This window comes from Gammaproteobacteria bacterium, assembly GCA_024235095.1.
GTDB lineage: Bacteria > Pseudomonadota > Gammaproteobacteria > Competibacterales > Competibacteraceae > UBA2383.
Genome location: JACKNC010000001.1, coordinates 57,672 through 115,342 on the forward strand (window position 1 = coordinate 57,672; position 57,671 = coordinate 115,342).

At 55.7% G+C, this 57,671-nt stretch carries 50 protein-coding genes and 2 pseudogenes (1 of these 52 only partly in view); 14 read left to right on the forward strand and 38 right to left on the reverse strand.

What is annotated here, in order from left to right:
- Positions 1-276 carry the 5' portion of a hypothetical protein gene (locus tag H6973_00215; protein MCP5124094.1) on the reverse strand. Its footprint begins 120 nt before the window's first position, so only the first 276 of its 396 coding nucleotides appear in the window; it begins with the start codon at positions 274-276; its stop codon lies off the left edge, out of view.
- Positions 277-639: 363 nt separating this feature from the next.
- Between H6973_00215 and glgB the strand changes: the two genes are divergently transcribed.
- Positions 640-2,988 carry a 1,4-alpha-glucan branching protein GlgB gene (gene glgB, locus H6973_00220; GenBank protein MCP5124095.1) on the forward strand — a complete coding sequence of 783 codons (2,349 nt, stop codon included), beginning with the start codon at positions 640-642 and terminating at the stop codon, positions 2,986-2,988.
- 63 nt (positions 2,989-3,051) lie between these two features.
- The gene (locus H6973_00225; GenBank protein MCP5124096.1) at positions 3,052-5,511 is read left to right on the forward strand and encodes a hypothetical protein; all 2,460 of its coding nucleotides are present in this window, start codon (positions 3,052-3,054) and stop codon (positions 5,509-5,511) included.
- On the opposite strand, the gene H6973_00230 is transcribed toward H6973_00225, so the two are convergent.
- From H6973_00230 to tssA, 12 genes are all read right to left on the reverse strand, one after another.
- Positions 5,469-6,329, reverse strand: coding sequence for a hydrolase 1, exosortase A system-associated (locus tag H6973_00230; protein ID MCP5124097.1), 861 nt, complete (start codon positions 6,327-6,329; stop codon positions 5,469-5,471). The genes H6973_00225 and H6973_00230 overlap by 43 nt on opposite strands.
- Complete coding sequence (locus H6973_00235; protein ID MCP5124098.1) at positions 6,326-7,132, reverse strand: hydrolase 2, exosortase A system-associated; 807 nt, start codon at positions 7,130-7,132, stop codon at positions 6,326-6,328. Before H6973_00235 ends, H6973_00230 begins: the two co-directional genes overlap by 4 nt.
- A gap of 9 nt (positions 7,133-7,141) precedes the next feature.
- Positions 7,142-7,399: an acyl carrier protein gene (locus H6973_00240; protein MCP5124099.1), complete on the reverse strand. Its 258-nt coding sequence runs from the start codon at positions 7,397-7,399 to the stop codon at positions 7,142-7,144.
- A 122-nt stretch (positions 7,400-7,521) separates the two neighbouring features.
- Positions 7,522-10,230: a type VI secretion system ATPase TssH gene (tssH, locus tag H6973_00245; protein ID MCP5124100.1), complete on the reverse strand. Its 2,709-nt coding sequence runs from the start codon at positions 10,228-10,230 to the stop codon at positions 7,522-7,524.
- A 71-nt stretch (positions 10,231-10,301) separates the two neighbouring features.
- Positions 10,302-11,339: a type VI secretion system baseplate subunit TssG gene (tssG, locus tag H6973_00250; protein MCP5124101.1), complete on the reverse strand. Its 1,038-nt coding sequence runs from the start codon at positions 11,337-11,339 to the stop codon at positions 10,302-10,304.
- Positions 11,303-13,180, reverse strand: coding sequence for a type VI secretion system baseplate subunit TssF (tssF, locus tag H6973_00255; protein ID MCP5124102.1), 1,878 nt, complete (start codon positions 13,178-13,180; stop codon positions 11,303-11,305). The genes tssG and tssF overlap by 37 nt, the downstream gene beginning before the upstream one ends.
- Positions 13,180-13,698: a type VI secretion system baseplate subunit TssE gene (gene tssE / locus H6973_00260; protein MCP5124103.1), complete on the reverse strand. Its 519-nt coding sequence runs from the start codon at positions 13,696-13,698 to the stop codon at positions 13,180-13,182. Before tssE ends, tssF begins: the two co-directional genes overlap by 1 nt.
- Before the next feature lie 21 nt (positions 13,699-13,719).
- Positions 13,720-14,556 carry a virulence protein SciE type gene (locus H6973_00265; protein ID MCP5124104.1) on the reverse strand — a complete coding sequence of 279 codons (837 nt, stop codon included), beginning with the start codon at positions 14,554-14,556 and terminating at the stop codon, positions 13,720-13,722.
- 60 nt (positions 14,557-14,616) lie between these two features.
- A complete protein-coding gene (locus tag H6973_00270) occupies positions 14,617-15,120 on the reverse strand; it encodes a type VI secretion system tube protein Hcp (protein ID MCP5124105.1) in 504 nt (167 codons plus the stop codon).
- Positions 15,121-15,388: 268 nt separating this feature from the next.
- Positions 15,389-16,885, reverse strand: coding sequence for a type VI secretion system contractile sheath large subunit (tssC, locus tag H6973_00275; protein MCP5124106.1), 1,497 nt, complete (start codon positions 16,883-16,885; stop codon positions 15,389-15,391).
- Positions 16,886-16,891: 6 nt separating this feature from the next.
- Positions 16,892-17,413 (reverse strand): type VI secretion system contractile sheath small subunit, encoded by a 522-nt coding sequence (gene tssB / locus H6973_00280; GenBank protein MCP5124107.1) that lies wholly within the window; start codon positions 17,411-17,413, stop codon positions 16,892-16,894.
- Positions 17,414-17,494: 81 nt separating this feature from the next.
- On the reverse strand, positions 17,495-18,547 hold the full coding sequence (gene tssA / locus H6973_00285; protein MCP5124108.1) for a type VI secretion system protein TssA: 1,053 nt from the start codon (positions 18,545-18,547) through the stop codon (positions 17,495-17,497).
- Positions 18,548-18,715: 168 nt separating this feature from the next.
- Between tssA and tagH the strand changes: the two genes are divergently transcribed.
- The 6 genes from tagH to H6973_00315 all read left to right on the forward strand — a co-directional run bounded on the left by tagH (position 18,716) and on the right by H6973_00315 (position 28,377).
- Positions 18,716-20,170 (forward strand): type VI secretion system-associated FHA domain protein TagH, encoded by a 1,455-nt coding sequence (gene tagH, locus H6973_00290; protein MCP5124109.1) that lies wholly within the window; start codon positions 18,716-18,718, stop codon positions 20,168-20,170.
- 158 nt (positions 20,171-20,328) lie between these two features.
- Positions 20,329-21,678, forward strand: coding sequence for a type VI secretion system baseplate subunit TssK (gene tssK / locus H6973_00295; GenBank protein ID MCP5124110.1), 1,350 nt, complete (start codon positions 20,329-20,331; stop codon positions 21,676-21,678).
- Positions 21,679-21,692: 14 nt separating this feature from the next.
- Positions 21,693-23,042: a type VI secretion system protein TssL gene (gene tssL / locus H6973_00300; protein MCP5124111.1), complete on the forward strand. Its 1,350-nt coding sequence runs from the start codon at positions 21,693-21,695 to the stop codon at positions 23,040-23,042.
- 9 nt (positions 23,043-23,051) lie between these two features.
- Entirely contained in the window at positions 23,052-26,798 is a 3,747-nt protein-coding gene (gene tssM, locus H6973_00305) for a type VI secretion system membrane subunit TssM (protein MCP5124112.1), read from the forward strand.
- Positions 26,780-27,565, forward strand: a complete 786-nt coding sequence (gene tagF, locus H6973_00310; GenBank protein ID MCP5124113.1) for a type VI secretion system-associated protein TagF — start codon at positions 26,780-26,782, stop codon at positions 27,563-27,565. The genes tssM and tagF overlap by 19 nt, the downstream gene beginning before the upstream one ends.
- Positions 27,562-28,377, forward strand: coding sequence for a serine/threonine-protein phosphatase (locus H6973_00315; protein ID MCP5124114.1), 816 nt, complete (start codon positions 27,562-27,564; stop codon positions 28,375-28,377). Before tagF ends, H6973_00315 begins: the two co-directional genes overlap by 4 nt.
- Positions 28,378-28,444: 67 nt before the next feature.
- On the opposite strand, the gene H6973_00320 is transcribed toward H6973_00315, so the two are convergent.
- The 17 genes and pseudogenes from H6973_00320 to H6973_00400 all read right to left on the reverse strand — a co-directional run bounded on the left by H6973_00320 (position 28,445) and on the right by H6973_00400 (position 44,846).
- Positions 28,445-28,930: a DUF934 domain-containing protein gene (locus tag H6973_00320; protein ID MCP5124115.1), complete on the reverse strand. Its 486-nt coding sequence runs from the start codon at positions 28,928-28,930 to the stop codon at positions 28,445-28,447.
- Positions 28,914-30,614: a nitrite/sulfite reductase gene (locus tag H6973_00325; protein MCP5124116.1), complete on the reverse strand. Its 1,701-nt coding sequence runs from the start codon at positions 30,612-30,614 to the stop codon at positions 28,914-28,916. The genes H6973_00320 and H6973_00325 overlap by 17 nt, the downstream gene beginning before the upstream one ends.
- A gap of 155 nt (positions 30,615-30,769) precedes the next feature.
- Positions 30,770-31,240 (reverse strand): hypothetical protein, encoded by a 471-nt coding sequence (locus H6973_00330; protein ID MCP5124117.1) that lies wholly within the window; start codon positions 31,238-31,240, stop codon positions 30,770-30,772.
- Between the two features lie 10 nt (positions 31,241-31,250).
- Positions 31,251-32,237: an NADPH:quinone oxidoreductase family protein gene (locus H6973_00335; GenBank protein ID MCP5124118.1), complete on the reverse strand. Its 987-nt coding sequence runs from the start codon at positions 32,235-32,237 to the stop codon at positions 31,251-31,253.
- 152 nt (positions 32,238-32,389) lie between these two features.
- A complete protein-coding gene (gene ccrA / locus H6973_00340) occupies positions 32,390-34,144 on the reverse strand; it encodes a crotonyl-CoA carboxylase/reductase (protein MCP5124119.1) in 1,755 nt (584 codons plus the stop codon).
- A 54-nt stretch (positions 34,145-34,198) separates the two neighbouring features.
- On the reverse strand, positions 34,199-35,182 hold the full coding sequence (meaB, locus tag H6973_00345) for a methylmalonyl Co-A mutase-associated GTPase MeaB (protein MCP5124120.1): 984 nt from the start codon (positions 35,180-35,182) through the stop codon (positions 34,199-34,201).
- Positions 35,179-37,182: a protein meaA gene (locus tag H6973_00350; GenBank protein ID MCP5124121.1), complete on the reverse strand. Its 2,004-nt coding sequence runs from the start codon at positions 37,180-37,182 to the stop codon at positions 35,179-35,181. The genes meaB and H6973_00350 overlap by 4 nt, the downstream gene beginning before the upstream one ends.
- Before the next feature lie 58 nt (positions 37,183-37,240).
- Positions 37,241-37,843, reverse strand: a complete 603-nt coding sequence (locus H6973_00355) for a hypothetical protein (GenBank protein ID MCP5124122.1) — start codon at positions 37,841-37,843, stop codon at positions 37,241-37,243.
- Entirely contained in the window at positions 37,843-38,463 is a 621-nt protein-coding gene (locus H6973_00360) for a hypothetical protein (protein ID MCP5124123.1), read from the reverse strand. The genes H6973_00355 and H6973_00360 overlap by 1 nt, the downstream gene beginning before the upstream one ends.
- Before the next feature lie 28 nt (positions 38,464-38,491).
- A complete protein-coding gene (locus H6973_00365) occupies positions 38,492-39,646 on the reverse strand; it encodes a DNA adenine methylase (protein ID MCP5124124.1) in 1,155 nt (384 codons plus the stop codon).
- A 398-nt stretch (positions 39,647-40,044) separates the two neighbouring features.
- Positions 40,045-40,656, reverse strand: coding sequence for a hypothetical protein (locus tag H6973_00370; protein MCP5124125.1), 612 nt, complete (start codon positions 40,654-40,656; stop codon positions 40,045-40,047).
- Between the two features lie 18 nt (positions 40,657-40,674).
- Positions 40,675-40,894 (reverse strand): annotated as a pseudogene (locus H6973_00375) (type II toxin-antitoxin system HicA family toxin).
- 57 nt (positions 40,895-40,951) lie between these two features.
- Positions 40,952-41,098 (reverse strand): annotated as a pseudogene (locus H6973_00380) (type II toxin-antitoxin system HicB family antitoxin).
- A gap of 303 nt (positions 41,099-41,401) precedes the next feature.
- Positions 41,402-41,620, reverse strand: coding sequence for a hypothetical protein (locus H6973_00385; protein MCP5124126.1), 219 nt, complete (start codon positions 41,618-41,620; stop codon positions 41,402-41,404).
- 7 nt (positions 41,621-41,627) lie between these two features.
- Positions 41,628-41,900 (reverse strand): BrnT family toxin, encoded by a 273-nt coding sequence (locus tag H6973_00390; GenBank protein MCP5124127.1) that lies wholly within the window; start codon positions 41,898-41,900, stop codon positions 41,628-41,630.
- A 48-nt stretch (positions 41,901-41,948) separates the two neighbouring features.
- A complete protein-coding gene (locus H6973_00395; GenBank protein ID MCP5124128.1) occupies positions 41,949-43,121 on the reverse strand; it encodes a MaoC family dehydratase in 1,173 nt (390 codons plus the stop codon).
- 3 nt (positions 43,122-43,124) lie between these two features.
- The gene (locus H6973_00400; protein MCP5124129.1) at positions 43,125-44,846 is read right to left on the reverse strand and encodes an acyl-CoA dehydrogenase family protein; all 1,722 of its coding nucleotides are present in this window, start codon (positions 44,844-44,846) and stop codon (positions 43,125-43,127) included.
- Between the two features lie 341 nt (positions 44,847-45,187).
- Here H6973_00400 and H6973_00405 point away from each other — a divergent pair, with 341 nt between their 5' ends.
- Positions 45,188-46,474, forward strand: a complete 1,287-nt coding sequence (locus tag H6973_00405; GenBank protein ID MCP5124130.1) for a hypothetical protein — start codon at positions 45,188-45,190, stop codon at positions 46,472-46,474.
- A 45-nt stretch (positions 46,475-46,519) separates the two neighbouring features.
- Here the strand turns inward: H6973_00405 and H6973_00410 are convergent, their stop codons facing one another.
- From H6973_00410 to H6973_00425, 4 genes are all read right to left on the reverse strand, one after another.
- Positions 46,520-47,020: a disulfide bond formation protein B gene (locus tag H6973_00410; protein MCP5124131.1), complete on the reverse strand. Its 501-nt coding sequence runs from the start codon at positions 47,018-47,020 to the stop codon at positions 46,520-46,522.
- Between the two features lie 121 nt (positions 47,021-47,141).
- Positions 47,142-47,423: a SelT/SelW/SelH family protein gene (locus H6973_00415; protein MCP5124132.1), complete on the reverse strand. Its 282-nt coding sequence runs from the start codon at positions 47,421-47,423 to the stop codon at positions 47,142-47,144.
- 6 nt (positions 47,424-47,429) lie between these two features.
- Complete coding sequence (gene mtgA / locus H6973_00420) at positions 47,430-48,110, reverse strand: monofunctional biosynthetic peptidoglycan transglycosylase (GenBank protein MCP5124133.1); 681 nt, start codon at positions 48,108-48,110, stop codon at positions 47,430-47,432.
- A gap of 80 nt (positions 48,111-48,190) precedes the next feature.
- Complete coding sequence (locus tag H6973_00425) at positions 48,191-48,655, reverse strand: flavodoxin family protein (GenBank protein MCP5124134.1); 465 nt, start codon at positions 48,653-48,655, stop codon at positions 48,191-48,193.
- Between the two features lie 86 nt (positions 48,656-48,741).
- Between H6973_00425 and infA the strand changes: the two genes are divergently transcribed.
- A complete protein-coding gene (infA, locus tag H6973_00430) occupies positions 48,742-48,960 on the forward strand; it encodes a translation initiation factor IF-1 (GenBank protein ID MCP5124135.1) in 219 nt (72 codons plus the stop codon).
- Between the two features lie 79 nt (positions 48,961-49,039).
- Here the strand turns inward: infA and clpA are convergent, their stop codons facing one another.
- From clpA to ngg, 4 genes are all read right to left on the reverse strand, one after another.
- The gene (gene clpA / locus H6973_00435) at positions 49,040-51,292 is read right to left on the reverse strand and encodes an ATP-dependent Clp protease ATP-binding subunit ClpA (protein MCP5124136.1); all 2,253 of its coding nucleotides are present in this window, start codon (positions 51,290-51,292) and stop codon (positions 49,040-49,042) included.
- Positions 51,293-51,327: 35 nt separating this feature from the next.
- Positions 51,328-51,654, reverse strand: a complete 327-nt coding sequence (clpS, locus tag H6973_00440; protein MCP5124137.1) for an ATP-dependent Clp protease adapter ClpS — start codon at positions 51,652-51,654, stop codon at positions 51,328-51,330.
- A 137-nt stretch (positions 51,655-51,791) separates the two neighbouring features.
- Positions 51,792-52,901 (reverse strand): osmoprotectant NAGGN system M42 family peptidase, encoded by a 1,110-nt coding sequence (locus tag H6973_00445; GenBank protein MCP5124138.1) that lies wholly within the window; start codon positions 52,899-52,901, stop codon positions 51,792-51,794.
- Complete coding sequence (ngg, locus tag H6973_00450) at positions 52,902-54,662, reverse strand: N-acetylglutaminylglutamine synthetase (GenBank protein ID MCP5124139.1); 1,761 nt, start codon at positions 54,660-54,662, stop codon at positions 52,902-52,904.
- 739 nt (positions 54,663-55,401) lie between these two features.
- Here ngg and H6973_00455 point away from each other — a divergent pair.
- The 4 genes from H6973_00455 to H6973_00470 all read left to right on the forward strand — a co-directional run bounded on the left by H6973_00455 (position 55,402) and on the right by H6973_00470 (position 57,452).
- On the forward strand, positions 55,402-56,214 hold the full coding sequence (locus H6973_00455; protein ID MCP5124140.1) for a PEP-CTERM sorting domain-containing protein: 813 nt from the start codon (positions 55,402-55,404) through the stop codon (positions 56,212-56,214).
- 228 nt (positions 56,215-56,442) lie between these two features.
- A complete protein-coding gene (locus tag H6973_00460; GenBank protein ID MCP5124141.1) occupies positions 56,443-56,664 on the forward strand; it encodes a hypothetical protein in 222 nt (73 codons plus the stop codon).
- Positions 56,657-56,884, forward strand: a complete 228-nt coding sequence (locus H6973_00465; GenBank protein MCP5124142.1) for a hypothetical protein — start codon at positions 56,657-56,659, stop codon at positions 56,882-56,884. Before H6973_00460 ends, H6973_00465 begins: the two co-directional genes overlap by 8 nt.
- Positions 56,885-57,092: 208 nt before the next feature.
- A complete protein-coding gene (locus H6973_00470; protein MCP5124143.1) occupies positions 57,093-57,452 on the forward strand; it encodes a CZB domain-containing protein in 360 nt (119 codons plus the stop codon).
- The last annotated feature ends 219 nt before the right edge of the window (positions 57,453-57,671 follow it).

Below are 57,671 nucleotides of genomic sequence, written 5' to 3' on the forward strand. Positions count from 1 at the left end.
CAACCGGTTCAGACTACTGTTGAGACTCTGGCCGGGAATGATAACCGGCCCCATTTTAGTGCCTTTCATCAGCTCCTCGTAGGTGCCCACCGCCAGACCGCTCTTCTGGTAGCCCTCGCCATCAGGCGCAGTATGGCATTCCGCGCAGCTGGTCTTCAGAATGGGCAATACATCCTTCTGAAAGCTGACCGGCTTCTCCGGTTTTTCCACCGAGCAGCCCGCCAGCGTCCCCAGCCCTAGTATTAACGCGGATACAAGCAGTTTATGAGAGTTCATGGATCGTCCTTTGGATAAGTTTTAGACGGGTTTGGATGATACGATGCTCATCTTATCAGACTCCGGGCGCGCGTGGATGCCTTGACGAGGGGAATCGATTATGCGTTTGGTAGTCTGCAGTTGATATGACTTCCTCCGGGTTCTCGTACGATATAATCCCTACAAGAAATCATCCTTAGAGTAATCGGCGTTATACTTACCTGAACGATTGGCGCGCCTGGCGCAGGATGCCTGATCGCAGACGCTCGCTGACTTTCCAAGCTCAGGCAATGCCGTGATGCTTGCTTACAACTTTGCCATCAGGCGCTGCGGTCCAAAGCATCAACCGCTGCCAGGCATGGCCTCCACCGTCAACATAACAGGATGAACAACGTGACGAGTCCAAAGCTTAACCCCGAATTACAACGTATCGTTGAAGCCCGCCATCATGATCCCTTTGCTGTGTTGGGCCGCCATCCCCAGGACAAAAAGGTCGTGGTGCGCGCCCATTTGCCTTATGCCAAGGAAGTCCATATCGCTGAGGGCAACCTGCCGATGGAGCGTGTCCCTAACACCGACCTGTTTGAATGGCAGGGCAAGGTCGACCAGGTGCCGGAGCGTTATCGGCTGATTTGGCGCGATGGGGATCACCACGAGCATATTTCCTACGACCCCTACTGTTTCCCGCCGCAACTACCTGATTTCGATCTGTACCTGTTCGGCGAGGGCAAGCATTGGCATTCCTACCGTTTCCTGGGCGCGCACCCGCATGAAGCCGATGGGGTCGCTGGCGTCCTGTTTGCCGTCTGGGCGCCGAATGCGGAGCGGGTTAGTGTGGTGGGCAGCTTCAATCGCTGGGATGGACGCATTCATCCGATGCGGGTGCGCGGTGGCAGTGGCGTCTGGGAATTGTTTATCCCCAATCTCTGTCCCGGCGACCTGTACAAGTTCGAAATCCGCAACCGCCACAGCGGTGCGGTGCTCTTGAAGTCTGATCCCTATGGTCAGCATTTTGAACTGCGGCCCAGCACTGCCACGATTGTCGCCAAACCCAATAGTTATGCCTGGCGTGACGACGAATGGTTAAACAAGCGCAAGCAGGCGGACTGGCTGCACGCGCCGATGTCTATTTACGAGGTTCATCTGGGTTCATGGCGGCGCGGCTGGGAAGGCGAATTCATGAACTACCGGGATCTGGCTCATCAACTGGTCGAATATGTCAAGGACTTGGGTTTCAGCCACATTGAATTGCTGCCGATTACCGAACATCCTTATGATGCGTCCTGGGGTTATCAAACCACCGGTTATTATGCGCCCACCAGCCGGTTTGGCACGCCGGATGATTTCCGTTATTTCATTGATTACTGCCATCAACACGATGTAGGCGTTATCCTCGACTGGGTTCCAGCCCACTTCCCCAAGGACGCCCACGGTCTGGCCCGTTTCGACGGCGAACCGCTCTACGAACATGCCGACCCGCGCAAGGGCGAGCACCTCGACTGGTCGACGCTGATTTTTAACTTTGGCCGCTACGAGGTGAAGAACTTCCTGCTTTCAAGCGCCTTGTACTGGGTCGAGGAATTCCATCTGGATGGGCTGCGAGTCGATGCGGTCGCGTCCATGCTGTACCTGGACTACTCACGCAAGGAAGGCGAATGGATCCCCAACAAGTATGGTGGCCGCGAGAATCTGGAAGCGATCGACTTTATGCGGGAACTGAACACGGTCGTGCATAGTGAGCATCCCGGCGCGATGGTGATCGCCGAGGAATCGACCTCCTGGCCGCAGGTCACCCGCCCGACCTATCTGGGCGGGTTGGGTTTCAGCATGAAATGGAATATGGGCTGGATGAACGACACCCTGCGCTATATGGCGCAAAATCCCATTCATCGCAAATATCATCACGACCTGCTGACCTTCAGCATGTTGTACTGTTTCACCGAGAATTTCATGCTGCCGTTCTCGCATGACGAGGTGGTGCATGGCAAAGGCTCAATGACTAACAAGATGCCAGGCGACGAGTGGCAACGTTTTGCCAATCTGCGGTTGCTTTATCTCTACATGTTCACTCACCCCGGCAAGAAGCTGTTGTTTATGGGTACCGAATTCGGTCAGGGCACTGAATGGAACAGCGCAGTCACGCTGGACTGGTATGTGCTCCAGTACGACTTCCACAAGGGTATGCAATTACTGGTCAAGGATCTAAACCGGCTCTATCATAGCGAACAGGCATTGCATCACTATGAATTTGAATGGCAGGGTTTCGACTGGGTTGACTGCCATGATGCCGAACAGTCAATTTTGAGCTACTTGCGCAAGAAGGACGATGATTTTCTGGTGGTCGTCGTCAATTTCACGCCGGTGCCGCGCCACGGCTATCGAATCGGGGTGCCGCGCACCGGGCGTTATACGGAAGTTTTCAACTCCGATTCGCATTATTACGCTGGGAGCGGCGTAGGTAATGGCGGGGTGGATCTGATCGCCGAAGAGCAGCCCTGGATGGACCGACCCTATTCGATCTCGGTCACTGTACCGCCGCTGGGTGGGATCGTCCTGCGTCCCGAGGAGCCGCCGCTGAAACCGTTGGCGGTCGTAGCCGAGGTTGCGGATGACGCAACAGTTGCGGATGAAGCCTTGGCATCGGAGGCGCTGGTCCCGACGATCAACGCCTCGCCAACAGCGGCGGTCGCCACGCCGGAGTCGGTTGAAGAAGAATTGGCGCAACCCGAGTAGGATGATTGAGCGTTTGTGACCACTGGCGATCGCGATCGCCAGTGGTCGTGGTGTTTCATCGTAATGAACAGGCTAGACTTGACCGATGTTGTGCTCAAAAGGCTTCATATCACTCTACTAATCGTCGCGGTATGGGCCGTGATGCTCCCCATGGGGCTGGTGGCGTGGCGCTATCCGTTAGGGGGGAACGGACTATTATCGATTCTGGCCGGATACGCTTTCATCCTCTGGTATTGGCCAGCCGGCTGGTTGGCGATTTTGCCCTTTGTTTTGCTGGCGGTCGATCTGACTCCCTGGACCGGCTGGCTGCTCTGTGATGAAGCCGATATGGTTCTCGCTATCACTGTGGCGATCGGCTATTCGCGGCTTGCATGGACTCCACCGATTCACCGGCTTACGCCTGTCGCTGCACCGCTGTTGCTACTGTTTTTAGCGGCTTTCCTCGTCAGTCTGATTCGCGGTTTGTGGCCGCTGCCTGTTCCAGATTTTAATGCGCTAACGGATTACACTAATTCCTACAATGGGTTGCGGATTGCCAAGGGGACACTTTGGGCGCTGCTGCTCTTGCCGCTGTTGCGCCGAACACTGGCGGAGAATCATGCACAGCGTTATCTGCTGTCCGGCTTACTGATAGCCTTGACAGGGGTCAGCACCGTGGTCTTCTGGGAACGCCTGACATTTACCGGTTTGCTGGATTTTTCCAGCGACTACCGGGCGACTGGCCCCTTCTCTGCGATGCATACCGGAGGCGCGACTCTGGATGGATCACTCGCTCTGTTGACGCCATTCGCCATACTATGGCTTTTGCAAGCAAGACAATTGAACCATGCCATTTTGGCTGTGATTATCGTCGGCCTCAGCGTTTACGCGATCACAGCGACTTTTTCACGGGGGCTTTATCTGGGGTTTGGGATTTCTGTGGCTATCATCAGTGTGAGTGCGCTTCGCGGTCGGCGTGATTCCCGCAAGCCCTTATGGCAATCTTTATTGCTACTATCACTGTTATGCCTGATCGCCGGTCTGCTCTTTCAGGTTTTCGCAACCGGTGGTTACCGCACGCTGGCTGCAACTCTGGCGTTGTTGATCAGCGCCTTGTTCGTCGGTAGCCTGTCACGTGCGCTATTGCCTGGGGGGTCGCACCTTGCTATAGGCTTTGTCGCCTGTCTGACCGGCCAGTGGCTACTCTGGCAGTGGTTGGCCAAAGGCGCTTATTGGGCCTTCGGGTTGGCGGCGATGATCTGGATTGCCGGAATTCTTATCTTTGGCGGCAAGCATCGGCCGGTTGGCGTCATGCTGGGGATGGTTGGCTTTACCGGAATGGTGGTGGGGACAGGATTGGTCGCGTGGCGCTGGGGAGGCAAACCGGCTCTAATCAGCACCCTGCCGGCTATGGGCCTGGCCTTGGGTCTGGTGATCCTGAATTTTCGTTTTCGCGTCTGGCGTTGGGAGCGATCGACTGTGCTGGGCGCGGGTCTGACGGCAATGATCCTGGGCATCAGCATCCCTGTAACGGGAAATTACTATATGGAACAACGTTTTTCTCAGGCCGAGCATGATTGGGAAACCCGTTTGCAACACTGGCGGGCGGTTCTGTTCATGATGAATGCCGATTGGGCTACTGATTTGTGGGGCATGGGCATTGGCAAGTTTCCAGCAACTTATTTCTGGCGCAATCCCGCTGATGAATTTCCAGGTAATCTCCAATACGAAACTGAAAACAACAATACCTTCCTGCGGATCAGTGGCGCCCGTTATCCGCGTGGCTATGGCGAACCGTTGCGCATTGGTCAGCGGGTAGCGCCGCAACTCTATACACTTTATACGCTGTCTCTGGACGCGCGCGCTCCGGAAAAACCGGCGATAGTTAATATAGCGCTCTGTCAAAAATGGCTGCTTTATCCTTTCGGTTGCAGCGGGCGTTCGCTGAAGATTGAAAATCGCGACTGGCAACATTTCGAGATAACGTTGAATACATTAGGGTTTGCTGGAGATGTCTGGGGATCGCGCCGCACTGCCCAATTAATATTGAGTAACTCTACCGGCGGCGCTCTGTTGGATGTCGATAATATTCAACTGAACGACCCTATCTCTGGCGCTGAATTGCTTGCGAATGGCAATTTCTCCCACGGCGGCGACCGCTGGTTTTTCACCAGTGACCGCCACCATTTGCCTTGGCATGCCAAGAATTTGTGGCTAAATATACTCTTCGATCAGGGTTGGATCGGAGTAGTGCTGTTCGGACTGCTAACCTTACTAGGATTGGGGCGGGCTTTTCTTGAATTCGAACATCGTGACAATTCCCTGGCGTTAGCCTTGCTTGCATCGCTGTCGGGTTTTCTCACTGTAGGACTGTTTAACAGCTTGCTGGATGTGCCGCGGTTGACCCTGATGTACTATTTGCTGCTCTTTACCACATTATTGGAACCGTTCCCTTTGGTTAAAACCGGCCAGCCTGTCCACGCTCATCGGCCCACGGCGAATCACCACGTCCCCAGCCACTCCCGCGTCCAGGCTGCAACCTGATCCCGCCATTCGCGACAAGAGAAGGTATGATTCGCCTCGGCGTATTCGCGCACCGTAACCCGTGGCTGCGCCAGCAAGCGCCGCCAGGTTCGCGCTGTCCTGGTCATATCCCGGAATTCGGCGGCGGTTAGATCATCGCCGCTGAGAATCAGCAGAATCGGACCGTGGAAGCGACGCCAGCCGTCGGCCATACGCTCGGGCAAGGGTCTCTGTTCCGGATGGGCCGCGACCGCCTTGCCTGAGTCGACTGGCCGAGCTTGTCCAAGCAGCGTCCACAGCGAGCGCCAAGCCGCGCTGAACGCAAAATCGCCGCGCCGGATCTTGCGCCACAGATCAGGACTGATCAACCGGCTCAGGTAATAGTGGCGGAGGTAGGCGCGCGCCTGTCCCGCCTCGGTGCGCGCCCAAGGATTCAGCAGCACGAGTCCAGAAACGCGCGGGTCGCGCCAGGCATAGAACAACGCCGCGGAGGCCGCGTCGCACAGCCCCCAGATGACGATTTCCCGCAATTGGGGAAGCTGCTGAGAAAAGGCGTCCAGCGCCGCGTGAATATCGGCATCGATATTTTCAAAACCGGTAAACTCGCCTCCACCGTCACCCATACCGCGATAGTCAAAACGCAACACCGGAACGCCGGCTTGAGCTAAGCTCCGCGCCAGCAAGATGAACTGGCGGTGACTGCCAACGCGATACTGCGGTCCGCCAACGACCACCAACACCCCTCGGGTCGCATCCGGCGCGCCGGTATGCAAAATACCTGGCAGTTCCGTGTCTTCACAAGGGAAAACCAGCGCAGTTTCCGCGAAAGCGGGGTTCATGGCGTGTGATCCAGCAAGGCGGTTAACGTCGCCTCCAGAAGAGCCGGGGCTTCGGCAATTTCCTGGGTCGCCCAGAAAGCATCACCAATCACAGGTTGGGGGTGAACCGCGACTCCTGCGGTGCGCCACGTTTCCACCACGCGCTGACTGGCCGGAGACAATGTCGCGTCTATTGTTCCGGCTACCTCGAACCAGTCGACGCAAACCTGGGCGGGCGGCGTAACGGGGCAAGCCTGCTCAAGGGCTGAGGCCAGTTCCGGATGCAGTTCGTAACCGGCAACTTCCAGCGATTGTCCCGCCGCCAGCTTTTCCTGCAGCTGGCCCATGCTGTCGCCGCCGCCCTTGAAGCGATCAGCGGTCAGCCGCAAACGCAGGAACTGATGGAGGAAGCGTTGACCGGATAACACCGGTTGCCAAAGCAGCAGGCGCGCCGCCGCAATGGGTGCGACTCGGTCCATAGCCAGCAACCCACCTAAGCGCAAACCCCAGAGCATCAGATGTTCGTGACCACGTTGACGCAGCCAGTCTGCACAGCGCCCAAGATCATCCTGCCAGATCGCCCAGCGCGCATCGGCGAAATCACCAGCGCTGTCGCCCGTACCATACAGATCGGGGATCAGCACCCCCCACCCGGCGGCGGCCATGCGCTGCGCTTGCAAGGTCGCCATACGTCGCGCTTTGTTCATTTCCTCCGCGAACGGAGGCACATACAGCACTCCGCCGCATTCCCTGCATCCCGTACTCGGCGGATGGTAAACTGCGAACAGCGCACCCTGGCTGCTAGCCAGAAAAAACGGCTCGATCACTGGAATTCAGGTTCCCGTCATCACTTTATCCCGGATAAACGCATGAACTGTTCCCACTGTTTCAAAGGTTTCGGCGCTAATTTCGTCATCCGCGACCATAATGTCGAAGCGTTCCTCGACCGCGTTGATCAAGGTCACCACCGCCATGGAGTCGAATTCCGGGATGCTGCCCAGCAAGGGAGTGTCCGGGGTGAATTTCTGAATCCGATCACCCAGTTGCAATATTTCGCCAATTAATCGCCGCACCTCATCGAACTCGACCATCAATATCCTCTCCTGGGACAAATACTAAGGGATCAACCGCCCCTGGAAGCCAGGCAAGAACGTTCCAGGATTGGGAAGCAAGATAACGTTGACAGCGGCAAGAATCCAGCCTGTTGGCGCTTTTACTCAAATGCGTAAGCAAATTCGCCGTCCTGCACCCGCACCTGGACCCGCGCCACCGGTTGGCCGGCCATAATCCGCTTGAGGAATTCCTCACTGATCGCCGGCAGCACGGTATTGGTCAAAATGGCGTCGACCATGCGCCCGCCGCTTTCCAGTTCGGTGCAACGACTGACGATAAGCTTGACCACCTCGTCGTCATAGACAAAGGGAACCTTGTGGTTTTCCAGAATCCGTTTCTCAATCCGGCCCAGTTGCAGGCGGACGATATCGCCGATCATGGCGTCATTGAGCGGATAGTAGGGAATCGTCACCAACCGGCCTAGCAGCGCGGGCGGAAACACTTTCAGCAATGGCTCGCGCAGGGCTTTACTGAGTCCCTCAGCATCTGGCAACAACTCTGGATCCTTGCACATATTGGCAATCAGATCAGTACCGACGTTGGTAGTCAGCAAAATCAGGGTATTTTTGAAGTCGATGAACCGCCCTTCGCCATCCTCCATCCAGCCCTTATCGAAGACCTGGAAAAAGATTTCATGCACGTCATGATGCGCTTTTTCGACCTCGTCCAGCAACACCACACTATAGGGACGCCGCCGCACTGCCTCGGTTAACACACCGCCCTCGCCATAACCGACATAGCCGGGAGGCGCGCCCTTTAGAGTGGAAACGGTATGCGCTTCCTGAAATTCGCTCATGTTAATGGTGATAACGTTCTGCTCACCGCCATACAGAGACTCGGCCAAGGCTAACGCCGTTTCGGTCTTGCCCACCCCGGACGGGCCGGCCAGCATGAAGACGCCAATGGGTTTGTTGGGATTGTCCAGCGCGGCGCGGGAGGTTTGAATGCGCCGGGCGATCATGTCCAGGGCATGACGCTGGCCGATAATGCGGCGATTCAGCAGGTCAGCCAGCTTCAGCACGGTTTCAATTTCGTTCTTCACCATGCGCCCGACCGGAATGCCAGTCCAATCGGCGACCACCGAGGCTACGGCCTGGGCGTCGACGTCAGGCAGGATTAACGGTTTTTCGCCCTGCAATTCGTGCAGTTTGGCTTGCAGATCCTTCATCTCCGCTAGGCGAGCGGTTCGTTCCACATTCGGTTCCAGAGTCGGTTCCGCTGGCGGTTCTTTTGCAGTATCCGCTTCGATCGCGCCGCCAACGCCGCGCAGTTTGGCGCGCAATTCCAGAATCTGGGCGACCAGTCCTTTTTCTTCCTCCCAGCGGGCTTCTAGTTCGCCTAATCGTGTTTGTTCGACCTGCAATTTTTCCTGGGCATCCGCCTGACGTTGCGCGGTGTCGACACCCACCGCAGTTTCACGGTCAATGATTTCCAACTCGGTATTCAGCGCCTCGATATGACGGCGGCAATCCTCCACTTCCGCCGGTACCGCGTGCAAACTGATCGCTACCCGGGCGCTGGCCGTATCCAACAGACTGACCGCCTTGTCCGGCAACTGCCGAGCCGGAATATAGCGGTGCGACAGCTTGACCGCCGCCTCCAGCGCCTCATCGAGAATTTGCACCCGATGGTGCTGTTCCATGGTCGAGGCCATGCCCCGCATCATCAGCACGGTCTTTTCCTCAGTCGGTTCGCCGACTTGCACGACCTGGAAGCGCCGGGTCAGCGCCGGGTCTTTTTCGATATGCTTCTTGTATTCGGCCCAGGTGGTGGCGGCGATGGTGCGCAACTTGCCCCGCGCCAAGGCCGGCTTAAGCAGGTTCGCCGCATCGCCGGTACCTGCTGCGCCACCGGCGCCGATGAGGGTGTGCGCCTCGTCGATGAATAAAATGATCGGCTTGGGCGAGGATTGCACCTCGTCAATCACCTGCCGCAAGCGGTTCTCGAATTCGCCCTTCATGCTGGCGCCCGCCTGCAACAGACCGACATCCAGCACCCGCAGGGTCACATCCTGCAAGGGCGGCGGCACATCTCCGGCAGCGATTCGCTGGGCAAAGCCTTCCACAACCGCCGTTTTGCCCACCCCGGCCTCGCCGGTCAGGATCGGATTGTTTTGCCGACGACGCATGAGAATATCGACGATCTGACGAATTTCCTCGTCGCGCCCGACAATCGGATCGAGTTCCCCGGTGCGCGCCCGTTCGGTCAGATCGACGGAAAAGCGTTGCAAGGCTTCCTGCTTGCCCATTTGCGCAGGCGCTATAGCCTCGCTGGCCTCGCCCGGCGCCGCGCCGCCGCCCACCTGGGAGCCGTCCGTGGCGCGCAGCCCACTTTCCGGCGAGGCGGCGATGATATCGCCGAAGCGTTCAATCAGTTCGTCGAGCTTGATCTTGTCGAACTCGCGGGAAATCGCCAGCAGGGCGTTGCGCAGATCCGGCGTTTTCAACATTCCCACGATGAGATGACCGGTGCGCACCTGAGCATCCTTGAACATCAGGGTGGCGTACACCCAGCCCTCCTTGACCGCGGCGTCGACATGGGAGGATAGGTCGGAAATCGATGTCGCGCCGCGCGGCAGGCGGTCGAGCGCATCGGTAAAATCCTTGGCCACGCGGGATGGGTTCAAGCTGAAATGCTGAATGATGCGATGCAGATCCGAATCCTGCAATTGCAGCACCTGATGCAGCCAATGCACCAACTCTACATAGGGGTTGCCCCGCAGTTTGCAAAATACGGTAGCGCTTTCAATGGCTTTATAACCCAGACTGTTCAGTTTCCCGAACAGCGCGACGCGACTAATTTCAGCCATGGATTCGGACTCCTTTGCATGAGATTAAAGGTTAAAGGTTAAAGGTTAAAGATCTCTTTAGCCGTTATCCTTTAGCTTTCTGTACAGTAGGTTACAGCATCGAGCTTTAAGTCGTCGGCGTCGCGCGCCAGAGGCTGGCTGGTCAACCAGGTGGTCCAACCCAGTTGCGACTGCTCGCCCAGTTTGAGCGGCGGCACTTCTTCTTTCCTGAGCACCAGATTGACATCCCATAACAGTTCATCGCCGATGTAGTTGCGCACCCAGGCAACCAGGCGACGCAAGCTGTCGCTGCCAGGCAGGAAGCGTTGAAATTCCGTTAATCCCATCGGCCCGATCACAATGCGAAACTTGTATTGGCGATCCCAGATCCGTTCGCCGATCACCGCGGTCATACCCAACAATCCAGTCGCGGGGGTTTCTCCAAGCCGACATTGGCTGGCTGGGGAGAGCGGCAACCAGTGGCCAACAAAGGTTTCAATACCCACCGGCAGATGGAAAAAATCCGCCAGAATCGCTTCCAGTCCCTCGGCATTGCGGGTCTGACAAGCCAGGCGTCCAGCGTAATGAAACTTGGCTAGATCCGGCGCGGCGTCCCGATTCCACAAGGAGGGCATGCCCAGCCCGAAGGCTGCGCCGATATACACATCGAAACGATTGGTTTCTGGCCGGTCAAAATTGACGGTAGGTTGCGCGTCCGCCCAGGCCCGGTAAAACAGGCTGATTATTCGATGGTGAAAAATGTCGGCGAAACGGGAAAAAGTGAGATCGCTATAACCTCGTTTGCGCTCGTAGGCGTATTCGGTCAGATGCAGGGGCAATGGACCTTGCGGTCCGAACAAACCGAGAAAATATTCGGCCAGACGCGGTGGACGCTGTTCGTCGCCAGGGTCGAACGATGCCAGGGTGGATGGCGCGAACGCCATCGAGGGTTCCTGCGTTAACCGCACCGGATCGTCACGCAGGCGCATGGCCTTGCCCAGCCGTGGCTGCTCCCGATAGCGGCATTCCAGTCGCCGCAGCGCCTGGAAGAAATGAAAGGCATAGGGCTTGCGCTGCAAGGCCTCGAATAAATCTACAGCGTATGCTGACGTCCGATCCGGGCTGGCCATCGAATGATCTCACCCCGCTCGGTCGAGCGAACGACCGTTTCAGTGAACGAGTTGATAGAAGCGTATTTAGCGAAGAACCGTTCCAGCACCGCGCCTAACAGAAAAGCGCCCGCGCCCTCGAAAGCGGCTTCGTCCAGATACACAGTCACCTCCTGGCCTCGGGCGAAGGCGATTGGCCCCGGCGCCAACGCCCGGCGGGTGATCGGTTTCGCTTGTACCGAAACTACACCGTCGATCTGCCTTTGCACCGTCGCTTCCGCCAGATCGCCATACAACGCTAGCAATTCGCGCAGCGCCGCCGCTCCTTGCCGTTCGTCAGTGTCAGTGATCGACAGGTAATTCAAACTCAAATGGCTGATCAAGCGCCAAGCGGTGTCGCCGTGGGCGCGGGAAAAGCGCGGCAACGAGGGACCGGTCACACAACGCACGGCTTTCACCGGGGCGCCAGAACTCAGGGTAAAATCGGTTTCGCCCCGTCCGATCGGCATATGTAATGGTAAATCGCGATTGGTGCAGAGCGTCGAGACCGCGAGTTGTTGCAGATTGCCGCGATAGGGCACCTCGTCAGCGTCGACCAGCGCCAGATAGATTTCGCTGCCGATATAACTAGAGCGCGGCCCGACTCTTCGCTGGTGGCTGGACAGCAGCCGGGGCAGGCGATGCACGGTATAGAAAGAACGCTGGCTGCGCTGATTGAGCCGGTCATAGTGCGCATAAAACGGCAGAAATTCCTGCTCCTCGCCCTCGGCGCCAATACCGGTAACACCTTTAACTTGATAAACCTCGAAGTCCATTGGACGGGTGCGATCGGGGATCACATGATACTCGGCAACCTGAGGACCCAAATGGATGCGGTCAGCGCGTTTGGGAAAGAGATTAACCGCCGGGGCGCAGAACAGCACAAAATTCTCTGCCGCCACCCGGTTTTCCAGGGCTGAATCGGCGCGATTCAGCAGAATCAGAATTTCCAGCTCCTCGCCCGTACACCGACGCACGGATGAACCCAGCCCGCTCAGCTCCACGAACAGATAGCGCTGCGGAAAGGCGAAATATTCCTGCAACAGGCGATAACCTTGAAACGAGGGCGGCGCGTAGGGCAACAGCGCCTGATCTTGCTCGAAGCCCAGGCGATGAATAGCTGGGCCGGGAATCACTTCGTGCCAGGGGGCGGGCCGCTGGCCGGGCCGCGCCACCAGCGTCACCACATTTGCCAGCAATTGTTCATACAGATGCATGGGCAACGCATCACTGCCTTGCAAATACAGAGATAACCGTTCCAGGGGCAGTTTGCTGAACAGCAGGCCAGGCTGGGTCGTGCGCAAGCGCAGACGAACGCCCGCCCGAATTTTGTGCGCTTGGGGCAAATCCAGCGCGGCGACAGGTTCCTTGCCGGCGAAGTAGTGCGCCTCGGTAATCTCCAGCGGCCATAAAGTCACCGGGTGCGCCGTGCGATATTCGCAGGAGGTTTGTTCGCCTTTCCCTAACAGACTGCGCAGTTCAGCATCCCGGGGAATCACAAAACCCTGTTCCAGCGCCCCCTCGGTAGGGTCTGGCAGAAAACGCGCGATGGCCATGGAAGGCGTCGGCGCCAGATAATGCGGATAGAGAACCTCCAGTAAATGCTGGGTGAACTGGGGAAACTCGGCGTCCATCTTGAGCTGCACCCGCGCCGCCAGGAAACTGAAACCCTCCAGCAGGCGTTCTACATATGGGTCGGCGCATTCAAAACCTTCCAACCCCAAGCGTCCGGCGATTTTCGGGAACTCGCGGGCAAATTCGCCCCCCAGTTCACGTACAAATTGCAGCTCTCGGTTGTAGTATTGAAGCAGGCGGGGGTCCATCAGCGCACCCTCGACTTGCGGGTTTCCTCTTCGACTTTCACCTGACCGCTTTCCAGGTCAATCTCGGTTTTCAAATACAATTGTTGCGGCAAAGGCTGTCCCCATAGTTCGCCTTCAATTTCAAAGGTCAGAGCGTTATGACTCATCTGCGCGGCGGTCAGGTTCGCCCGGACGCGCAAAGTGCCCCGCAAAATGCGCGGCTCGAAATCGATCACCGACTGCCGCAGCAAATTTTCCAGCATGTTCAGATCAAGAATGCGCACCGTCATGCCCGCCAGCGGCGGGATGCCAAAGTTGAGCACGGAACTGGCGGCTAGAGGATAGCGCTCCATTTGTTCAGGACTGAACGGACGCCCGGCGTTGAACAGCCAGGCCAGATCGCGCAGCACGCACTCCCGCAACCGGCTCATGGACAAGACCCGCTTTTCGCGGGATTCCTGCAGCTGATCAGGCTCCTCATCGGTCAACCGATCGAGCAACGAAGGCTGCAAGCGTTCCTGGGGCGTGAGTTCAGCCACGGGAGCGGGGGGAAATCATCATCACGCGGGGGATTCCGCTGGAGGAACATCCACCGCCGGTTCAGCAGCGGCATCGCCCAGCCGCAACAGGCGGGCGTCCAGCAACGGATATTCTCCTTCGTCTGTCGCCAGCATGCGCTGTCCCAGGCCGATATACACGTCTTCCGCCTGTTCGATCCATTCGGTCTTGTGGCTCAGTTGCAAGGTAGGATCAGGACTGGCTTGTGAACCGGGATAGCGCGCGGGAATCAGGCCAACCGTCTCGCCGCCATTGCTCCAGGTGAAGAGGGCAGGCATCCAGACTAAATCGCGTAAATCAGCAGGCGCTTCCAGCTTGATGCTGCCGATCCGGTGAAAGGGAATCCAGAAATAACGACCGTTGACAATCGCCTCCAGCACCGGCCCCATTCGGCTATCGGCATCGGCGATCCAGGTAAACGGTTGGTTATCAATCATGCCTGCAGTAGCCGGCGCATCCTTGAAAGCCTGTTCCCGAACTGGCGCTGCTTGTTCATGATGACCTTCGGCGGTGAGGCGCAGCGCTTCCAGCAGCAACGCGACCCACGGTTCCGGATCGCCGAAAATCAATGGCGACCGCCGTCCGGCAAAGACATCCGCGCGCAGCATTTCGCAACGCAACGCTTCGCGGTAAGTCTGCACCATCGGCAGACTGCCGGCGTCCATTTCTTCCAGCACATTCAACTGAGTCAGCGCCCGTTCCCACTGTCCCAGGATCGACAACAGTTGGAATAGAAAAATCCGGTGCTTGGGATTGGCGGGTTCCCGGCGCACCTGATCCTGTACGTTGGTTAGAACCGGTTGCAGACTGCGTTCCGCCAACAATTCACCCAATAGCATCAGCATTCTCCTGGGTTACGGCGAAAAGAGCCGGCGGTCGTCCACCGGCTCCGGGAGTCATCAAGCCACTTCGACCGTGGTCTGATCAAAGGACGCTTCCACCGGCTTGCCGATAGTGCCGCCCTTGGTATCCTGCTGCTCGTAATGGACGGTCAACTTGGCATAGGCAAAGCTCAGGCTGCTAAAGGGTTCGTCCTCGCCACCGCTACCCGACCAGTCTACGTGTTCGACCAGACAGCTATCAAAAGTGTAAACCTCGAAGGGTTTCTGCACCGCGCCCTTGGCCCCAACATTCTTGGTCAGATGCACCACGATCTTGTCGATGTGCTGACCAGAAACCATGAACCCGAACAGTTGTGGCGTCGCCTTCTCTCGCCTCATCGTGCAGCTGAAGGAACTGACCGAGGTGCGCCCAGAAGACAGACCGGTGGAACCGGAACTGACCGTGGATGGATTGCTCGCGCTGAAACTGTAGCTATACAGTTTGATCCACTTTTCGTAGCCTTTGGCCGTGCTTTCGCCTTCGATGCCGTTGGAAACCTGCATGTATGAATCATAAGCCATGTTATTTACCTCCACTGGGGATTGATTTTTGCACGATTCAGAACTCGTGTGTCGAATCGTGCTTCTGGGTTGCTGAGCGGGTGACCGGCGGTCCGTTTTCAGGAATTCCGTTCGATCACGCTCTCAGTTTGAGATGATTCACTTCCCATGCCAATTATACAATCCTTTGATTTATATTTATTTTATTCAGAAAGACGCGAGAACGGCTGGTCGGTTTCGTTGAATGCGGCCTTGTCAAAATGACCTCGGCTCCGTTCATTTTGAACCGCTAGCCGCCTTTGGCCGATGGCAGCTTGGAGACCAAGCGCAATGACACGGTCAAACCTTCGAGCTGATAATGCGGTCGCAGGAAGAACTTGGCGCTGTAGTAACCCGGATTGCCCTCCACTTCTTCCACGACCACCTCGGCGGCGGCCAGCGGATATTTGGCCTTGGTGATCTCGGACGAGGTCGCTGGGGCGCCATCGACATAGTTTGAGATCCAGCTTTGCAGCCAGCGCTGCATATCGTCGCGCTCCTTGAATGAACCGATCTTGTCGCGAACGATGCACTTCAGATAATGCGCAAAGCGGCAGGTTGAGAACAGGTACGGTAGACGGGCCGATAGATTCGCGTTGGCAGTCGCGTCCGGGTCGTCATATTCCGCCGGCTTTTGCAGCGACTGTGCGCCGATGAACGCGGCAAGGTCCGAATTCTTGCGATGGATCAGCGGTAGAAACCCGTTCTTCGATAATTCGGCCTCACGCCGGTCGCTGATGGCGATTTCGGTGGGGCATTTCATGTCCACACCGCCATCGTCAGTCGGGAAGGTGTGTGAGGGCAAGCCTTCGACCACGCCGCCGGCTTCCACGCCACGAATGCGGGTGCACCAGCCGTACAACTTAAACGCCCGGTTGATGTTGACCGCCATGGCGTAGGCGGAATTGGCCCAGACATATTTGGTGTGCTCGCTGCCCTCGGCGTCTTCCTCGAAGTCGAACGCCTCGACCGGGTCAGTCTTGGAGCCATAGGGCAAACGCGCCAGAAACCGGGGCATGGTCAAACCAAGGTAGCGGGAATCGTCGGATTCGCGCAGCGAGCGCCACGCCGCATATTCCGGGGTCTGGAAAATTTTGGTGATGTCGCGAGGATTGCTCAATTCCTGCCAGGAATCCATCTGCATGACGGTTGGCGCGGCGGCGGAGATGAATGGCGTGTGGGCGGCAGCGGCGATCTTGGAGATTTCCCCCAGCAGTTCGACATCAGGCGGACTCTGATCGAAGTAATAATCCCCGACCAGACAGCCGTAGGGTTCGCCGCCGAACTGACCGTATTCCTCTTCGTAGATTTTCTTGAAGAGCGGGCTTTGATCCCAGGCCGTTCCCTTGTATTTCTTCAACGTCTTGTGCAAATCCTTTTTAGAGATGTTCATGACGCGAATCTTGAGCATCTCGTCGGTCTCGGTATTGTTGATCAGATGATGCAGGCCGCGCCAGGCGCTCTCCAGGGCCTGAAAATCGGGATGATGCATGATCACGTTCATCTGGTCGGTCAGTTTTTTGTCAATCGCCGCGATCATCGATTCGATCGACTTGACAACATCTTTGGAGACCAGGGTGGTGTATTGCAGGGCCTGTTCCGCCAGGGTGCGGACCGCGGATTCAACCGCTTCCTTGGCCTGATCGGACTTGGGTTTGAATTCGCGCTGTAGCAAGGAGGAAAAATCGCTGGCCTCGAGCGTTTCAACTTCGGCTTGAACCTGGGTGTCTTGACTGGTTTCGGCCATGATTTATTACTCCTCGGCGGCGGGCGCAGCGGCGTCCTGGGGCTTCGCTTCCGCGACCAGGGACTGCAGGAGACTGGGATCGTTCAGCGCCTTGGCGATGAGCTCCTCGGCGCCGGTCTTGCCATCCATGTAGCTCATCAGATTGGACAGCTGCTGACGGGCCTGCAACAGCCGGTTCAACGAATCCACCTTCTGCGCGACCGCAGCCGGGGAAAAATCCTCCATGCTTTCGAAGGACAAATCCACGCTCAATTCACCCTCGCCGGTCAGGGTGTTAGGCACCCGAAAAGCGACGCGCGGTTTCATCGCTTTCAACCGATTGTCGAAATTGTCGATGTCGATTTCGAGAAACTTGCGATCGGCCACTGGCGCCAGGGGATCGGTCGGCTTACCGGACAGATCGGCCATCACCCCCATCACGAAGGGCAACTGGACTTTCTTTTCAGCACCATACACTTCAACATCGTATTCGATCTGGACGCGCGGCGCACGGTTGCGAGCAATAAACTTCTGGCTACTCATCGCCATTGGAGCATCACCTCTCTAAGCTTCAATTACTGTTGGCTATTTGAAATAAACCTAGCTTACTAGTCAACCATTATAGCTTGATTATTCCGCTTCCTCTGGTTGCAAACCGAAAATCAGGTCGGTTTGCTCGGTAGCGTTGGGCGCGAGATCCCGCAGAAGCTCCACGAAATCCATGGTCACCAGTTTCTTGGCGCGTTTGAGCATGAAAGGCACCGGACTGGACGGTTCATAGCGTTTATAATAGTCGCAGATTTTGTCGAGTGTGCGAATGACGTCCTCGCGGCTGGCGATTTCGCCCACGATCATGCGTTGGCCGGTACCGGGGGCGCCGGTTGTTGTTCCCTCCATGATCTCGCTCGCTTCATCCTCGCCTCCTATACCTGCGCCGCGCCGTTCAAGTTGCTCAGCCAGAACGTGGCGGATTTCTTTCAACGCTCCCGACAGGGCGCTCATGTCCGGGGCTGCCGTGACGCCAACCTGATCAGTCAACCGAGTTTCAATGCCATCGGCGTGCTCAATGGCTTTGGCGACGGCGTCCGCCGTGGCTTGCAGCTCCTCCAGATCAGCATCCTGGAATGCTCCGTCGATCATCGTCTGGTTAGGCGGCGTGTGCTCCTCATCGGTCGCAATCGGAGTCAGTATGCCAGCGGCGATCTGCACATCGCGTAGGCTGAAGCGTCCCAGGCTACGCGAACTGACCAGGGGCGTAGTGCGCAGATCATGCAGGGTGGTTTCCGGATCGCACAGCCCCACAATCGTATTGATGCGCAGGGTGGGATCATTGTCGTCATCAGGGTCCAACTGCGGGTAGACGTTGTCCCAGTGCTGCTCAATCAAACCTTCAATCAATGCCAGGCCGTCGGTGAATCCTGCCAGACCGTCGGTGTTCAGCACCGCCCGGGTCAAGTAGGCCACAACCCGTAAATCGCGGGTGCGCTCGAGGAGATCCAGGGCCGTTTTGCCAACGCCGCGCCAGTTGGGCGGTTCACCAGGGATGATCGTGTCGCCATATTGGCGCTCCGCCGTTCCCTGCGCCTCTTTTTCCATCTCTGCGAACTGGGGGTCGTACTCGAGATCTTCGCCGCATGGCGCGTCGGCCGTAATCTCGCTCAACAGGCTTTCAACGTCAATAATGCTCATAGGGGCGCGCCTCATCCGCTTCGCTGCTGTGAAAAATAGCCCGGCTGGCTTGTTATGCCTATGCTCAAGCAGTATAGACTGTCTATTAGCGATATAATCGAGCAACCCGACGATACTCAGTCGGGCGGTTGCAGCGGCACCCCCGCTAACGGACATCGCATTATGCCCCTGAAATTGATGATTATCAGTTATCAACGACTCTCGCCAGGCCAGGAAACGACCAAAATTCTGGATCGCGGTTCGATCAGCATTGGCCGCGCATCGAAAAATGACTGGGTTTTGCAAGACCCGGAGCGCATCCTCTCCAGCGAACACTGTGTCGTTCATTACAAAGATGGCGGCTATGTTCTGACCGATAAGAGCACCAACGGCACTTTTCTCAACGACTCTGAACAGCGTATCCCGCGCGAACACACGGTGCCGCTCAGGAATGGCGACCGCTTTGTCCTGGGGGAATATGAAATCGAGGCCACGATTGCCTCGATGGAAGAGGAAGAGGAAGAAGCGGCTGAAGCGGAGGGTCCGGTCACCGATATTGTGCTCAGTCCGGGCCTGGCCCCGGTCGACATCAACATCCCCGACAAGAAGACGCCATCGCCTCTTGACGCCTCCCTCGATATCGTCAAGCCCCCGTTCAACGATCTGCTGGCGGAGAGCCGGGACAGTCTGGGACTAGAGCATCCCACCCCTGAGTTGCTCTCTCCCCCGGGTGGCGTAGCCACTGAACCGCCCGCCGACATCGGTGGACCGGAAGGCGCCGCTTATGAGCCGCCGGATCTGCTGGGGCCGGAACCGCCGCCTCTGGAAGAGGCTTCAGCGCCGCCGGATGAGGAACCGGCTACCCCACTTTTGTCGCCCGAGCAGGAAATACCTGAGAAGCCTTCTCCCCCTGAACCTGCCACCCCGGCCGAACCCGAGGCGCTGGTCATTCCAATTCCTGATGACTGGTGGAAGCCATCTCCTGTTTCAACGCCGCCGTCGCCAGCGCCCGCAGCCCCAGCGGTCGAACCGCCCGGACTGGATGCGCTAACCTTGTTGCGCGCCTTTCTGGACGGCGCCGGTTTGCCTCAGATGCGCCTGAACGAGGATCAGTTGCCCGAAATCATGGCCAACTTAGGCGCCATGTTTCGTGAAACCGTTCGCGGCCTTATGGATATTTTGCTCGCTCGCGGCGATCTCAAGGGCGAATTCCGGTTGGACCGCACCGCGATTGGCCCCCTGGAGAACAACCCGCTCAAGACTCCGCCTGGGCAGCCGCCGCTGCGGGTTGAGGAAGTCATGGTGCTGTTGTTAATCAGCCAAAAGGGCGTTTATATGTCGCCGGTGCAAGCAGTGCAAGAGGGTTTTAACGATATCAAGGCTCACCAGCTGGCGGTCGTGGCGGGCATTCAGGCTGCACTGGCCCGTCTTCTGGAGCGGTTTGATCCTGACAATCTGGAAGCGCGCCTTGAACAGAGCGTGCTTGATAATATCTGGCCGGCGAATCGCAAGGCTAAATACTGGGATTTGTTCAACGCGGAGTACCAGGCCATCGCCCGGGAGGCCGAGGATGATTTCAACGAACTGTTTGGCGATGAATTCGCCCGTGCTTACGCGGAACGACTGCGCTCGGGATGAATTCGCTTACAATAGTTCAATTGTCTGTCCTGCGCCGACTACCGTTCCGTGCTCGGGATGCTAGGATTAATAAATTTATCCTCAATTTTCCCTTTTCCGCTTATGGAGAGACAGGGAGTCAGGGGAGCCAATGAAGCCATGAAACGAGCAACGCGACCATGAGTTGGTACAGCAAAGTCGTATGGTCCGAAGGGATGTTCCTGCGTCCCCAGCATTTTCAGCAGCAGGATCGGTATCTTGAAGCGCTGGTTCGACAATCCTGTGGTCCGCTGCACCCCTATGCCTGGGGCGTGGCGGATCTGGCGCTCGACCGGGAAGCGCTGGTGCTAGGCAAGGTGGGGATTACCACTGCCCGCGGATTGTTGCCCGATGGCACGCCCTTCAGCATCCCCGACCATGATCCGCCACCAGCGCCTCTGGATATCGACGCCGAGGCGCGCGACGTTCGAGTCATGCTGGCGTTGCCCTTGCGTCGCACCGGCATGGCCGATGTGGAGCGCGGCGACTATCAGGATACGGCGGCGCGCTATCGGGCCACGGCTTGCGAAGTGCGTGATAACAATGTGGATACCGCCAATAACAGCACGCATCTCGAAATCGGCGAGCGCCGGCTGCGCTTGTTCCTCGATACACGAGACGCCAGTGATTACACATGCATCGGTATCGCCCAGGTGCAGGAAAAACGTCCTGACCAGACCGTGGTGCTGGACGCCGACTATTTACCGCCCTGCCTGGATTGCCGCGGCGCACCTGCGCTAAAGGGGTTTGTCACCGAGGTGCTGGGTTTGTTGCACCAACGCGGCGACGCGCTGTCGGAGCGTGTGGTCGGCGTGGGCACCTCGCGCGGCGGTCTGGATATCGCCCAGTTCCTGCGCCTCCAGGCCGTCAATCGCTTCGAGCCGCTGTTTGCTCACCTGGCGATCATGCCGGGCCTGCATCCGGAAACCTTCTACCAGATCGCCCTGCAGGTCGCCGGCGAAATGGCGACCTTTACCGACAAGGTCAAGCGGCGTTCTCCAAGTTTTCCGCCCTACGATCACGATGATCTGCACAAAACCTTCGGCGCGCTGATGAGCGAATTGCGTCGTTCGCTCAGTCTGGAGGAGGCCGAAGCAGCGATCCGCATCCCCATCGAGGAGCGTCAATACGGCATCCGGGTGGCGATTATTACCGATCGCGAACGCCCGTTATTGACCAAGGCAACCTTTATTTTGGCAGTGCGCGCCGACATGGCCACGGACCTGTTGCGCAACCGGTTCCCGACCCAGGTCAAGATTGGTCCGGTCGAGCGCATCGCTCAGTTCGTCAATCATCATTTGCCCGGCATCAGCGTCAGCGCCCTGCCGGTGGCGCCGCGGGAAATTCCCTACCGGGCTGATTTTATTTACTTCCGCCTGGATCGCAGCAGCGAATTCTGGAAACAACTGCTCAACTCGGGCGGTTTTGCCTTTCATGTAGGCGGCGAGTTTCCAGGACTGGAAATGGTGTTCTGGGCCATCAAAGAGTGATCGAGTAACGAACCGTGACTATCGACGATCCATTTGCTACTGGCGGCGACGAAAGCGAGCGAACTATTGTCCGGCCCGTACCGGGGGGGCGCCGCCCGGACGCGGCTGCCTCGCCATCGCCCCCCCTCCAGGCGCCAGTCCCTGAGCCGGCGCCGGTCTCCAAGGGTGTTGGACTTAATCTGCTAGAAGCCGCCGCTGAGCCGCTGCTCGGTCTGATCATGCGGCTCAAGAACACCTCTTCGCATCCGAATCCCGAACAATTGCGACAGCAGATGATTGAAGAGATCAAGGTGTTCGCGGCCAACGCCCGCAATGCCGGGATTCACGAAAAGACCGTGTTCCGCGCGCGCTATGTCCTGTGTACGACGCTGGATGAGGTGGTCTTGAACACCCCCTGGGGCCGCGCCAGCGAATGGAGTGAAAATAGCCTGCTGGTGACGTTCCATAATGAAACCTGGGGTGGCGAGAAATTCTTCGAGTTACTGGACGCCATTATCCAGGATCCCCGCAAAAACCTGGATCTGCTGGAGCTCATGTATCTATGTCTGGCGTTTGGTTTCCAGGGTCGCTACCGATTGCTTGACAATGGCCGCAGCCGATTGGACGAGCAGCGCGAACGGACCTACAACGCCATTCGCACTGCCCGCGGCGAATTCGAACGCGATTTATCCCCGCACTGGCGCGGCACGGTCGAAGAACAAAATCCGCTCATCCGCTACGTGCCGCTCTGGGTGGTGGCGGCAGTAGCGGCGGCTCTGTTATTGGCGGCCTATGCGATTTTTAGTTGGCTGCTCAACACGAATTCTGACCCCGTGTTTAATCAGTTAGCGGATATCCGCGATGAAACCGTCGCCATGGTCCAGCGTAACGGCGCTCCGGCGGCGCCGTCCCCGGTCAAACCGCAAGTGAAGTCTGAACTCAACCGGGTATCCCAGGATCTGCGCACCTTTCTCGCGCCACAAATCAACCAGGGTCAGGTCGCGGTTATTGAAGCAGCGGATCGAACCACGATTCGTATTCAGGGCGACGGATTATTCGACTCGGCCAGCGCTAATATCAAATCAGCCTACCTGCCACTGTTGACGCAGATCGGCAAAGAACTGAATACCGTAACAGGCAAGGTACTGGTCACTGGTCATACCGACAACCTACCGATCCATACCCTACAGTTTCCATCCAACTGGTATCTATCCAAAGCGCGCGCGGATAGCGTGGTCAAGTTGCTGGCGGCGGTCAGCGCCAATCCGGGCCGCTTTATCAGCGAAGGCCGCGCTGACACCGAACCGGTCGCACCTAACAACACTCCCCAGGGCCGGGCACAGAATCGCCGGGTCGATATCATCCTGCTGGCGCGGATCAATTAGGGGGAGGTCATGAGAAAATTTCTGAATTTTTTCAAAAGCAAATGGTTCATCGGCATTACCGGCTTCCTGGCGATCGCCGCGTTGATCTGGTACATCGGGCCACTGATCGCCGTCGCCGGCCAGACTCCCCTATCGTCGGATCTGGGCCGGGTGTTCACCATCATGACCGTTGGCGGCGCCTACGGTCTGACGCAATTGATTTATTACATCAATACCCTGCGCACCAACCGCAATATGTTGGCCGATCTGGCTGGACAGGCGGGCGGGCAGGCCGGCGCTTTGGCCGGTGGGACCAGCGGCGGCGCGCAGGCGGCAGCGCGCGAGGAGCAAATCCGCGCACAGCAGCGCAAGAAAGAAGAAGACGCTGCCTCGGCGGAAGAAATTTCCACCCTTAAAGAAGGGCTGGATGAGGCGTTGACCACCCTCAAGAAGGCTCGACTGAGCAACAAGAGTGGGCGCGGCCAGTATCTATACCAACTCCCCTGGTACATTATCATTGGCCCGCCGGGTTCCGGTAAGACCACTGCGCTGATCAACTCTGGACTCCGTTTTCCGCTGGGGGCAGGCAAAGTGCGCGGCGTGGGCGGCACCCGCAACTGCGACTGGTGGTTCACCGACGAAGCGGTAATGCTAGATACCGCCGGACGCTACACCACCCAGGACAGTCATGAGGAAGTCGATCGCGCCGCCTGGCGCGGCTTTCTCGATCTGCTCAAGAAACACCGCCGTCGACGCCCTATTAATGGCGCGTTCATCGCCATCAGTCTGTCCGACCTCATTCAGCAAAGCGAGGAAGAGCGCGCGGCTCAGGCGCTGGCGATCAAGCAGCGTATCCAGGAATTGCACGAACATTTCGGCATCCGTTTCCCAATTTATGTGCTATTCACCAAGACCGACTTGATCGCCGGCTTCATCGAGTTCTTCAACGATCTGGGCCAGGAAGAGCGCGCCCAGGTCTGGGGCATGACCCTGCCCATGGATGACCCGACCGATCCGGAAGGCGTGGTTGAACATTTCAGCGCCGAATTCGAGTTGCTAGAAAAACGCCTGAACGAGCGGCTGGTTGAGCGCCTGCAGTACGAACGCGACCCGCAACGCCGCGACCTGATTTACACCTTCCCGCAGCAGTTCGGCTCGTTGCGGCAGGTGGCTGACCGCTTCCTCAAGGAAGTGTTTCGCCCCAACCGTTATGAGGAACGGGTGCTGCTGCGCGGTGTGTATTTTACCAGCGGCACCCAGGAAGGGACGCCCATCGACCGCCTGATGAGTTCGCTGGCCAGCACTTTTGGATTGAACCGGCAAACGCTGAGCACCTTTTCCGGCAAGGGCCGCAGTTATTTCATCACCCGATTGCTGCGCGATGTGATCTTCCCGGAGGCGGAAATCGCTGGCGCCAATTTGAAAGTCGAGCGCTGGCGGGCGTGGATTCAACGCGGCGCGTATGCCGCCGCCCTGCTGATCACTGTAATTGCCGCCGCGCTCTGGCTGACCAGTTATGCCCGCAACGAGATGTATATTCAGGCGGTGGAAAAGCAGCGGCTGGTTGTGGAGAAGGAGATTGCGGCGCTGTCCCCGGATCAAAGCGATCCCGCCGCCACCCTGCCCCTGCTCAATGCGGCGCGCGCCATTCCTGGGGGGTATGACGACCGCGACGCCGGCACGCCCTGGCTTATGGGCTTTGGCCTCTACCAAGGCAACAAGCTGGGTGGCGAAGCGATCCTCATTTACGAGCGGTTATTGATCCGCGCCTTCCTACCGCGCATTGTGTTGCTCATGGAAAATCGCCTGCGTCAGAATACGAATAATCCAGGCTATCTTTACAATACGCTGGCCGTTTACCTGATGATGGACGATCCGGAGCGCTTCGATGCGAAAACGGTCAAGGACTGGATGGAGCAGGATTGGCAAACGAACCTGCCGCGCAATTTTACCCGTGAACAACGCGAACAATTAACCGCGCATCTGGATGCTCTGTTGGCGCAGGCGCCGCTGGAATCGCCGATCGCCCTGGACAGCGTACTGATCCAGAACACCCGGAATCTGCTCAATCAGGTTCCCTTGTCGCAGCGCGTCTACCAGCGCCTGCAAAGTTATCGCGGACCGGAAGTTCCGCCGGAAGTCGGTCTGACCGTCGCCGCCGGCCCCGATGCGCCCCGGGTTTTCAACCGAAAAAGTGAAAAACCCATGAATAGCGGAGTGCCAGGTCTGTACACCTATCGGGGCTACTACGATTTTTTTCTCAAGGACAGTCCGAAGCTGGTCGGGCAACTGTCCGGAGAAAGCTGGATTCTCGGTTCAGCATTGCAAATCTCGACCGATCCGGCTGACCAGCAACGCTTGGTGGACGAGATCTGCCGGCTTTATCTCGGCGATTTTTATCAACAGTGGCAAGGTTTGCTCGCGGATGTGCAAATCAAACCGTTCAACGACCTGAATACGGCGCTGGAGATCTTGCAGGTGTTATCTGCGCCAGCCTCGCCATTACGGACCCTGATAGAAACCGTCGTTCGTGAAACCGCCCTGGCTCAGCCCCCGGCTGCCCCCGCTGACGCTGATCAATCCAAGGATACGTCGTTGACTCAGCGTATCGCTGGCATCCTGGACGAGGGGACAAAAAACGCCGGGGCGGCGACCCTGCAACCCTGTGCGATCGATTCCCGCCTGATCGCCTTCAACACCCAGTACGCCAATGAAATCAAAGGCGCGGATGGCGCGATCCCTCCGCTGGACAAGACATTATCTGCGCTGGAGAACCTCTACAGCCAAATGAATGCGATCGCGCGCGCCCGGGAATCCAGTCCTGATGGCAACGTTCCGCAAAATCTCAAGGATCAGTTTTCAACAGTCGCCAACCAGGCGCAAGTGGACGCCGCTCGCAAGCCGCCGCCTTTCAATACGTTACTCAACCAGCTGGTGCAGGATAGCGCCGACGTGGTGCGCAGCGTGCGCGATCGCTTGAACGCGCAATGGCAGGTGGCCAAGGTTGCCGCCTTTTTTCAGGACAACCTGAAAGGCCGTTATCCATTAGCGCGCAGTTCCATTCAATGGAGCGGCGGCGCGCCTGGCGCGACCGGCGCGGTGCCGACCAACACGATTCAATGGGTCAACCCGGATGTCGGCGCAGCCCCGAGTCGGGTGATCCAGGGACCGCCTGATGCGGCAATGGCAGCGTTCAGTCGCTTTTTCGGCCCGAACGGTTTGATGGATACTTTCTTCCAGCGATCGCTCAAGCCTTATGTGGACACATCACAGGGGAATTGGACCTGGCGCGGCCCGACCGGGCCGGAGCAAAGCATTAGCCCGGAAGCGCTGCAAGCTTTCCAACGCGCCGCCGCCGTGCGCGCCACCCTGTTCTCTGGAAACAGTTCAACCCCTTCGGTGCGTTTTCAACTGATTCCTGTAGAGACCAGTCGCGATATCAGTCAGGTCGTCATTGGCCTGGAAGGACAAACGCTCACCTATCGCACCGGTCAGCCGGCGCAAGGGACTGATTTGCGCTGGACCGGCATATCCAGTCAGGCTCAGATCGAATTTTTACCGGGGGGTGGTCCATCGAAATTGACGGAAACCGGTCCGTGGGGCTGGTTCAAGATCCTCGACCAGGCGCAGGTGCAGCCAACCGGAACCGGGCAGTTCCGAGTTGCCTTTCAGTTAGGCGGTCGGCAAGCGATTTACGAATTACGCATTCCCGGCGGCGACGCGAATCCCTTTCGCTTGCGGGAACTGGAGGGTTTTCGGTGTCCCGACCAGCTTTGACGCCTGGAACCGGCTCATTATCAGCGGGCTTTTTCGGCAAGTTGCCTGGGCGGGGCGACTTCATCGGTCGCTATTTACCGCGAAACTTTCTTGAACCCTGGGATGGCTGGTTACAGGGTGCCATGGCCTATAGCCGCAACCAGTTGGCCGAAACTTGGCTCGACTGCTATTGCACGAGTCCCATCTGGCGGTTCGCCTTGAGCGGCGGCGTGTGTGGGCCAGGGAGCTATGCTGGCGTGCTTATGCCGAGCGTAGATCGGGTGAATCGCCACTACCCGCTGACGATTGCAGCGCCGTTGACGCCGGACTGGCCATTATTGACTGTGCCGAGCGCCGGGACCGCCTGGTTCCAGGGAGCCGAACGGATTGCGTTGGATGGACTTGAACAGGATACGCTGGATTTGGAAGGATTCAGCCGGCGTGTAGCCGAGCTGGGCGCGCTGCCGGTCATTGCGCAGACCGGAGACGCTACGGTGACTGGCAAGGTTTGGCATTGTTCACTATCGGAATCACAGAACTGGCTGAATGCGACGCCAGCGCTGGCCAGCCATCTGCTCCAGCGAGCGTTTGCCCGCCCCAGTTTGTGGTGGACCGAAGGTTCGGACCGCATCGCCCGCTGCCTGCTAATTTGTGAAGGATTACCGCCGATTGAAGGATTTGCCGCGTTGCTGGCCGGGGATTGGCGGCAACGGGGTTGGAATGAAAAACCGCTCGCCGACATCGCCGGTCTGGACGAGCCATCCGCCGCCGAGGAGGCGTCATCATGAACGAATCGCTTTTTCACTGGTCATCCGCGGGCCGCAGCCATGTGGGCATGGTGCGGGCGATCAACGAAGATGCTTGCTTGGCTATGCCGGAACTGGGTCTGTGGGCGGTCGCCGATGGGATGGGAGGACATGAGGCGGGCGATATCGCCAGCCAGATGATTGTCGAAGCCTTGCAACAAACGCCGGCTCCACCGAGTTGGCCGGATTTTCTACATTCGGTGCGAGAGGCATTGTATGAAGTGAATCGGCGCTTGCGCGAGGAATCGGCCCAGCGCTATCAGCACCGCACGATCGGCAGCACCGTTGTCGTGTTGCTGGCTCATGAGGATCAATGCGCCTGCCTGTGGGTGGGTGACAGCCGTATTTACCGATTGCGCGACAGTCAGCTTGAGCAATTGACCCGTGACCATAGCCATGTACAGGAACTGGTTGATCAGGGCCTGCTGTCTCCCGAAGAGGCCCACCGTCATCCCCTGGCCAATGTGATCACCCGCGCGGTCGGTTCATCCGATGATTTGCAGATCGATGAAGTAACCCATGAATTACAGGTCGGCGATATCTTCCTGTTGTGCAGCGATGGCTTGAACAAGACGGTCAACGACGAGGAAATCGCCCGTTTGCTGGTGCACAGTAACAATAATTGCCAGGAAGCGGTTAAGGCATTCATTCATCTGGCGTTAATGCGAGACGCCAGTGATAATGTAACAACGGTAGTCGTAAGTATTGGTGGTGATCCGACCCAATCGTCCGGCAATTCCCCGGATTCGGAGATGCCGGAAGATCCGATTCCAGCGGATTGGTACTTACAGTAGTCTAATAATGATGTCTTGTAGCCTGGATGAAACGCAGCGAAATCCAGGGCTTGCCTCTATCCAGGCTTTACCGTCCCCGCCGATACAGGGGCAACGACTCGTCAGCAGCCGGTTGGTAGCGCTCACTGAACTCCTGGAACGCTTCCAGCGCATCTTCCAGGTTGCGGTCCGCCCGCAGCTCGAAGGCGTCAAACCCACTGCGGGCCATGAAAAATAACTGGTCGCGCAGCACATCGCCAGTCGCCCGGATTTCCCCCTGATAGCCATGCCGTTCCCGAAGTAATCGCGCTTGCGAATAGGCGCGGCCATCGGCGAATTTGGGAAATTCCAGTGCTACCAGCGCCAGATCCGGAAGATCGCTAGCCAGTTCGGCAACATCCATCGTATTTGGCAACCGCACGCCGACCGGTTCACCCCGTTCCCGCAGGATAGCCTGCTCGCGTTGCCAGCGGGCCAGAGAGACGATGACTGGACCGGCGGGTAATTCGGCATCGTCGGCGACATGCCGCCAGGTATCCTCAACGATGCGCTGCTGCTTAATAACCGACGGCATGACGCTGCTCCTCCTGTTTGGCTTCCTTGCTGCCCGGCGCATAGGCTCGCACCCGGAATGGCTCCAAGCCGATGCGCCGGAACGTATCGAGAAACCGCTCACCGTCTTCACGCCGCTCCACGTAAACCTGCAGAATGCGCTCCAGGGTGTTGGCAACTTCCGTTTTAGGCACCGAGGGACCGAGGATGTCGCCCAGCGACACATCGTTTTCCGATGAACCGCCCAGCGAAATTTGGTACCACTCCTCGCCTTTCTTGTCGACGCCCAGAATGCCGATATGGCCGACATGGTGATGACCACAGGCGTTCATGCAGCCCGACATATTCAGACGAAGATCGCCGAGGTCGTAAAGATAATCGAGTTGATCGAACTTTTCGTTGATCTGGCGCGCGATGGAAATCGAACTAGCGTTGGCCAGGCTGCAAAAATCCAGGCCGGGGCAACATATCATGTCGGCGAGAGTGCCAATGACTGGGGATGCGAGCTTCCAACTCTTGAGCGCCTGCCACAGGGGGTAAAGGTCCGCTTGGCGCACGTCGGTCAGCAGCAGATTCTGGTGATGGGTGGAGCGAATCATGCCGAAACTGTAGCGGTCGGCGAGATCGGCCACCGCGTCCATTTGATCGGCGCTGATATCGCCCGGTGGCGCACCTGGTTCCTTCAGCGCCAGAAAGACATTGCGATAACCGGCGATCTTGTGGGGAGCGATATTGTGCTTGACCCAGGTAGAAAACGCTGAGTCAGCCTTGAGCCATTGATCGAAACTTGCGTCATCAGCGGCGGTAGTCTCATAGGCGGGCGAAGTGAAGTAGCGGCGCACCCGCTCCACTTCAGTTGGGTCCAACGCGAGTCCGGAGTTTCTGATATGTTCCCACTCGGCTTCGACCTGTTCGCGAAACTTTTCTGCGCCCAGCGCCTTGACCAGGATTTTGATGCGCGCCTTGTAAATGTTGTCGCGGCGGCCATGCAGATTATAGACCCGCAGGATCGCTTCCAGGTAGGTCAGCAGGTCGCGTTGGGGCAGGAATTCACGGATGACCTGACCGATCAGCGGCGTCCGTCCCAGACCGCCCCCGACCAGTACCCGGAAGCCGATCTGTCCTTCTGTGTCGCGCGCCAGGTTCAGACCGATATCGTGAACCTGCGCGGCGGCGCGGTCACGGGCGGCCCCGGTTACAGCGATCTTGAACTTGCGCGGCAGGTAGGAGAATTCCGGGTGAAAGGTGGACCACTGGCGGATGATTTCGCAGTAAATACGTGGATCTTCGATTTCATCCGGCGCAACGCCGGCTAAGTGATCGGCGGTGACATTGCGAATGCAGTTGCCGCTGGTCTGGATGGCGTGCATCTGCACTTGGGCCAGCTCGGCGAGAATGTCTGGAGTTTCCTCAAGCTTTGGCCAGTTATACTGGATATTCTGGCGCGTGGTGAAATGGCCGAAACCTTTATCGTAGCGGCGGGCGATGTAAGCGAGCGTCCGCATTTGCCGGGAAGACAGCAGGCCGTAGGGAATGGCGACTCGCAGCATCGGTGCATGGCGTTGCAGATAGAGGCCATTCATCAGGCGCAACGGGCGGAATTCATCGTCGCTCAATTCGCCAGCCAGGTAGCGCTGCACTTGGCCACGGTATTGGGCTACGCGCTCGTCAACCAGGATTTGATCATAATAATCATACTGATACATTGTCTTTGGTCTCCGCCTGAAAATCCGCTAGCGCACTCTATATCTCTCCCCTCGAAATAGGGTGGAGAAAATCGGCAAACCGATTGAATACAACTTACATTGCCAAGATATGCAAATAAAGTATTTTTTAACGATAAATTTATAACTTTATTTTATTACGAACGATCGAAAGCCTCGCGAACCAATCGCTCCATCATTTCGCCCCAGTGTTGCCGGGGACGTTGTTGCCAAAAGCCGGCATCAGGTCGGCAATCGAATTTCTGCTTATAGATGGCCAGTGCTGCAACCAGCAACGCCAATACGAACGCCAGACCAGCGTTCTGGAAACCCGCAAAGGGCAATGCGACCCAAGTGAGAAATGTCAGTCCTGCAATCCAGCCCCAGGGAATGGACAGGTAGTAGTCAATTTCAAACTCAGAGCCATTACGGCGGATACTGACCTGTATCGGCCAGTCATCCTGCAACAGATACGCTCGCCGACGCAATTCAAGACGATTTTCATGTTCGGCGGCAACCACAAAATTTTTCAATAGTAGAGCATTGCGCAATTTTTTGAATTGCGCATCGCCGCCGTGCGCGATAATTCGGGTCAATCGTCCCAGATGCTGAATCGTCAATTGGGCCACTTGTCACTCACTATTCGCCATTCCCCACTGTAATCACTACCTTCCCGGTTGACTTGCGGGTAATAACCTGATTCAGCGCCTCAACACCCTGTTCCAGGGGATAGGTCGCTGATATGTGCGGCTGAATAGCGCCGTCTACATACCATTGCAGCAACGTGCGGAAGCTCTCGGTCATAACCTGTGGATGCAGTTCCGCATAGGCCGGCCAATTGACGCCAATGACGTCCACGTTTTTGACCAGCAGGTGATTGGCGGGAATTTGCGGCACGGTTCCGCCGGCGAAACCAATGACCAGAATACGCCCCTCGCAAGCGATACTGCGCAGGGATGCAGTGAACAGTTCACCGCCCACGGGATCATAGACCACGTCCGCACCGCGACTGTCTGTCAACTCCTTGATCCGCAAACGCACATCCTCGGTGGAGACATCGATCAGATGATCCGCGCCATGCTTTTGCGCGACTGCGAGTTTTTCCGGACTGCTGGCGGTTGCGATCACCGTTGCACCTAACTTCTTGCCAATAGCCACAGCAGTTAAACCCACGCCGCCGGACGCGCCATGCACGACCAGAATCTCGCCAGCCTGCAACCGCGCGCGATGCCACAAGGCGACATGCGAAGTGCCAAACACGACGGGAAACGCCGCGCCATGTTCCCAGGACATCCTCTGTGGCATCGGCACACAGCGCTCAATATTGACCACGACTTGTTCAGCATAACCGCCATAGGGAGTAATCGCGATCATCCGGTCGCCAATTGCGATGCCTTCGACGCCGATACCGACTTCCAGCACTTCGCCGGATACTTCAAAACCGGGACTAAAAGGCGGCTGCGGCTGTTTCTGATACTGGCCCCGGGTAATCAGGCTATCAGCGAAATTGACGCCACAAGCCCGAACTTGTAAACGGACTTGGCCAGGACCCGGTTGCGGGACGGAGACTTCCTCGAAACGTAGCGCGGCAGCGCCAGTGAGTTCATGACAGACGATGGCCTTCATGGTGAGACGTTCTCCATCGTTTCAGGGCTGATTAACCCTTGTGTATAGGCTCTTTTTTGCTATTCAAAGCAGAAAAGGCAGTCTTGAATATCCCCCTCCTTGAGCAAGGAGGGGGTGACGCAAAGCGCTAGGATGGTTTGATCGCGCGTGGATTACTCGCCGATGATTTTGCGCACCACATCGGTCATGGAGATGACGCCGGTGGGCTGATCATTTTCAGTGACCACCAGGCGATGCATGCGCCGCCCGGTCATCAGGCTGACCGCGTCGCTCAACAGCATGTCGGCGTCGCACGTCGCGCAACCGGGGGTCATGATATCCTTCGCCAATAGCGTGCGGGCCTCGTCCGCCGTGCGGCCCTGCCGCGCCAGCACCATGTCAGTTTGCGACACCACACCAATGGCCTTGCCGCTGGCGTCCATGACCACCACCGCATGAATTTCCTTGTTGACCATAATCTTGGCCACCGTGCCCACCGTGTCGTCCGGCGTGCAGGAAATGATGCCGCGATGCATGAGGTCTTTCACCTTGGTGCCATCGTCAGTAATGGTGATGGCCTCAGCCTGGGCCACACTGGGCAGCGGTTCGGACATCGGATAAGGATGCGGGGTGGTATGCACGTCGCCCTGGGGCAGAGTCGGATGTATAGTAGCGACCGGTGGTTTGCCGCTGGCCCCCTGACCAAATTCGGTGGCGCCGATCAGCACCGCCATGTTGCCATGCGGATGCTTGTTATCATGCATGAGTTGATGGGCAACTGGCAGCTCTTCATAGGTAAATGCCCGCGACAGGCAGGGATCGAGAAGACCACGCAGAGCCAGTTCGTTCATCTGGTTGGATTGTTCAGCGTTGGCGAAATGCGAGCCTTGCAAGCGCTTTTGCCTCATCCATAGATAGCGCAGATCAACGGTGGCGTTATAGCCAGTGGTGCCCGCGCAGACCACCACCATACCGCCGGTGTCGCACACAAAGATCGAGGTCGGAATGGTGGTTTCGCCGGGGTGTTCGAACACGATGTTCGGCGCGCGCTTCTCGCCCAGGACTTCCCAGATTTTCGCGCCGAACGCCCGCACGCCCTTCATCCACTTGGCGTAGCCGACGTTATCTTTCCAGTGCGGCAACATGCCCCAGTGGTCGAACTCGTTGCGATTAATGCAGCCTTTCGCGCCCAATTTCGTACAGTAGTCGAACTTGTCTTCGCCGGAGACCATAGCAATCGGCGTCGCGCCCGCCGCCTTGACAATCTGGATCGCCATCGAACCGAGTCCGCCAGCGCCGCCCCAGACCAGAACCACATCCCCTTTTTTGACAGCGTGAGTATCCCATCCATGTAACATCCGCCAGGCTGTAGCAGCTACCAGTGTATACGCGGCAGAGCCTTCCCAAGTCATGTGCTTGGGTTTGGGCATGCATTGATGCGCCTGCACTTTGGTGAACTGGGCAAAGCTACCCCAATTGGTCTCATAACCCCAAATGCGGAAACTCGGCGAATACATGGGATCGCCGCCGCCCTTGACCCAGGGGCAATTACGGTTCCACTGCCCGCAATGCATGACGACTTCATCACCGACTTTGACGTTGGTGACATCTTTGCCAACTTTGTACACGATACCGGAGGCGTCGCTGCCGCCGATATGGAAATCTTCCGGTTCACCCGCCTTGTTGCGCGCGCCGATCACGTTGACTGGAATACCCAACCCGGCCCAAACGTTGTTGTAATTGATGCCAGCGGCCATCACATAGACGAGCACCTCATCATCAGCGATGGATGGGGTATTGACCACTTCCTGTTGAAACGCTTCCGTCGGCTTGCCGAAGCGTTCCGCACGGATCAGCCAGGCATGCATTTTTGGGGGGACGACGCCCAGGGGAGGCATTTCACCGAGGTTATAGAGTTCTTTAGCCATTTTGCTGCATTCCTCTCTGTTGGGGTTGTTTGTTTAGGGATCAGGAACTCGCGATTAGAAATCAGGGATAACGCGGGCGCGCAAGTCTTCATAGGCGGCAATGGGCGAACGGCGCGGGGCGCGAATCAGTTCCGCGAACAAGGCGTCTTCGCCGCCCAATCGACGGATTCCGTAACGTCCAAATTCCTCGCGCAAGTGCTTGACCAACCATTCCGCCTGACAGCGCTGGCGGCGGGCGGCGAATTGCCCCCGTTCCAGTAACCACGTCCGGTGACTGTCCAGCGCATCGGCCAGCGCTTCGATGCCACTACCCAACGCCGCGCTGGCGGACAACGCCGGAGCTTGCCAACCATCGCTGTCGGTGCGCCGGCCCAGCGTCGTTTTGAGTTCGGACAGGGTTTTACGCGCCGCCATGCCGATGTCTTCCTTATTGACGACGATCACGTGGGGAATCTCCATAATCCCCGCCTTCAGGAACTGGATGCTGTCGCCGGACGCCGGTTGGGCAACGAAGCAAGTGGTGTCGGTCATTTTGGAAACATCGATTTCCTTCTGCCCAACGCCCACCGTTTCCACCAGCACAATGTCGAACGCCGCCAGCATGGCCAGGCTCATCGGCCAGACTTCGGCGCTCAGGCCGCCAAATTCGCCGCGACAGGCCAGCGAGCGAATGAACACCTCTTTGTCCGCACCGCTGGCGTGCATGCGCAACCGGTCACCCAGCAAGGCGCCGCCACTGATCGGACTGGATGGGTCCACGGCCAGGATGGCGACTTTTAATCCCCGCCGTCGCCAGACCTGAATCAGCGCGGCGGTCAGCGAGGATTTGCCTGCGCCCGGTGGGCCGGTGATGCCGATCAGGTGACTGCCGGTCGCCAGTTTTCCAGCGGGCAAGGCGTCCAGAAACGCCGCTGCACATTGCCGGGCCGCCGGTCGCCGGTCGTCGAGCAGATTCAGCGCCCGGGCCAGCGCCAGCCGATCACGGGCGCTGACGGCGGTCGCCAGTTCCGCCGGATCGGGAAGCGCTGTTCCGATCATGCCACCGCAACCGGTTGCAAGTCGTGGTTCTTACGAATCAGGTTGAGAATATCCACCATGATCCCGTTCATGTCGATATCCTTGGGCGTATAAACGGCTGAAATGCCATGTTCTTTAAGCAACTTGGCGTCGCTTTCCGGGATGATCCCGCCGATGACCACCGGCAGGTTTTTCAAGCCGACCTGGCTCAACTGGTTGAACACATCTTCAACCATTTCGACGTGACTGCCAGACAGCACTGATAAACCGATCAGATGCACGCCTTCTTCCAGCGCCGCCTTGGCGATCTGTTCCGGGGTCAGACGGATGCCTTCATAGACGATTTCAAAACCAACATCACGGCCCTTGACGGCAATCTGTTCCGCGCCGTTGCTGTGGCCATCCAGGCCCGGTTTGCCGATCAGCAGGCGCAAGGGGCGACCCAGCTCATTGCCGGTCTTGACGACTTCGGTACGAATCGCAACAGCCTTCGCACCACGGCTGTCATCGTTGGCGGGAATGTCGATGCCAGTCGGGGCGCGGTATTCGCCGAAGATGTCACGCAAGGTTTGCGACCATTCACCGGTGGTCACTCCGGCATGCGCACATAGAATCGACGCCGGCATGATGTTCGCCCCACCGCGCGCGGTCTCGGCCAGATTGGCCAGCGCCGCTTTGACCTCGGTGTTATTGCGCTGGGCGCGGAAGGCATTCAGCCGTTCGATCTGTTCCCGTTCGGCGCGCGGATCGACTTTCATAATGCCGCTATCAACGCCGCCGGTCAGCGGGGAAACTTCGGTTTCCTGGTAGCAGTTCAGACCGATGATCTTCAGATCGCCGCGTTCAATCGCCCGCATCCGTTCGGTGTGGCTGGTCACCAGTTGCCGTTTGACGTAACCGGATTCGATGGCTTGCACCATGCCGCCTTGTTCCTGCACCCGGGCCATTTCCTCGGTCGCGCCATCGACCAGCACCTTGACCTTGGCGGCGATCACCGGCGAACCGTCGAAAATGTCGCCGTACTCCAGCAAGTCGGTTTCAAAGGCCAGCACCTGCTGCATGCGCAGCGCCCATTGCTGATCCCAGGGACGCGGCAGCCCAAGCGCCTCGTTCCAGGCGGGGAGCTGAATGGCGCGAGCGCGGGCCTTCTTGGACAGACTGACGCCGAGCATTTCCAGCACGATGCGCTGCACATTATTTTCCGGCTGCGCTTCAGTCAGGCCGAGTGAATTAACCTGTACCCCATAGCGGAAGCGGCGCATGTCCTCGCTTTGTGCATCATAGCGTTCCCGGGCCAGTTGGTCCCACATCTCGCCGAACGCCCGCATCTTGCAGGTTTCCTCAATAAAGCGGATACCGGCGTTGACGAAGAAGGAAATCCGCCCGACGACTTGTTCAAAACCTTCCGCGCCGATTTGCCCGGAGTCGCGCACCGCATCGAGTATGGCAGTAGCGGTGGACAGTGCGTAGGCCAGTTCCTGGGTCGGGGTTGCCCCAGCTTCCTGCAAGTGATAGCTGCAAATGTTGATCGGGTTCCACTTGGGGATGTTTTTGACCGTGTAGGCGATGATGTCGGTGATCAGGCGAACTGAAGGTTGAGGCGGAAAGATATAGGTGCCGCGCGACAGGTATTCCTTGAGGATGTCGTTCTGGGTGGTGCCTTGCAGTTGCGCGGGTTTGGCCCCCTGCCGTTCAGCAACCGCGACGTACAACGACAACAGCCAGGCAGCGGTAGCGTTAATCGTCATCGAGGTATTCATCTGCCCCAGCGGGATTTGATCGAACAGCGCTTCCATATCGCCGATATTGCAGATGGGTACGCCCACTTTGCCGACTTCGCCCCGCGCCAGGGGATGATCAGCGTCATAACCGGTCTGGGTGGGCAGGTCGAAGGCGACCGATAAACCGGTCTGTCCTTTACTAAGATTGGTGCGGTAGAGTTCATTGGACGCCTTGGCGGAGGAGTGGCCGGAGTAGGTCCGCATCAGCCAGGGTTTGTCGCGTTTAGTGGGAGTGGTCATGGGCGCCTCTTATAGTGGATTGTGGTGTGGGGTTTGCGTTTGAGGGAATACAGGAGTGCTACTCGTTGCTAATGGCATGTTGGAAAACGAAGTCTAATGCACCAAATAGTTTGGCCAATTCGTCTATGGTAAAGCCAATTGTGTTCTTCGTGAAGACACTTTCAATTAACCTGCCGAATTCCCATAATTTTCCATCAGTCACGATGCCATAAACCGGTAGATTGGAGTCCGAATTCATATTTTTTGCTGTAACCAGTTCAGCCAGGCATTGTCCCCAGCCTTGCTCGAAATCATTTTTCTTCGCTTCGGCGATGATGAGTAATGGTGATTCGAGAAAAGTCTTTCCCAATTCGGACCTTTTGGAAATCATATAGTCAGGAGTTCCATTAAGCTTTTCATTGTAAGTGATTGGCTTTTGCACCCATAATGAAATCTTTTGATAATATTTTTTGTAAACTTCCCTCAAGATTGGAAAAATAATGATTTCACAGCGGGATGCTTCCGATGAAAAGACATCCAGATTCTTTTGATTAAATGTAAATTCTTCAATAAATGTTTTGGGAATATCGTATTCTTGCGGGGCGATAAAGCTTTCTTCCTGGTATTTGATCAGGAATTCAGCTTGAACTTGCGAAATACCCTTATAGTCACTGAAAGCCATTATTTGATCTCGCTTATTGCTGCTGTTGAAGTTTCAATCATATCCATCAATATTCCAATAATTTTCTGAGGATTCTTAATATAGTAGTCTTCAATATCGATATAAACGACCTGCTCCTGCAATTTCAGGAACTTCCAGGCATGTCCGGTCGTGACAGCGCCATAAATAGAGGACATAATCCGACCTTCCTGCTGGTTATAGATTCTGGCGGCGATCATTTCGGCAATGCATTGGCCCAACCCACCGACAATTCTTTCGTTTTTGGCTTCGACCACAGCAATAACCGGCACATCGAGGAATAACTGTTCAGAAGACTTGCTGAGAATAAAGTCACAATAGCCGTTCAATCCTTTTTCCTTATCAACATTAAAATCGATTCCTGAGAAGAAACTGATGTTCAATTTCCTTTTAAGTTCCAGCAGAATATTAATAATAATCAATTCAGAACAGGCTTTTTCAGTGCCAATCGCCAAGGCAAGGGGGACGTTTTGTTTCAATATTTCAGACAGGGAATCACTAATCTCGATATCTTCAGCGTTGGAGAATAAACTCTCATGCTCAATAATATCAAGATTGAACGCTGATTTAACTTTTTTTAAATCAAAGTCGCTGTAGGACATAGGTACATTTTACTGGCTATCATTAAGTTTAATTAGCTTGGCTATGACACTTGTTCTTTTCAACCAGAAACAGAAACTCACGATTTGGCAGTTCTGCATCTCTTACCCATTCATTAGTCCATCGCATACCGGCCATCACATTTCTCCGGTAGTCAATTTCCGCAACTTCAATTAACTTGCCATTTTCTGCAATTACCTCATTAAGCTGCTCTGCTGTTGCTCGGCCTCCGGAGCTATAGGAGAGTAGAACGTATTTTGCGTTAACCTCTTCCAGTGATCTTCGTATGGCATCGACAGCTATGAGTCGTCCATGGCTGTTGCATCGAAACTCCTCGAATACTGAAGCTGCGGTAACATCGGATGTATCAGAGCGACGTTTGGCTTTTCCAAAAATATCCGGCTTGTCATTCAGACAAACTGTCGTCCAAAGATGATAATAAGCAGCATACCTAACACGCGATGGTGGCATCTTTTCATTATTTGAACCGTAGGGTGGATCAAAATAGGCGAGATCGGCCTCTACAGTGGGCAGAAGATCAAAAATGTCTTTTCTATAAACTCGATGGGGCGCGTTTCGGGGCAACAACGCAGGTACTTTAAGACGCATTTGCTTGTATGAACGCGGAGACCATTCGTTAAGATACGAAGCAAAATGACCCAGTGTGCTGTCGACTTCGTCGAGCGCGTAAATCAAGCTCGTTAGCAAGACCGACTTCTCAATACTCGAAATTCCGAGATGGTCAATCTCATTACGAATAGCATCAAGGCGACGTGTATTGTGCTTTTGCCATGGTTTCTTTAGCCCATCACTTCCAACAGACGTTCCATCATTCGGGTCTCCACCATAGTATTCAGTAAACCAGCCATCCATGGGTGGAAAATTATTCAGGTGATCAATTATTGGTCTGTAATGTGATTCGGGATACTCGTTGAGGAGGTAGCACTTAGCGAATACTTCTGACCACACTGATAAGTCATTGGCAATTACGGTGTATCCTGATTGTGAGAGTGCTTGAGAAACGCGGGTAGTCCCCGAAAAACCATCTATGACTGTTTGTGGCCTTACCTTCCTTACTAACGCGAGTATATATGGCAAGAGCTTTTGCTTTGAACCGGCATATTTGATGCCGTTAGTGGACGGCGTATTAACAACGATGTCATCGAATAGCGCGAGTGTTTCCATACTTACCTTAGCGTCGACCGCTTTTTCTGTTGTTCTACATCTTTCTTCAACTCTTCCATTGCCGCCTCGTGACCCGTTGATGTAGCGACAAGGGCATGGGAGAAAAAACTCACCAGAACCTTATTATGAGCATAATTGATCCAGCCATTTGTAACGCTATCAAAATATTTGAGACCGTTCTTGGTATGTGTCCAAAGTCCTCGCTGCAATGCGTTGGCGGTTCCACTGCCGTAGCGCACCTCGCACACGTAATCGTTATCGCCATCATAGAACCGGTAGACCGGGTGCTTTCTACCTTTGCCCTCGTCTTCATAAATGACTTTTGCAATTTGTAGTTTTGCCTTCTCCTGGTCGAATACGAGAATGTTACTTGGTAGTCGTAATGCTGCACAACTTGATCAGAATCGAGCATAACTATGACACATGAAGTGAAAAATCCCCAGGATTTTTCCCAACTCCTTAATGTAATACTGATCAAGGTCAAGATAAATCAGGTCATCAACTAATTTTAAAAATTGCCATTGGACTCCTGTTGTCACCACACCGAAAACAGTACCAATTCCATTTTTCTTTTTTTCATTGAAAATCTGCGCCGCTTTCATTTCAGCAACACACTGGGGAATACCTTGCACCATGTTTTCTTTTTTAGCCTCGACCACCGCAATAATTGGCGCATCCAGGAATAATTGTTCAGCAGACAAACTGATAATGAAGTCACAAGCGCCTTTCAGACCTTTCTCTTCGTCGACATTAAAGTCAATCCCGGAAAACAAACTGATCCTCCGATTCTCGATTTTTCTGAGTTGCAGTAGTACAGGTGATATGATCAATTCTGATCGGGCCTTCTCAGTATTGTTCGATAAAGCCAGTGGAACAATGTCTTCCTGCATTTCCCGGTAGAATGGTTCGGGAACTGCCATGCTCTCTACGTCAGAAAACAGACCAGCATCATGTTCTATCCTCATACCAAGGAGTTTGATTTGTTCAAAGGAAAAGTGGCTGTAGGGCATTGCAATATGTTCTTAAAATTACAAATCTTCTGGCTTTAATCCAGTATGTTTTGTGATTCGCGTCAACATATGTGGACCAGTCTCCTCACGATCATGAAAAGAAAACACGAAATCAGGCCATCCTGATCGTGAGAGGGTACGATGTGAACCTGACCGGCGCTTGATTTGCCAGCCGATGCCAGATGCCAGTCAGCGCCGCAAGAACCTGACTTGCTTTTGTTGATGACCATCGGGTCATACGATAACGCAGAAAAAATATTAATGGGCATGGGTTGGCTTTCTTCCTGCTCCAATTTTCTGCCAATACTCTCAAAGCCAAAGCTTCCGCTTTGACCATCGCTTGATCTGGAGTATCTCCATAAACCAATACACCGGGTAATCCAATGACTTCCGCTAACCAGCGTCCGTTTTCTTCCTGTTCGTATTCAATATTGAGATTCATTAAAATAGCCTCGGCGAACAAATTTTCCTAGCTAAGCGTAAAAGCTCAAGTTCTTGAGCTGTTATGCGAAGTCCAAATCTCAAGTCAATAAATGGCTCATTTGTTCCTCGTTCCCTTCTTTCATGAAACTGATTAAGGCGAAGATAAAGATCAAATTTATTACTTAAATCACCTGTATGTTTAGCTACTTCACATGTATTTTTGATATCAGCGTGTAACCAGATATAAGTGTCTGCTCACCTCACACCGGCTACCGTTTGATCAGCAACCGCCGCTCCGACCTCAGAGATTCTGTTTTCCTTATCAAACATGTTGCTCATGTGTTGCCAGTGCTGATTTTTCTCTTTCTGTTATCCTAATAAGAAATCGTAATGCTTCATTGACCGATGCAGAGTCCGGAAAGATTTCTGCAACATCTGGCTCCAAATGAATAGTTAATCCGCCAAAGCTCTTTCGTCCTGGTCCGACTTTTCTGACTCGCAGGCTGTAGAGATCGTACTCTGGCCGAAGATCATCTTCCATATTGCATTCAACCTTGCTCATAAACTTTTCGCTCCGCTCGCGTTGCCTCTCTGGCGCTAATTAAGCGAATAACATCACTACGCTCTGTATAAGCTACCAATAATAAGCGGCCTTGTAACGACGTTCCAATCATGACGTAACGATGTTCTTCATCAGAATGATCGGGATCATAGAAATCAACATAAAGCGGGTCATCAAAAACCGTTTTAGCTTCCTCAAACGAAACACTATGCTTTGCTAAATTCGTTGCCGCTTTATTAGCATCCCATTCAAACGCCATACGGACATCCATATCCCTCCCTCTTCCAAGGGAGGGACTCTACTCACATCACACCGGACGCCGTTTAATCAACAACCGCCGTTCGATCTCGAAGATCTTGCTACTGATCTTCTCCTTACTCAGTTTCTGCTTATCGTTCTCCTTGACGAACAGGTCTGCGCCGTAAGTTTCCAGCGCGGCGGCGGCGCTGATGTTCTTCACGCCGATGAACTGGAAAGTCACGATGCCAGCGGCGTCGCTATTCGGCAGCGTTTCGGTTGCGACGACGCGCGACATGGCCGCGACTGTGTCTCCGGAAACCGCCGGCTGCGTGTGGTAGCCCTCGGTGAAACCGAGTTCCCACAATGCATTTTCGCTCACATCGCGACTGGCCAGACCCTCCAACCAGGCGAATACCAGCCCGCCATAGACAATCGGCTCGCCGCTCATCTTGCCCGACAGGCCAGTGCTGTACACCCGGTCGAAGTGCAAGGGATGCGTATTGCCCACCAGATAAGTCCAAGCCATGTGCTCATCGGTAATGGTGCGGCCATTGGCGTGGACAATCAGATCACCGAGGGAGAAGTCCTCGTAATAGGTGTTGGGGCCGGTCAACTGGGTGGGATAACCGCTGGCGTTGATCGGCAGCTCCGCGACGGGATGCTCGACCCACGGGAATTCGACCGGCGTGGTCGGCGCGGGCGTAGTCGGCAGGCGGTCGCCGCGATAGCCGACCATGATCTTCCGTTCGTACTGCAACACCACCTGGTGATGCTGGTTCACGCCCAGGGTGCGAATCAGCACGATGCCCGGCTTGTCCTCGCCGCGCGCCTTGCGGTCCACCACTTGGGTGTAACCACGCAGGGTATCGCCCGGATAGACGGGCCGCAGGAACTGCACGTTGTAATAGCCGAGATTGGCGATGGCTTTTTCCGAATCGTTGTGCACGCCCAGCGACAGCACCACGTTGAACACCATTTGCGGGCTGGCCGGCAGATCGGGGAAGCCGTGCGCCTTGGCGTATTCCAGATTCAGATACAACGGGTTGCACTGCATGAATACGCGGGCGAAATCGAGCATCGGCCCGCGTTCGAAAGTGTAGCCGCGCGGATGAACAAACACCTGGCCGGGCACAAACTCATCGAGATAGCGCCCGTATTGCGGTTGCCGTTTCCACTCCAGGTTCACCGTTACATCGCCGGCGACCTCGGCCTGTTCGCTTAATCGCATCGAAAAACTCATGGCTTATTTCTCCACTTCGGCCTTGGATTTAGCGTTATCCACCAGCGAACGGGTAATCACCTTCAGCGCCAGCGTCTCCTCAGCGCCCTCGAAGATCGACAGTACGCGGGCATCAATGAAATACCGGCTGACCGGCACTTCCTCGGCGTAACCCATGCCGCCATGAATTTGCAAGGCTTCGCGGGTTACCCATTCAGCAGTCTTGCAGGTGAAGAACTTGACCATGCTGGCTTCCATGTCGCCTTCACCTTTGTCCATCAACCGGCCCACCGAGTAAGTGAACTGCCGGCTGACCGCCAGATAGGCCGCCATGCGCGCCAGCTTGACTTGGGTCAATTGGTAGTCGCCAATTGGATAGCCGAACACCATGCGCTCCTGCGAATAGCTGAGCGCCTTTTCGTAGGCCGCCTGCATGATGCCGATGGCCCGGGCGGCGGTCTGGATGCGTCCGCCGGCAAATCCGGCCATCGTGAAGTAAAAACCCTTGCCTTCGCCTGCCGGGCCGCCCAGCATGTTCTCTTCAGGGACAAAGACGTTATCGAAAAACAGATCGAAGGAGTGCATGCCGCGATAACCGATGGTCGAAATCGCCTTGCCGGTCAACACCCCGCCGCCGTCCTGCTTGAACTCGAAGGCGTGACCGGGAGTACTCGGCTTTTCCAACAGGAACATGGACAGACCGCGATGGCCGAGGGATAGATCGGGATGAGTGCGCGCCAGAATCAGCAACACGCCCGCCTTGCCACCGAAGGTACACCAAGTCTTAGCGCCATTCAGCAACCAACCGCCCTCGGTTTTGGTCGCCTTCAGCCGCATATTCGCCACATCGGAACCATAATTCGGTTCGGTGACCGCCACCGCGCACAGTACCTCGCCAGACGCCAGTTGCGGCAACCACTTCAATTTTTGTTGCTCAGTACCGCCCTTGAGCAGCGCCTTGGAAAGAATTTCCGGTCGGGTAATCAGGCTGCCCGCTGCACCCAGCGAACCACGGGTCAGTTCCTCGGTCACCACGATCATGCCCAGGTTATCTTCTTGCTCGTCGCTCTGGATGCCGCCGAAGCGTTCGGGAATGGAGATACCGAAGCAACCGAGTTCCTTAACCTGATCGAGAATGGCGTCGGGAATGTCCAAATCGTGACGATGAATCTCCTCGGCCAGAGGCATGACCACTTCCTCAGCGACGCGGCGGAAGGTTTCGCGCATCATTTCATGATGGTCATCGAGCAAATAAGCGCCGGTGACGCCATCCTGAGCGCGCATGAGCTGACCCAGCTCCGCCACTCGTTCCGCCGTCAACTGCGCCAGACAAAATTGCCGCACCGTTGTATGATCCACTGTGGCTTTCAACCACTCGTCATTCAGCCCGAAGTCGGCTGTCCGGGCGCTCAGTCGATTGCGGACGGCATGAAGGGCTTCGGCGCTGAACAGCAGGGCGCAGCGCTCTTCCAGAGTCAACTCGCCCGCTGGAGCGCCGCTGGCTTCGCGCGCCCGTTTGGCGTAGTCCAGGGCGAAACGCGCGCCGGTCACTTCCGCGCAGGATAATGACAGGTCATAGCTCACCAGTTGATGATGATCCAGCAACGCGGCGGAAATTTTGCCATCGGCTTTCTGGGAGCGTTCCTTCACGTCCGCCAGGGAGTAATCAAGCGCCTTTTGGATGGCGTCCAGCGCCAGGGCGGCTTGCTGCAACTGTTCGGCTGGATTCTGGGTCGATGCGGACATCGGATTACCTCGTTTGGTGACAGTGATTCACGAAAACCTTAAATTTAGTAAGCTCTCGATCCGAATTGTAAGCGGAAATCACGAGCAAGGCACAATTTGAAGCAAAAGGATGGCAAAAAAATTTGGCGGAAGATTTCGGCCATACGCCGAACACGCACCCAGCGACGATGAGCCTGTATGGGCTAACCAATTCCGGTCGGCGGTTCGCTATTCATTTTCCATTCATAATGGTCTTTTTTAAAACTGGGTGGTTCCCATCTATTACCATCTACAATCCGGTAAGCCGGTTTTTCTCCAACCGGGACCTCTGGTACCCGGCGTTGCATCGCAAGAGAACTTTCGTGACCAAGACTCTGATCCCATTGAATGAACTCAAACATTACGCCGGTCTGCTGGCGGTTGAACTGGACCCACAACAGGTCGATTTCACCGGGACGCCTCCCGAACCGTTAAGCGTCGCAGCGACCTCGGCGCTGGCGGGTCATCTGGCCAAGGATTTGAACCGGATTCTCGACGGCATCGAGCACCTGGGGCTGATTCTGCCCGGCGCTTTGTACGATCAGACGGAAATTTTGCAACCAGGCTTCCCGCTGATGGTTGCGCTGGCTGAAGTGTATCGCGGTAGCTTGCGCGGTGGTTTTACCCCACAATTGATTGCGCTGGGGGCCGATGACGGCCAGTTTCCGGTCGGGGCGATCAGCCCGCAACGCCGGCCCGGTTCCGGTCCGCTGTTATTGCTGCCCTTCTGTTTTATCGGTCCCCAGGATGACTTGGGGCGTCTGGCGCGGGTTATGGAAGACAGTCTGTTGCAAAATGGCGAAGTATCGCCAGCAACCCGCGAAGCCTTTCAGCAAGCGTTTGGACTGACCGTGATGAACCTGTCCTTTGCAACAATCGGCGATCTGTGCGCTTTGTTGCGAGTACAACTGGACGGTAACGATTTATTGCCCTTGTGGGAATTGCTGGAGCACGCCTGGTTTGAACGGTCGGGCGTTTATTCGGCGACTCTGGAAGGCGGTAACCGTTTCCTGGCGGCGGGCGACCATGCGCATACGTTGTTCTACACATTCGACGACTGGGCGCAATTCGGACCGGGCCGCGATTTAGCCCCGGCGGAATTAGGCGCGGGTTATCGACGTTGGGCGCACTTGCAACGGCAATACGCGATGGCGCTGGAGGCTTATGGGTTGCATGTCCGCTGGGTGCTGGCTAATCCGCAATTGGAGGAGACGCTGGCTACTGTGGAAGGAGAAGCGGCGAAAGCAGCCATGCGGGAAATTCCTTGTTTGTCAGGCGACTACTTGGTTGAAGCTATTTTTCAGAATGACAGCGAGAATCTGGAACAGCAAATGACGATCACCCATCAGGCGGACGCGGAACTGGGGACATTAGCCTATACAGTCACGAGTCAAGACGCCAGTGGTCAGTTGTTGCGGCTGGAGCATCACTATCCATTACGACCCCAGGGTTTGCAGGTGATTATCGACCGATTGATTGAGCGCTGCGTGGAGCAGGGGACGGAACGGCAGGTGCTGCACCCGGGCCGGTTGCTCTATTCCGAAAACGGACGGAGTTTGCGATCAGCTACCGTGGCGGATTTACCTGGATCGGCGGAACGGGTGCATTAGGCCGTTGTGAATCACCGGAGCATTTTCTGGTGCGATTTATGACAGTTACGATTTCGGGACAGTGATCAGGGTTGAAGAGGGTAACCGCCAGTTGCCCCACAACCCAACAATGACCAGACCAACAAATAGTAACAACGTCCACTGGGGCATGCTAAACCCCAGCAATGTCCAATCCACCTTGGCGCACTCACCAGACCCGGTCAGCACCTCGCGAATGGTCTCGTTCAGGGGGAACGCTTCCAACATATACTCCAGGCTGGGTCCGCAACGCGGCGTTTCCTCTGGCGGGAGATGTTGCAACCAGACATGCCGCGCCGCGATTCCAGCGCCTCCCCCGGCAACGAGCGCCAGCAATACCCCGTATATTTTCGCACCCCACTCGCGGGGGTTATGCAGGGCCGCCGCCAGAGAAACCAGGGCAACGGCCAGTAACGCCAGACGCTGGAAAATGCACAGTGGACAAGGTTCAACCCCTTGATAATGTTGTACATAATAGGAAAAAACCAAACAGCCGACGCATCCCAAAAAAACCAGTCCATTCAACATTCGACGGGATAGCCATCCGAAAGGGCGCGATGCTTCGGCGGCGCCGACTTGAAGATCTTGCATAACACTTTCACCAATGTTGGGTTGTTGGATCATCGTCCGCCAGGTAAGGGAATTTATCCTAATGACGATCGGAATGACCTAAATTTCGCTCGGGCGCTACATGATCACGAACTCGCTGTTTGATCTCCCTGGCTTCAGGAAATCGCCCTTCCTGACGGCGCGACCAGATCAGCTCATCATCGACCCAAATCTCGAACACTCCACCGAATCCAGGCCGTAACGCCACTTCTCCCAGTTCCTCCTCGAAGGTCGTTAGCAGTTCCTGCGCTAACCAGGCTGCCCGCAATAGCCAGCGACATTGAGTGCAATAAAGAATGCTCACTCGGGGTTTTGGTTCCATGCGTGATTAAAGTTTATCGAGATACGTTACGCCGCCCAACTGCCGCATCTGTCGCTCGATCCAGCGCTGGCGCTTGAGGACGTAGTGAGAGGGCTTATTTGCCCGATAGCGTAAGGGATTGGGCAACACCGCCGCCAATCTTGCTGCCTCGGCAGCCGTTAAGCTGGCCGCCGGTTTGTTGAAAAAACGTCGACTGGCGGCCTCCACGCCGAAAGTGGACTCCCCAAATTCGGCAATATTCAGATAAACTTCCAAAATTCTTTGCTTGGACCATAAACCTTCCAACAGTACAGTAAACCAGATTTCCAGGCCTTTGCGGATCCAACTGCGTTCCGACCAGAGAAAGAGATTTTTCGCGACCTGCTGGGTCAAGGTACTGGCTCCACGCGTTGGCCGGCCTTCCCGAATATGCTTCAACACTTTCCGAAGTTCAACAAAATCAACCCCCCAATGGTCGGGAAAGCGCTGATCCTCGGCTGCCAGCACTGCTAATGCAGCATGGGGCGAAATGTCCGAGTAAGGGGTCCAGTCATAACGCAGCGCGCTGCTCTGTCCCGTCCACGTCGCCTTGATCCAGTGCTGGGCCATTATGCTGGACACCGGCACGGGCGCCCAACGAAACGTCAATACCAGAAAAAGCGAGGTCAGGATGAACAAGTACGCTAACCCCAGGAAAGTTCGCTTCATCCAGCGCCACACTCCCCGTTTACGGGTTAGTGGATGTTGCGGCACGGCGCGCTTTACTCTCTTGAAGAATGGCTTGATCCTCAAAAAATTCCCCACGCTACCCCCGAGGCCATGGTTTCACCCAGTTCCTCGCAACGTTCCAGCGCCTCGGCGTCCAGTTCGCCGCGCGCAATGATCGGATCGCAAACCGGCTTCAGAGGATAGCCGCGCGCGATCCGTTCAATACTGTTCAACGCGCCGGTTCCGTCATTCCCGGCGCTGATAAACACTGCATACGGCAGACCGCTGATTTTACCTTGAGCTGGATAATAGGTGCGATCCAGAAAGTTTTTCAGCGCCCCGGACATATAGCCGAAATTCTCCGGCGTTCCTAGTAGCAGGCCGTGCGCCCAGAGCAAGTCGTCCAGATTCGCGCGCAAAGCCATTTTCAGCCGTGTTTTCACTTCCGGAACCTGCCGTGCGCCACGTAGCACGGCGTGGGCCATGGTGCGGGTATGGCCGGTCTGGGTGTGATAGACAATCAGGAGATGCCTGGCGAAACTCATCGGGTCAAAGGTGTTGCCACGCTAAAGAATTTTCGCTATGGTTACGCGCCTTAAATCACAGCCCTGATATAGGAAGGGATGAAGACTTGTCTAAAGAAGATCATATCGAAATGGAGGGCACCGTGATCGATACCCTCCCCAATACCATGTTCCGGGTGCAACTGGAAAACGGCCATGTCGTAACCGCTCATATTTCCGGGCGGATGCGCAAGCACTATATTCGCATTCTGACCGGCGACAAAGTGAAGGTAGAGTTAACGCCCTACGATCTGACCAAGGGTCGCATCGTCTATCGTGGGCGCTGACGCTTATTACTAAACCCCGCTATTCCGTCCGAAAAGAACGCGCAACGGTTCTTCCCGCCGATACCTCGCTCCGTTGCGTCTACGGTATTGCCTCCTCCTCAGCGATCTCCACTTCCAGTTCACCATTGCGCACTGTAACGACGACATGTCCGCCGTTCACCAACCGACCGAAGAGCAACTCTTCGGCAAGACAGCGTTTGATGTTTTCCTGAATAATCCGTGACATGGGTCGCGCACCCATCTTGGGATCATAACCGCGTTCGGCTAGCCAGACCCGTCCCTCGGCATCCACTTCTAGCGTGACCTTCTTCGACTCCAGTTGGGCTTCCAATTCGATTAGGAACTTGTCGACAACCTGAGCGATGGTAACGGGCGTCAGCGCCTTGAATTGAACGACGGCATCCAGCCGGTTGCGGAATTCCGGCGAGAACATGCGCTTGATGGCTTCCATACCGTCGCTGCTGTGATCTTGGCTGGTGAAGCCAATCGAGGGCCGGTCCATCAGCTCCGCGCCAGCATTGGTGGTCATTACGATGATGACGTTGCGGAAGTCGGCCTTGCGTCCGTTATTATCGGTCAGCGTGCCGTGATCCATGACCTGTAGCAGCAGGTTAAACACGTCGGGGTGGGCCTTTTCGATCTCATCCAGCAATAGAACGGAATGCGGGTGTTTGAGGATGGCGTCGGTCATCAATCCGCCCTGATCGAATCCGACATAACCCGGCGGCGCGCCAATTAACCGCGAGACTGCATGACGCTCCATGTATTCCGACATGTCGAAGCGGATCAACTCAATGCCCATGATCTTGGCCAGTTGCCGGGTCACTTCAGTCTTGCCCACCCCAGTCGGCCCAGCGAACAGGAAGTTGCCAATTGGCCTCTGCTCATTGCCCAAACCAGCCCGCGCCATCTTGATGGCGTTGGCTAAGGTGTCGATCGCTTGATCCTGGCCAAACACCACCAGTTTCAGATCCCGCTCCAGATTGCGCAGCGTGTCTTTGTCTGACGATGACACCGTCTTGGGCGGAATGCGGGCAATTTTGGCAATGATGGTCTCGATGTCGGTGACGTTAATCAGCTTCTTGCGTTTGGCGACCGGCAGCAAGCGCTGGCTGGCGCCGGCTTCATCGATAACGTCAATCGCCTTGTCTGGCAAATGGCGGTCGTTGATGTAGCGGGATGACAGTTCTACCGCTGCGCGCAGCGCCTTGTCAGCGTATTTAACATCGTGATGATCCTCAAAGCGCGTTTTGAGACCGCGCAGAATCTGATAGGTCTCTTCGATCGTCGGCTCCATGACATCGATCTTCTGAAAGCGCCGCGCTAGCGCCCGATCCTTCTCGAAAATACCCCGATATTCCTGATAGGTCGTCGAACCGATGCATTTCATGTCGCCCGAAGCCAACATCGGTTTAATCAGATTAGAGGCATCCATCACTCCGCCGGAAGCTGCGCCCGCGCCGATGATAGTGTGAATTTCGTCAATGAACAGAATGGCGTTGCGCTCTTTGCGCAGTTGCGCCAGCACCGATTTCAGCCGCTTTTCGAAGTCACCGCGATATTTGGTGCCCGCCACCAGCGCGCCCAGGTCAAGGGCGTAAATTGTAGCGTGACGCAGCACGTCTGGCACTTCGCCATCAACGATCATCTTGGCCAGACCCTCGGCGATGGCGGTTTTACCGACCCCGGCTTCGCCGACGAACAATGGGTTGTTCTTGCGCCGGCGGCAGAGAATCTGAATGGTGCGTTCGATTTCCTCGCGGCGACCGATCAAGGGGTCGATACGCCCCTGACGGGCTAGTTCATTGAGGTTGCTGGCGTAGGTTTCCAAAGGCTTGGCGTTTTGCTGATTGTCGCCACTCTCTTCCGGCGCGGTGGCCGTGGAATCCCGCTCCTCGGCGACTTTGGAAATGCCATGCGAAATGTAGTTGACGACATCCAGCCGGCTGATTTCCTGTTGCTTGAGGAGAAACACCGCCTGCGATTCCTGCTCGCCGAAAATGGCGACCAGCACATTAGCGCCGGTGACTTCCTTATTACCGGAGGACTGGACGTGCAGCACCGCCCGCTGCAATACGCGCTGGAAACCGAGCGTAGGCTGCGTTTCGCGCGGGTCATCCAGCGCCAGCAATGGCGTGTTTTCGCGAATGAAAATCTGCAAGTCGCGTTTCAGTTTATCCAGATTGGCTCCGCAGGCCCGCAAGACTTCCACTGCCGCCGGGTTGTCCAGCAGGGACAACAATAAATGCTCCACGGTCATGAATTCATGACGCCGGTCCCTTGCCTCGCGGAACGCGAGGTTAATCGAGAACTCCAAATCCTTGCTTAACATACGCATACCTCGAATCGCGCTGGGTGATTTCGGACTTAGGCTTCTTCCATGGTGCATAACAACGGATGTTGATGTCGGCGGGAAAATTCATTCACCTGCGCCACCTTGGTTTCCGCAATATCGTGAGTGAAGACGCCACACACCCCGCGGCCGCGAGTGTGAACATGCAGCATCACTTGCGTGGCTTTCTCACGGCTCATTGCGAAAAAGTGTTCGAGAATCCGCACCACGAAATCCATGGGAGTATAGTCATCGTTGAGCAGGATCACCTTATAGAGCGGCGGCTGCTTGAGCGCGGGTTTCGCCGGTTCAACGGCGAGGTCGCGGTCTTGATCAGGGGACGATGAATATTCCTTACTCATGGCGTTAGCACTGCATCTGTCGAAGGGATAATGTTCGAACGTCTGGCGGCGGCTAAACCTTGCTGCCGCGCGTCGTCGGGTCGATAGTTAGATAATACGCAGTCCACAAGTTTCCTCAAGGGTGTGGATGCAAATCATCAGGTTCCCGGCGCGGGAAAGTCGCCCATTGGACCGAGTGGTTGCGCATCCCGTTGAAACAGCGGCCTGCTCTGAATGTAGGCGAGCAGCAGTTCGCCCAGCGCTAACAATGAGTCGACGTGGGTGCGCTCGTAACCGTGGGAAGCATCGAGAGCAAAGCAAGTGAGCGCGGTGCGGATGTCGTTGCCGGCTTCCAGCGCCGCCGCCGCGTCGCTGCGGTAGTAGCGGAAGACATCCCGGCTGTGCTCAATACCATACGTTTTACACAGACCGAGCAAGTGTCGGGTCAGATGCCAGTCGAAAGGACCCGACGAATCCTGCATGGCGATGGTCACCCCGTATTCGCAGGTATTTTGTCCTGGGGCGATGGTGCCATTATCGATGGAGACCAGTTCCGCCACGTCGCCGTGCAGGATGTGGGAGGCGCCAACGCCAACTTCTTCGGAAATCGTGAACAGTAGATGGCAATCCACCGGCAGGCGGAGGCCACAATGCCGCACGGCGCGCGCAACCGCCAACAACACCGCGACGCCGGCCTTGTCGTCCAGATGCCGGGCGTTGATAAACCCGCTATTACTGATTTCCAGTTGCGAGTCGATGGCGATGGTGTCGCCAACGTTAATGCCCAAGGCTTGCAAATCTTCTGGACGATTGCACCGTTCATCGACGCGCAATTCCAGATTGAGCCAGCTAATTGACTGAGTGTCGACTTCCTCGTTGAAGGTATGGCCGGAAGCCTTGCAGGGTAGCAATGTACCGCGATAGCGCCAACCGCCGTCACAGTAGATGGTAACGCGCGCGCCCTCGGCGAAGCGCGCCGACCAGGTGCCAATGGGCACGACTTCCAGCCGCCCATTCGGTTTTAATTGCTTGACCATCGCGCCCAGCGTATCCAGATGGGAGACGATAGCCCGATCCGGGCTATGGCGCGCGCCTTCCAAATCGGCGCGGATGGCCCCGCGCCGGGTCAGACTGAAGGGAATGTCCAGCGCCATCAGTTCCAGACACACGATATGCACGATTTCATCAGTCATGCCGGAGGGGCTGTGCGTAGCGAGCAACCGGCTCATCATGTCCAGCAAGTAGGTTTGATCAAGAAGAGTCTGCATTTAGTGCTCGATCCGGGAGTGGGGAAAAAGAAGATCGACAAAGCGCTGGGCGGTCGGTTGCGGCTCATGGTTGGCCAGCCCTGGCCGTTCGTTGGCTTCGATAATGGCGTATGGTTCGCCCGCCAGATCGGGAACCATGAAGTCGAAGCCGACAACAGGAATTTCCAGGGCGCGAGCGGCTTGTTCGGCGACCTCTCGCACTTGGGGATGCACTTGGTCGGTCACATCATGGATGGTGCCGCCGGTGTGCAAATTGGCGGTTTTGCGCACCCGCAGGCGCTGGCCGGCGGGTAGCACTGAGTCCAGCGTGTAGCCCGTCGCTTCGATGCAGCGCAAGGTTTCTGTGTCCACCGGGATATGGCTTTCACCGCCGGTGGCGGCCTGACGCCGGCGACTTTGTTTCTCAATCAGGGTACGAATGTTCTGGTGGCCATCACCGGTAATTTCCGCCGGACGGCGCGTGGCGGCGGCGACGATCTGGTAACCGATGACGATGATGCGCAGGTCCTCGCCATCCACCATTTCTTCCACGATCACGTCGTCGCAGAAGCGCCGGGCGTTGGTAATCGCCGCCTCGACCGTGTCTGGGGTGCGCAAATCGACCTGAACGCCATGACCTTGCTCCCCACGAGCGGGTTTGACCACGACCCGTTGATGGTGGGCCAGAAAGTCCCGGACGGTTTCTGGGTCGTCTGCGAGAATCTGCGCGGGCATCCTCAGTCCAGAAGCTGTCAGCACATTGCGCGTCACGCGCTTGTCATCACAGCGGCTCATGGCGATCGCTGAAGTCAGCTCGCACAGGGATTCGCGGCAGGTGATGCTGCGTCCGCCCTGGCTCAAGCGGAAATAGCCATGTTGCGCATCCAGAATGTCCACGGCGATGCCACGCCGGCGGGCTTCATCGATGATGATGCGCGCATAAATGTTCAAATCGCTGTAGCGGTCGGGACCCACGAACAGTTTCTCGTTAATCGGGTTCTTGTGCTTGACGCAGTACACCGGCACCCGCTGGAAACCCAGTTTCTGGTAGAGGGCGATGGCTTCGGCGTTATCGTGCATCACGGATAGATCGAGATAGGTGCGTTGCCGCGCCTGGAAGAAAGCAGCCAATGCTTTAACCAGGCTGGCGCCAATCCCAGGGTAGAGGCATTGCGGATCGACCGCCAGCGACCACAGACTGGCGCCCTGATCGGGATCGTTGAAAGCCAGGACATGATCGACGCCGGTGACGACCCCCAGAATTTCGCCGCTGTCGTCCGTTTCGGCGACCAGGATCGCCAGCGCGGAATTACGCAGATTGTGGTTGAGGAAACCGTCTCGCACCGGCACCATGCCGCGCACCTGGTAGAGACGGTTAATCGCCGTTTCGTCCTGAGCGGTATCCGCGCCCTCGGTGATTTGGCGAATGCGCCAGCCCCGGTCTTCGCTGATGTCGAGGGTCGCATCGCGTAGGGGCAGGCGGAACGTATGGGAGGGATCGAGGAACAGTTGTTGTGGGTCGAGCGCGACGACCACATGAGGGTCGCGGATGTACAGCGCTACATCCCGGCGTCCGGGCGCTTCGCGGCAAATTTCTCGCGCCAGCCGATCCGCCGAGGCGAAGGTCTGGCCGAAGATCAGTCGACCCCAGCCGCAATCCACGGTCGCTTCCGAGCGCATGTCTTCCAGCGTGGTGTGTGCAGGCAATTCTCCCCAGTGCTTGAGGGTCGCCATGCAGACCGGATCCATCGGGTTTTCGATCCGCGATGCTTTGACAGTCATGGCGTTTTACTTCCCTTAAGAGGTCAGGTCAGAGCAGGTGGGTTTGCGGCCATAATTCCAGAAGAGCCGCTTGCCAGCGTTTGGATCTGCCCCGAATAGCGAGGCGGGTTAAAAAAAGGTCTCATACAACGGCGCGGGAGTCAAATGGCCGGGGTGGCGTTGCGCTGAATGGCATGGCGCGTTCTGCTTGACTGTCGACTTTTTTACACTGACCCAATGGCCGGGATTTTTCCAGACCATGTTAATTTTCTATTTAATTTCATTTACTTATTTTGAAAGGCGACGGTTTTCGGTGGTAGGTAGTTGGCTTGGATGGTTAAGGGAGTGTCGGAATTTTTTACAGAATAATTGACTGATTAGCTAGGAATTTGGTTATTTTTTAATCAATTTAAACGTTGTTTAATATATCTTTAGTCTATTAATCTTTACAAATTTATCGTTTTCAATGCTGCAAATGATGTAGGTTACTTGTCTAGTTTTTTGTGGATAACCTGCAAAATTGTCAATTATAAATAACACTTAAATAACTAAGTTTTAAATTAAATTTATTTATTTTCAATAATATAGTTTTATACAATGGTCAAGGCACGACTGGAAATCTGTATGAGTGTCGGAATTTTTTACAGCTTCAATTTTATAATTCATAATTTTATGATTTATAAAATAAATATAAGTTGGTTTTTTTTTTGCATACCTATCGTCGCCTATCAACTAATCCATACTTTAAGGAGTGAAAATCATGCCTCGGGCGACGAAGAGTAGTTTGATGAAGGGGGCAATGAGTTTGGTTCCACATACCTTGCTAAAAATCAGCACAGCCAGCTTGAGCTTCATATTAGGGATATTTATTACATATCCGGTCAATGCAGCGCTTGTAGACCTCACTTCCTGGACTGCCGAGGGCAGTGGAAACTGGACGATCGCTGCCAATACCCAGTCGGTTTTTCAATCTACCAATGGTCTACCGACAGTCTTCTATTCGGATTTTAACGGTCAGGGCACGGCGCTGTCGGGCAAGATCAAAGTAGAGACAACCAGTGATGATGACTTCATCGGTTTTGTTCTGGGATTCGATCCCGGTGAAATTACGAGCAATTCTACTGATTTCATTCTCATCGATTGGAAGCAAGCAAACCAAAGTCTTTTTGGTTGCACCGGCCTTCGAGGTCTAGCAATTTCACATGTCACCGGAGGTTTACCTGATAGCGCTGCTTCATGGTGCCACAATGGCTCCACGACCGAATTAGCGCGCGCCACTAACCTCGGCAGTACGGGTTGGGCCGATAATACCGAGTATAGTTTTGACCTGATTTTCACCGCTACCAATATCCAGGTGATGGTCAATGGGGTGACTGAACTAAATATTAGTGGCAGCTTTAGTGATGGCCGATTCGGTTTCTATAATTACTCACAGCAATCAGTGCGTTACTCGGCGATTGAGGAAGACGTATTACCACCTTCTACCGGCATCCCCGAACCCGGCACCGTAGGGCTGCTGGGTCTGGGGCTTGCCGGGATGATTTGCTTCGGGCGTAAACGGAGGTATTACTGAGTATATAGGGCGGGTTAGCGCCGCGTAACCCGCCAAATCGCCCTATCTCTGATGCAAGGGCGGGTTACGGCTGAAGCCTGGCCCGCCTTACCAGTTTTCCCTCAAAATCCACATCTTGTTTTGCGCCATAAGCAACTTTGCTGATTAAATCTGGTCATCGTTTGCAGGTAGTCTTGCAAGACGCTATCTTTCGCAACTAAAGAACAGTTTGCGGCTTCCCAAGACGCCATGAAACGCAAGGTCTATATCGAGACATCCATCATTAGCCTTGCCGAAGAACTGATCATAGCAAACATACTCCCTCCCAAAGCCGCCGCCGATGCGCTACACATCGCGACGGCCACTCTACACAGGCAGGAAAAAATCACGGCGTTTTTTGAAAACAAGGGACTACTCTTACCCGTGATCTGCACTCCCGAGGAACTACTTGGCGCTGAATACGATGAATGACGAGACTATCCAGGAATTACATGCTATCAAAGATGCGTTTGCCGCCAAATTCAATGCCGACCTAAGGCTGGTTTTTGCTGACATCAAACGCGGCGAGAAAGAATTGCAGGCTGCCGGTTTTGCGTTAGCACAACCCCCTGCAAATCTTGCGAACCCGCCGAGTACAGCATTACAGCGATCCCGTCTCGCCATTGGTAAAGCTCTTTCAAGAGCATTGTAACCAGTTAGCATCGCAAAAGGCGAGCGCATCCGTGATGTGCTAATTAACACTAGACATTTTTTACAAGACAGCTTTTACTATTGACATGGTAATCCTCAGTTGTGGTAGAGTTTTGTTTTGGAGAAACTTAATTTTTCCACACTGAGGACTATCTTCCATATATCAGTTCGTTGAAAAACTGTCCGAACCATTTTAGATTGGAGGAGTTATGAATATGCAGCAACCTATAAATCAATATATTAATGCCCATTTACAATGGATAGAAAAACTGACTACCGCGATTTATGGCGGACAGATTCCAGAGCGAAACACAGCGAGTGTGGACAATGCTTGTGCTCTTGGAAAATGGATACATAGCGAAGAGGTATTATATAAAAATAATAATGAATTCAATGAATTAATAGAAAAACACAGGCAGTTTCATATTGCCGTCGGCCAAATAATTGACTTGGTGCAAGTTGGCAAAATGGATGAAGCGAAATTTGAAATGACTTCTGGTAAGTTCAGGCAACTCTCTAGAGAGGTAATAAACCTGCTTTCAAAGTTGCGCAGATCTTTCAATAAGTAGATAGAGTGGTAGTCCTGTATAAAGTAGTGACTTACTTATGTATGATATGATTTTAATGGATGATAAGATGAGCGATAAAAAGTCATGATTTTCCCATGTTGCCATTCATTAAATGATAGTCCTACAGGTTGTAGTGAACCTTTATACAGCAGAGATCGGCAAGGTTTTTTTATAATGATGGATAAAATACCAGATCGCTCCAGTACGATTTTCGATCTT

Coding starts and splice junctions, on each gene's coding strand:
- glgB (MCP5124095.1), top strand. CDS start 640: ATGAACAACGTGACGAGTCCAAAGCTTAACCCCGAATTACAACGTATC.
- H6973_00225 (MCP5124096.1), top strand. CDS start 3,052: ATGAACAGGCTAGACTTGACCGATGTTGTGCTCAAAAGGCTTCATATC.
- H6973_00230 (MCP5124097.1), bottom strand. CDS start 6,329: ATGAACCCCGCTTTCGCGGAAACTGCGCTGGTTTTCCCTTGTGAAGAC.
- H6973_00240 (MCP5124099.1), bottom strand. CDS start 7,399: ATGGTCGAGTTCGATGAGGTGCGGCGATTAATTGGCGAAATATTGCAA.
- tssH (MCP5124100.1), bottom strand. CDS start 10,230: ATGGCTGAAATTAGTCGCGTCGCGCTGTTCGGGAAACTGAACAGTCTG.
- tssG (MCP5124101.1), bottom strand. CDS start 11,339: ATGGCCAGCCCGGATCGGACGTCAGCATACGCTGTAGATTTATTCGAG.
- tssF (MCP5124102.1), bottom strand. CDS start 13,180: ATGGACCCCCGCCTGCTTCAATACTACAACCGAGAGCTGCAATTTGTA.
- H6973_00265 (MCP5124104.1), bottom strand. CDS start 14,556: ATGCTATTGGGTGAATTGTTGGCGGAACGCAGTCTGCAACCGGTTCTA.
- H6973_00270 (MCP5124105.1), bottom strand. CDS start 15,120: ATGGCTTATGATTCATACATGCAGGTTTCCAACGGCATCGAAGGCGAA.
- tssC (MCP5124106.1), bottom strand. CDS start 16,885: ATGGCCGAAACCAGTCAAGACACCCAGGTTCAAGCCGAAGTTGAAACG.
- tssB (MCP5124107.1), bottom strand. CDS start 17,413: ATGGCGATGAGTAGCCAGAAGTTTATTGCTCGCAACCGTGCGCCGCGC.
- tagH (MCP5124109.1), top strand. CDS start 18,716: ATGCCCCTGAAATTGATGATTATCAGTTATCAACGACTCTCGCCAGGC.
- tssK (MCP5124110.1), top strand. CDS start 20,329: ATGAGTTGGTACAGCAAAGTCGTATGGTCCGAAGGGATGTTCCTGCGT.
- tssM (MCP5124112.1), top strand. CDS start 23,052: ATGAGAAAATTTCTGAATTTTTTCAAAAGCAAATGGTTCATCGGCATT.
- H6973_00315 (MCP5124114.1), top strand. CDS start 27,562: ATGAACGAATCGCTTTTTCACTGGTCATCCGCGGGCCGCAGCCATGTG.
- H6973_00320 (MCP5124115.1), bottom strand. CDS start 28,930: ATGCCGTCGGTTATTAAGCAGCAGCGCATCGTTGAGGATACCTGGCGG.
- H6973_00325 (MCP5124116.1), bottom strand. CDS start 30,614: ATGTATCAGTATGATTATTATGATCAAATCCTGGTTGACGAGCGCGTA.
- H6973_00335 (MCP5124118.1), bottom strand. CDS start 32,237: ATGAAGGCCATCGTCTGTCATGAACTCACTGGCGCTGCCGCGCTACGT.
- ccrA (MCP5124119.1), bottom strand. CDS start 34,144: ATGGCTAAAGAACTCTATAACCTCGGTGAAATGCCTCCCCTGGGCGTC.
- meaB (MCP5124120.1), bottom strand. CDS start 35,182: ATGATCGGAACAGCGCTTCCCGATCCGGCGGAACTGGCGACCGCCGTC.
- H6973_00350 (MCP5124121.1), bottom strand. CDS start 37,182: ATGACCACTCCCACTAAACGCGACAAACCCTGGCTGATGCGGACCTAC.
- H6973_00355 (MCP5124122.1), bottom strand. CDS start 37,843: ATGGCTTTCAGTGACTATAAGGGTATTTCGCAAGTTCAAGCTGAATTC.
- H6973_00360 (MCP5124123.1), bottom strand. CDS start 38,463: ATGTCCTACAGCGACTTTGATTTAAAAAAAGTTAAATCAGCGTTCAAT.
- H6973_00365 (MCP5124124.1), bottom strand. CDS start 39,646: ATGGAAACACTCGCGCTATTCGATGACATCGTTGTTAATACGCCGTCC.
- H6973_00370 (MCP5124125.1), bottom strand. CDS start 40,656: ATGCCCTACAGCCACTTTTCCTTTGAACAAATCAAACTCCTTGGTATG.
- H6973_00385 (MCP5124126.1), bottom strand. CDS start 41,620: ATGGAAGATGATCTTCGGCCAGAGTACGATCTCTACAGCCTGCGAGTC.
- H6973_00390 (MCP5124127.1), bottom strand. CDS start 41,900: ATGGCGTTTGAATGGGATGCTAATAAAGCGGCAACGAATTTAGCAAAG.
- H6973_00395 (MCP5124128.1), bottom strand. CDS start 43,121: ATGAGTTTTTCGATGCGATTAAGCGAACAGGCCGAGGTCGCCGGCGAT.
- H6973_00400 (MCP5124129.1), bottom strand. CDS start 44,846: ATGTCCGCATCGACCCAGAATCCAGCCGAACAGTTGCAGCAAGCCGCC.
- H6973_00410 (MCP5124131.1), bottom strand. CDS start 47,020: ATGTTGAATGGACTGGTTTTTTTGGGATGCGTCGGCTGTTTGGTTTTT.
- H6973_00415 (MCP5124132.1), bottom strand. CDS start 47,423: ATGGAACCAAAACCCCGAGTGAGCATTCTTTATTGCACTCAATGTCGC.
- mtgA (MCP5124133.1), bottom strand. CDS start 48,110: ATGAAGCGAACTTTCCTGGGGTTAGCGTACTTGTTCATCCTGACCTCG.
- H6973_00425 (MCP5124134.1), bottom strand. CDS start 48,655: ATGAGTTTCGCCAGGCATCTCCTGATTGTCTATCACACCCAGACCGGC.
- clpA (MCP5124136.1), bottom strand. CDS start 51,292: ATGTTAAGCAAGGATTTGGAGTTCTCGATTAACCTCGCGTTCCGCGAG.
- clpS (MCP5124137.1), bottom strand. CDS start 51,654: ATGAGTAAGGAATATTCATCGTCCCCTGATCAAGACCGCGACCTCGCC.
- H6973_00445 (MCP5124138.1), bottom strand. CDS start 52,901: ATGCAGACTCTTCTTGATCAAACCTACTTGCTGGACATGATGAGCCGG.
- ngg (MCP5124139.1), bottom strand. CDS start 54,662: ATGACTGTCAAAGCATCGCGGATCGAAAACCCGATGGATCCGGTCTGC.
- H6973_00455 (MCP5124140.1), top strand. CDS start 55,402: ATGCCTCGGGCGACGAAGAGTAGTTTGATGAAGGGGGCAATGAGTTTG.
- H6973_00460 (MCP5124141.1), top strand. CDS start 56,443: ATGAAACGCAAGGTCTATATCGAGACATCCATCATTAGCCTTGCCGAA.
- H6973_00465 (MCP5124142.1), top strand. CDS start 56,657: ATGAATGACGAGACTATCCAGGAATTACATGCTATCAAAGATGCGTTT.
- H6973_00470 (MCP5124143.1), top strand. CDS start 57,093: ATGAATATGCAGCAACCTATAAATCAATATATTAATGCCCATTTACAA.